The sequence below is a fragment of the Pseudonocardia spirodelae genome, from assembly GCF_037727765.1.
GTDB lineage: Bacteria > Actinomycetota > Actinomycetes > Mycobacteriales > Pseudonocardiaceae > Pseudonocardia > Pseudonocardia spirodelae.
This window is the reverse complement of record NZ_JBBJUP010000020.1, coordinates 1-57,074: the sequence shown is the minus strand read 5'-3', so window position 1 is coordinate 57,074 and position 57,074 is coordinate 1. Positions and strand designations below refer to the sequence as shown.

The following is a 57,074-nucleotide window of genomic DNA, read 5'->3' as shown; positions in this document are numbered from 1 at the left end:
TCATGGTGCTGATGCTCGGCCAGATCCGCGTCATCTTCGCGATGTCGCGCGACGGCCTGCTGCCCACCGCCCTGGCGCGCACCAACCGCTTCGGCACCCCGGGCCGCGCCACCTGGCTGATCGGCGTCGTGATCGCCCTGGTCGCGACGTTCTTCCCGGCCCAGGACCTCGAGCAGATGGTCAACATCGGCACGCTGTTCGCGTTCGTGCTGGTCTCGATCGGCGTGGTGATCCTGCGCCGGACCCGCCCGGACCTGCCGCGTGGCTTCCGCACCCCGCTGGTGCCGGTCGTGCCGATCCTGGCCGTGCTGGCGTGTGTGTGGCTGATGCTGAACCTGTCGGTCGAGACCTGGCTGCGGTTCGTCATCTGGATGGTGATCGGCGTGGTCGTGTACTTCACGTACTCGCGCAAGAACTCCGTGCTGGGGCGCCGCGAGCGCGGTGAGCTCCCCGCGCAGGCGACCTCCTCCTCCGACTGACCCCACCTCCGCACGCGCGACGGCGGCGACCCCGGCCCGGGGTCGCCGCCGTCGCGCGTGTGGGGCTCAGTCCGGCAGCGCGTAGCCGTCGAACCGCTCGCGCAGGGTCTTCTTGGAGAACTTCCCGACGCTGGTCTTCGGGACCTCGTCGATGAGCTCCAGCGCGTCGGGCAGCCACCACTTCGCCACCCGCGCCTCCAGGAACTCCCGTAGCTCGTCGAGGGTCAGCGTCTGTCCCTCCTCGACGACGACGCAGGCCAGCGGCCGCTCCACCCACTGCGGGTGCGCGACGCCGATCACCGCGGCCTCGGCGACCTTCGGGTGCGCCATGATCTCGTTCTCCAGCTCGACGGTGCCGATCCACTCCCCGCCGGACTTGATGAGGTCCTTCGTGCGGTCGACCAGCCGGAACGACCCGTACGGGTCGACGGTGGCGACGTCGCCGGTCTTGAGCCAGCCGTCGTCGGTGAACTGGGAGCCGCCGCCCTCCCCGCGGAAGTACTCCGAGGCGATCCACGGGCCGGCCGCCTGCACCTCGCCGGAGGCGTGGTCGTCCCACGGCATCTGCTCGCCGGTCTCGGGGTCGGCGATGCGCATCTCCACCAGCGGCATCGGGCGGCCCTGGCGGACGCGGGCGGCGGCCAGCTCCTCGTCGGAGGCGTCGTCGAGGTGCGAGCCGAGCACGCCCATCGTCCCGATCGGTGAGGTCTCGGTCATGCCCCAGATGTGCAGCAGCGGCACCCCGAGCCGGGTCCGGTACTCCTCGCACAGCGCCTTGGGGATCGCCGACCCGCCGCAGAAGATCGTGCGCAGCGACGACAGGTCGCGGGTGTCGATCAGCGGCAGGACGTTCATCCAGATCGTCGGCACCCCGCCGGTGATCGTCACCCGGTGCCGCTCGACGAGGTCGACCAGCGCGGCGGGGGACAGGTCCGGGCCCGGGAACACCAGGTCGGTGCCGGCGAGCAGGCAGCCGTAGGGCAGACCCCACGCGTTCGCGTGGAACATCGGCACGACGGGCATCACCACGTCGCGCTCGGACAGCGCGGGGCCGTCGGCGATCAGGGTGATCAGCGAGTGCAGCATCGTCGAGCGGTGGCTGTAGACCACGCCCTTCGGGTTGCCGGTCGTGCCGGAGGTGTAGCACATCGCGGCGGCGGAGTTCTCGTCCTCGACGACGAACCGGCCGGCGAACGGCTCGGCCGCGGCGAGCAGCTCCTCGTGGTCGCGGATCCGCGGGTCGTCCGGGATCTCGGTGTCCGAGCCGTCGTCGAGCACGACGACGTGGCGGACCCCGGGCAGCCGGTCCACGTGCGGCCAGAACAGCGACAGCAGCGACCGGTCGACGAACACGACCTCGTCGCCCGCGTGCTCGGCGACGTAGACCAGCTGGTCGGGGTGCAGCCGGATGTTGAGGGTGTGCAGCACCCGGCCGGTGCACGGCGCGGCGAGGTAGAGCTCCAGGTGCCGGGAGGTGTTCCAGCAGAACGTGCCGACCCGGCCGTCCGCGGAGACCCCGAGGGTGTCCAGGACGGTCGCGAGCCGGCGGACCCGCTCGGCCCACTGCGCCACCGTCACGACGTCCTCGCCGCCGTCCGGTCGCGCGGTCACCATCCGTTTGTGGCCGAACAGCTGCTCCGCACGGTGGAACACGTGGGGCAGGGACAGCGGGCGGTCCTGCATGAGTCCGAGCACGGCCCCACGCTAGCGCCCGGGGTGACGGCGATCACCCACCGCTCGGGCAGGGTCCGATCGGTTGCGGACACTGCCTGTGACCGCCCGGCCGCAGTACGCTCGCCGTCCATGACCGCACCGCCCCCGGCCGGGCCGGACGACCCGCGCGCCGCCGCGGTGTGCCTGGATGTCGGCTCCTGCTGGACCAAGGCCGTGCTGGTGCTGCCCGACGGCACCCCGGCCGGGTTCGCCGAGCACCCCACCACCCCCGACGTGCTGACCGGGGTCGACGCCGCCGTCGCGGCCGCCGCGGCCGCCGCCGGGCGCGGCAGCGGCGCCCCGCGGGTGCTGGCGTGCTCGTCGGCGGGCGGGCCGCTGCGGGTGGCCGTGGTGGGGGCGGAGACGCTGCTCGCGACCGAGGCGGGGCACCGCGTGTGCCGGTCGGCGGGGGCCCGGGTGGTCGGGGTGCACTCCGGGCCGCTGGAGACCGACGCGGTGCAGGAGCTGTCGCGCCGCCGGCCCGGCGCGGTGCTGCTGCTCGGTGGCGCCGACGGCGCCGACCCCGCCGTGCTGCTGCACAACGCGGGCCGGCTGGCCCGCACCCGCGGCCGGTGGCCGGTGCTGCTCGCCGTCGACGACGGCGCCCGCGCCGACGCGCTCGACCTGCTGCTGGCGGGCGGGCGGGCCGTCACGACCTGCCCCAACGTCACGCCCCGCCCGGGCGAGATCGTCGCCGGGCCGGTGCGCGACGCCGTCGCCGCGCTCTACGCCCGGCACGTCCTCGGGGCCGGGGCCGGCCGTTTCGGCGCGCTCGCCCGCACCGGGACGCACGCCGCCGTCGGCGACGCCGCCGGGGTGCTGGCCCGGGTGTCGGGGACCGGCGTGCTCGTCGTCGACGTCGGGTCGGCGACGACCGACGTGCACCGCGGGGTGCCCGGCCCCGGTCCGGTCACGGCCACCGTCGAGGGCGACCTCGGCGTCCGCGACGGCGCCGCCGGCGTACTGGTCGAGGCGCAGGCCGAGGGCATCGTCGACCCGGTGGAGGCCGACCTGCTCGGCCCGGCCGTCGCCGCGCTGGAGGACTCGCGCGCCACCGTCCCGGCCGACCGGGGCGCCGCCGCGGAGGACCGGCGGCTCGCCGCGATCGCCGCCGTCGTCGCGCTGCGCCGGCACCTGCGCCACACCGGGGTCCTGGACGAGCCGGGGTCCGGCGGGCCGGGCCGGGACGCGCCCGTCGCGGGTGAGATCGGTCTCGTCGTGCTGACCGGCGGGGTCTTCCGCCAGCGCGACGCGGCCGGGCTGGCGGCCGCCGCGCGGACCGTGCGCCACGACGGCGCGCTGTGCGCCGCGCTCGGCGGGGCCGAGGTCGTCGTGGACAGCGAGTCCGTGCTGGCCCCGGCGGGGCTGCTCGCCGCCCACGGCCGGGAGGCCGCGGCCCGCTCGCTGCTCGCGGAGCACCTGCCCGGCTGAGCCGGCACCGCCCACCCGGACGGGTGCCGGGTCGGTCACCGTCCGGTTGACACCTCCGCGGCGTCTCGGAACCATGGGGAACGCGAGATCGCCGGGCGCCGAGAGGCGCTGCAGCGGCCGCCCCGTCCGGGGCCGGCCGCCACGCTCGGGCCCGGCCGGCACGGACGAAGGAAAGGGCGCCTGTCTCCGACGAGGAGGGAGGCTTCCGTGACCCCCGTGTCCCGCGCCTCCTCCCCGCCGGGGCGAACCCGTCGTCCGGACCGTCCCGCGACGAGAGAAGCCTGAGGAGGCGCACCCACCCCATGACCGATCACCCGAAGCTGCAGCACGCCGGCGGCCTGGACTTCGCGATCGCCGACATCTCCGAGGCGGAGTACGGCCGCAAGGACATCCGGCTCGCCGAGAACGAGATGCCGGGCCTGATCGACCTGCGCCGCGAGTACGGGGAGTCCAAGCCGCTGACCGGCGCGCGGATCGCCGGCTCGCTGCACATGACCACCCAGACCGCCGTCCTGATCGAGACGCTGGTCGCGCTCGGCGCCGACGTGCGCTGGGTGTCCTGCAACATCTTCTCCACCCAGGACTACGCCGCCGCGGCGACCGTCGTCGGCCCGCACGGCACCCCCGAGGAGCCGAAGGGCGTGCCGGTCTTCGCCTGGAAGGGCGAGTCCCTGGAGGACTACTGGTGGTGCACCGAGCAGCTGTTCAAGTTCCGTGACGCCGACGGCAACATCGTCGGCCCGAACATGATCCTCGACGACGGCGGCGACGCCACCCTGCTCGTGCACAAGGGCGTCGAGTTCGAGAAGACCGGCGTCGTGCCGACCTTCGACGACGACGACCTCACCGTCTCCGACGAGGAGCGGGTCGTGTTCGACACCCTGCGCCGCAGCCTCGCCGAGGACCCGCAGCGCTGGACGACGATCAACTCCGACATCCGCGGCGTCACCGAGGAGACCACCACCGGCGTCAACCGCCTGTACCAGCTGGCCGAGCGCGGCGAGCTGCTGTTCCCGGCGATCAACGTCAACGACTCGGTCACCAAGTCGAAGTTCGACAACAAGTACGGCATCCGCCACTCGCTGGTGGACGGCCTGAACCGCGCCACCGACGTGCTGCTCGGCGGCAAGGTCGCGGTCGTCGCCGCCTACGGCGACACCGGCAAGGGCTCGGTCGAGGCGCTGGCCGGGCAGGGCGCGCGCGTCATCGTCGCCGAGGTCGACCCGATCTGCGCCCTGCAGGCGCTGCTCGAGGGCCACGAGGTCAACACCCTCGAGAACGTCATCGAGAAGGCCGACATCGTCGTGACCGCGACCGGCAACAAGGACATCGTCACGGTCGACCTGATGAAGCGCATGAAGAACCAGGCGATCGTCGCGAACGTCGGGCACTTCGACAACGAGATCGACATGGCCGGCCTCGGCCGCGTCGAGGGCATCCGCAAGATCAACATCAAGCCGCAGGTCGACGAGTGGGTGTTCCCGGACGGGCACTCGATCATCGTGCTGTCCGAGGGCCGGCTGATGAACCTGGGCAACGCGACCGGCCACCCGTCGTTCGTGATGTCCAACAGCTTCTCCAACCAGGTGATCGCGCAGATCGAGCTGTTCACCAAGCACGAGGAGTACAACAAGGACGTCTACCGGCTGCCGAAGCACCTGGACGAGAAGGTCGCGCGCATCCACGTGCAGGCCCTCGGTGGCGAGCTGACCAAGCTCTCCAAGGACCAGGCGGAGTACATCGGCGTCGACGTCGAGGGGCCCTACAAGCCCGAGCACTACCGGTACTGAGCACCACCACCCCCGACGGCGCGTCGGCCCCGCACGGGCCGGCGCGCCGTCGGCGTGTCCGGGGGTTACCGTCGAGGTGATGATCGAGGCGGGGTCCGGTGACGGGTGGGTGCGCTGCGACCGGGGCCACCGGCACTGGGGGCTGTTCGGTGCGGCCGGGCTGCTGGTGCGCCACCGCGACGCCACCGACCCGGCCGGGGTCGACCGCATCCTGCTGCAGCACCGGGCGTCCTGGAGCCACCACGGCGGGACCTGGGGCATCCCCGGCGGCGCCCGCGACCACGGCGAGGACGCCGCGGCCGCGGCGCTGCGCGAGGCCGTCGAGGAGAGCACCCTCGACACCACCGCGCTGGAGCCGGTGCAGGCGTTCGTCGACGACCACGGCGGCTGGAGCTACACCACCGTCGTCGTGCGGGCGGCCGCCGCGCCGCCGGTGCGGGTGCGCGGCGCGGAGAGCACCGAGCTGCGCTGGGTGCGCACCGACCGGCTCGGCGAGCTGGAGCTGCACCCCGGGTTCGCGACGAGCTGGCCCACCGTCTCGGCGATCGGTGCCTGACCTACCCTCGACCGCCGTGGGGAGACTGGTGATCGTCGAGGGGCTGGACGGCGCGGGCAAGCGCACGTTCACCACGCAGCTGGTCGCGGGGCTGCGCGGGCACGGCGCCGCGGTGACCACGCTCGCCTTCCCCCGCTACGACGACGACGTGCACGCCGAGCTGGCCCGCGACGCGCTCTACGGGCGGATGGGCGACCTCGCCTCCTCGGTGCACGCGATGGCGGTGCTGTTCGCCCTCGACCGCCGCGCCGCCGCGGACGGCCTGCGGTCCGCGCTGGAGCGCCACGACGTCGTGCTCGTCGACCGCTACGTCGCCTCCAACGCCGCCTACAGCGCCGCCCGCCTCGGGCAGGACGCCGCGGGCGAGGTCGTCGGCTGGGTCCGCGAGCTGGAGCTCGGCCGCTTCGGGATCCCGCGGCCCGACCACCAGCTGCTGCTCGCCCCGCCCCGCGAGGTCGCCGCCGAGCGCGCGCGGTCGCGGGAGGCCACCGAGCCCGGCCGCGCCCGCGACGCCTACGAGAGCGACGACGGTCTGCAGGCCCGCACCGACGCCGTCTACCGCGCCCTCGCGGCGGCCGGCTGGCTGAGCCCGTGGACGGTCCTCGACGGCCCGGCCGCCGCCCCGTCGGCGCTGCTGCCCGCCCTGCTGCACGGGTGCTGATCAGGGGGCTGGGATAGTGACGGACATGAAGTCGCGCGTACTGGTGGTCGACGACGACCCGGCCCTGGCCGAGATGCTCACCATCGTGCTGCGGGGCGAGGGGTTCGAGACCGCCGTCGTGTCCGACGGGACGCGGGCGCTGCCCGCCGTCCGCGACACCCAGCCGGACGTGGTGCTGCTGGACCTGATGCTGCCCGGCATGAACGGCATCGACGTCTGCCGCGCCATCCGCGCCGAGTCCGGCGTCCCGATCGTCATGCTGACGGCGAAGAGCGACACCGTGGACATCGTGCTCGGGCTCGAGTCCGGCGCCGACGACTACGTCGTGAAGCCGTTCAAGCCCAAGGAGCTCGTCGCGCGGATCCGGGCCCGGGTCCGGCGCAACGACGCCGAGCCCGCCGAGCAGCTGTCCATCGGCGAGATCGACATCGACGTCCCGGCGCACCAGGTCGCCCGCGAGGGGAAGCCGATCGCGCTGACCCCGCTGGAGTTCGATCTGCTGGTCGCGCTGGCCCGCAAGCCGCGCCAGGTGTTCACCCGCGAGGTCCTGCTGGAGCAGGTGTGGGGCTACCGGCACGCCGCGGACACCCGGCTGGTGAACGTGCACGTGCAGCGGCTCCGGTCCAAGGTCGAGCGGGACCCGGAGCGCCCCGAGGTGGTCCTGACCGTCCGCGGGGTGGGGTACAAGGCCGGTCCTCCGTGACCGGCCGCGTCCGGGCACGTCCGCCGTGGTGACGCGGCGACGCGGGCTGCGCACGTGGGTGGCCGACCGGCCCGGCGTGCGACGGCTCGCGCGTGCGCTGGCGCCGCTGCGGGCCCAGGCGCTCGAGCTCGGCGCGCTGATCGCCGCGTCCTGGCGGCGCTCGCTGCAGCTGCGGGTCGTCACCTCGACGCTCGCGCTGTCCTCCGCCGTCGTGCTGGTACTCGGCCTGGTGCTGCAGAGCGAGATCGCCGAGCGCCTGCTGCAGAGCAAACTGGACGCGGCCATCGCCCAGTCCGACGCGAACCGGCAGGCGCTGGAGGGCCAGCTCGCGACGGTCGACCCGGACCGCGAGGGCGCGCAGGACGTCCTCGACGACGCGCTCACCCGCATCACCGACACCACCGGGCCCGGCCGCTCGGACTCGGCCGGCGAGTTCAGCGTGGTGCTCACGACCGGCTCGGCCAACGGGCCGGAGGTGTCGGCCGGCGACGTCTCCCAGGTCACCGCCAGCCAGCAGGACACCACCGCGCGCGGCTCGGTGGACAGCCTGAACCGCCAGTACACGACCGTCGACGGCGTCCCGACCCTGGTCATCGGCCAGAAGATCGCCACCGCGGGCCGGGAGCTGCAGTTCTACCTGCTGTTCCCGCTCTCCGGCGAGGACCGCACGCTCGGGCTGGTGCAGAGCACGCTGATCGTCGGCGGGCTCGTGCTGCTGGTGCTGCTCGCCGCGATCGCCAGCCTGGTGACCCGCCAGGTCGTGCGGCCCATCCGGCAGGCGGCCGACGTCGCCGAGCGTTTCGCCGGCGGGCACCTCGACGAACGCATGGCCGTGCGCGGGGAGGACGAGGTCGCCCGGCTCGCCGAGTCCTACAACGAGATGGCCGGCAGCCTGGCCGCCCAGATCGCCCAGCTCGAGGAGTTCGGCGCGCTGCAGCGGCGCTTCACCTCCGACGTGAGCCACGAGCTGCGCACCCCGCTGACCACCGTCCGGATGGCCGCCGACGTGCTCTACGCCTCCCGCGACGAGCTGCTCCCGGCCCTGCGCCGCAGCTCGGAGCTGCTGGTCACCGAGCTGGACCGGTTCGAGGAGCTGCTCGCCGACCTGCTGGAGATCTCCCGGCTCGACGCCGGCGTGGCGGAGCTGGGCGCCGAGCGGGTGGACCTGTCCGCGGTGGTGCGCCGCGCGGTCGACGCCGTGCGCGGCATCGCCGCGGACGCCGGCACCGAGCTCGTCCTGGACCTGCCGTCCGTCGAGCAGGCCGAGGCCGACCCGCGCCGGGTCGAGCGGATCGTGCGCAACCTCGTCGCCAACGCCATCGACCACGGCGAGGGGCGCCCCGTCGAGGTGACGCTGGCCGGCGACGCGTCCGCGGTCGCCGTCGTCGTGCGCGACCACGGCGTCGGCCTGCGCCCGGGCGAGGCGGACCTCGTGTTCAACCGCTTCTGGCGGGCCGAGGAGTCCCGCGCGCGGCGCAGCGGCGGCACCGGGCTGGGGCTGTCGATCAGCATCGAGGACGCCCGGCTGCACGGCGGCTGGCTGCAGGCCTGGGGCGAGCCGGGCAACGGCTCGGCCTTCCGGCTCACCCTGCCCCGCGCCGTCGGCGGGCACATCTCGGCCTCGCCGCTGCCGCTCGGCCCGCCCGCCGCCGCACGGGAGGACGACCCCGGGCGCCGCCACGCCGGTTCGGTGCCCACGCCGCCGCGCGGCATCGGCCGGTCCGCGCCCGGCACCCAGGACGACCTGCCCGAGCCGCGCGAGGACGACCTCTGGCAGCTGCGCGGCGACGAGCACGCCCCGATGCAGCCCGCCGAGCGCGCCATCATGGACCCCGGGGGCGACCGGTGAGCGCCCGGCGGCTGGCGGGCGCGCTGCTGGTCCTGCTCTGCGCGGCGGTGCTCGCCGGCTGCGCGACGGTGCCCCAGCAGTCCGACGTGCAGGTCCTGCGCCAGGGCGAGCAGGAGGCCCGGGCCGGGCTGACCGGCCCGATCGAGGACGGCGACCCGCTCGGCCTGGTCCGCGGCTTCGTCTACCGCTCCGGGGCGCCCGACGACCGGCACGCGCAGGCCCGTCGCTACCTGACCGCCTCGGCGTCGGACTGGGACGACGGCGCCTCGCTCACCGTCCTGTCCGAGCGGTTCGACACGATCGTCTCGCCGGAGAACGCCACCGCGGGCCCCGGCCGGATGGTCGTGCGGGTGCGCGGCACCCGGCTCGGGACGGTGACGCCGGGCGGGGCGTTCGAGGCGTCGCCGCAGCGGGTCGAGATCGACGTCGGCGTCGTCCGGGAGGGCGAGCGCTGGCGGATCGACCGCCCGCCGCCCGGGGTGCTGGTGCGGCTGTCGGACTTCGTCGTGCACTACCGGCAGATGCAGGCCTGGTTCGTGGACCCGACCCGCGGCACGCTGCTGCCCGACACCCACTACGTCCGCAGCGGGCGGCCCGACGAGCTGGCGCTCGACGCGGTCGACGTGCTGCGGCGCGGGCCGTCCGCGGGGCTGGCCGGTGCCGCGCTGACGATGTTCCCGGCGACGGCGCGGATCCGCTCCACGACCACCGACCCGGCCGCGGGCACGGCGACGGTCGACCTCACCGGGGTGTCGGGGCTGTCGACCGCGGACCGGGACACGCTGGCCGCGCAGGTCGCCCAGACCCTGGGCGGGGTCGGGATCCCGCGGGTGGAGCTGCGCGCCGACGGCGAGGCGCTGCTGCCCGGGCGCCCGACCGTCGCCGCCGCCGACTACGACGCGCGTGTCGCCGGGACGGCCCGCCCGCCCGCCTTCCCCTACGTCGTCGACGGCGGCCGGGTCCGCCAGCTCACCGGGAACGGTGCGAGCGCGCCGGTGGCCGGGCAGGCCGGGAACGGCTCGTTCGACGTCACCGCGGCCGCCGCGTCGGCGGTCGGCAACCGGATCGCCGTCGTCTCGCGGGAGGCGACCGGGACCCAGCGGCTGCTCACCGGCCCGCTGGGCGGCGAGCTCACGGCGACCCCGGTCTCCGGCGCGGAGGTGACCGCGCTGAGCTGGAGCGGGGCCGGGGACGAGATCTGGGCGGTCGCCGACGGCCGGCTGCGCCGCGTGCTGGTCCCCGCGGACGCCCCGCCGGTCGAGGCGCCGCTCGACCTCGGCCCGCTCGCGCCGCTGGGCCGGGTCGGGGACCTCGCGCTGGCCCGGGAGGGCGGCCGGATCGCCGTCGTCGTGGACGGGGCCCTGCTCGTCGGGCCGATCGTGCCGGTCGAGGGCCGGGCCGGCGAGGTCGCGGTCGGTCCGCTGCGCCGGCTGCGGCCCGGCGAGCTGGACGACGTGGTGTCGGTCGACTGGCGGTCCGCGGACCGGCTCGCGGTCGCCTCGGACTCCGACCGCCCGATGGCCGACGTGGGCGTGGACGGGCTGCAGCTCGGCCAGCTGCCCTCGGCGAACCTCACCGCCCCGCTGCGCCAGGTCGCCGCGGCGCCCGGCCGGCCGCTGTACGTGACCGACCGGACCGGGCTGTGGAGCTACTCCGGCGGTGAGCTGGACGCCTGGCAGCAGGCCGGTGGCGGATCCACCGCGGCGTCCCCGTTCTACCCCGGCTGAGGCCGCCGCGACGGCTCCGTCCCCGGCCTGTGGACAACCTCCCGGCCTGTGGACGACTGCCGCCGGGCGGGGCCGGCACGCTCTCCGGTGTCGGCGCCGCGGGACAGGATCGGGCCGTGACCGGTACCCGTGCCCCCGCCCCGCTCGCCGCCCTGCTCGACCTCGTGCTGCCCCGGACCTGCGGCGGGTGCGGGGCGGGGCCGCCGGGGTCCGGGGGCTGGTGCCCGGCGTGCGCGCAGGACACGGCGGGGCCGCTGCCGGTCCGGGTGCCCGGAGCGGGCCGGGTGGCCGTGGCCGGGCGGTACGGCGGCCCGCTGCGCCGCGCGGTGCTCGCGTACAAGGAGCGCGGCCGCCGCGACCTCGCGCCGGACCTGGCCGGGCTGCTCGTCGAGCCGGTGGCCGCGGTGCTCGTGCCCCGTCCCGCGACGGCCGACCCCACCGCGGTGCGGCTGGTGCCGGCGCCGTCGCGGCCGTCGGCGGCGCGGGCCCGGGGCGGCGACCACGTGCTGCGCCTGTGCCGGGCGCTGGCGCCGCGGCTGACCGCGGCCGGGCTGCCCGCGCGTGCCGACCCGGTGCTCGCCCTGCACCGCCGGGCGCGCGACTCGGTCGGCCTCGACGCGGCCGGCCGCGCGGCGAACCTGGCGGACGCGCTGCGGGCGGTGGGCACCCCCGTCCCCGCGGCACCGGGGGAGGCGGTCCTCGTCGTCGACGACGTGGTGACCACCGGCGCGACGCTGCGGGCCTGCGCCGCGGTGCTGGCCGGGGCCGGTCTGCCCGCGGCCGGTGCGGTGCTGCTCGCGGACGCCTCGTCCGCCCGCCCGCACCGCATGTGACCGCTGTCACACCCGTTCGCCGGGCGACGGAGCGGGCCCGTGAACGTCCACAGTGGCGGCCGTCGCGGCGATCGGGAGGTGAGCACGGTGGTGCCCGCGCGCGCCGTCACCCGGGTGCCGGACGGTCGTCGCGGACCGCGTTCGTAAGCGACGGGGCGTCCCACGGTCGGGTCGACGAACGACCTGTCCCGGAGGGGGATTTCCCGATAACGTCCGCTGAACTCCGACCGCTACCACATCAGGAGGAACGACCGCGAGCCCACCCCCCGGGGCCGTCGTCGGGTCCCGGGTTCAGCACGACTGAAGCGAGGGATGTTCGAGTGGAGATCGTCGTCACCGGCCGGAACGTCGAGGTGCCGGAGCACTTCCGTGGCCTGGTCCAGGAGAAGCTCAGCCGCCTGGAACGCCACGACCACAAGATCGTCGGAATGGAGGTCGAGCTCTTCCACGAGCCGAACCGCCGCCAGCAGAAGTCCTGCCAGCGCGTCGAGATCACCGGCCGCGGCGGCTGCGGAGCCGTCGCCCGCGCCGAGGCGACCGCCGCCGACTTCTACGCCGCGCTCGACATGGCCGTCGGCAAGCTCGCCGAACGCCTGCGCCGCTCCCACGACCGCCGCAAGCCCAGCCGCCGCGACCGCGTGGCCGCCTCCCGTGCCGCCGCCGACGCCTCGGCCGTCGCGCTCATGGAGCAGGCGCCGCCGGTGGCCGACGTCATCCCCTCGCCCCGCGGCCACGACGAGTCCCTCTCCGACGGCGAGCTGCTCCGCCTGGAACAGCAGTGGGAGGCCGAGTACCGGCCCGGGCGCATCGTGCGGGAGAAGTCGCACCCGGCCGCGCCGATGACCGTCGACGAGGCGCTCTCGCGGATGGAGCTCGTCGGCCACGACTTCTACCTGTTCTCCTGCAGCGACACCGGCCGCGCCTCGGTGGTCTACCGCCGCCGCGGCTACGACTACGGCGTGATCCGGCTCGGCGGCTGAGTCCCGGCGACCGGCGGTGGCCGCGCTGCGGCGGGGAGCACCTCCCCGCCGCGGCGCGGACCGCTCCCGGGGTGCCCGTACCATGGACGGCGGGGCCGGGCCCGTCCGCCGCGTCCGTGCGTGTCGCGGAGCCGGGGCGGGGTGCAGGCCCCGTGTCCTGACCGCGACGTGAATGAGGTCGGCAGTGCCCTTCCTGAGTCGACTCCTCCGGGCCGGCGAGACCAAGCTGGTGAAGCGGCTCGCGAAGATCGCCGCGCACATCGACGGACTGGAGCCCGAGTTCGAGGGCCTCACCGACACGCAGCTGCGCGCCAAGACCGAGGAGTTCCGCCGCCGTCACGCCGACGGCGAGTCGCTCGACGAGCTGCTGCCCGAGGCCTTCGCCGCGGTCCGCGAGGCCGCGCAGCGCACGCTGGGCCAGCGGCCGTTCACGGTGCAGCTGATGGGTGCCGGCGCGCTGCACATGGGCAACGTCGCCGAGATGGGTACCGGTGAGGGCAAGACCCTGACCTCGACCCTGGCGGTCTACCTCAACGCCATCCCCGGCGACGGCGTGCACGTGGTCACCACGAACGACTACCTCGCCAAGCGCGACTCCGAGACCATGGGCCGCATCCACCGCTGGCTCGGCCTCACCGTCGGCGTGATCCTCTCGGAGATGACCCCCGCGCAGCGCCGCGAGCAGTACGCCTGCGACGTCACCTACGGCACGAACAACGAGTTCGGCTTCGACTACCTGCGCGACAACATGGCGTGGAACGCCGCCGACATGGTGCAGCGCGGGCACAACTTCGCGATCGTCGACGAGGCGGACTCGATCCTCATCGACGAGGCCCGCACTCCGCTGATCATCTCCGGGCCGGCCGAGCAGAGCGCCCGCTGGTACCAGGAGTTCGCCCGCCTGGCGCCGATGCTGTCCAAGGACATCCACTACGAGGTCGACGAGCGCAAGCGCACCGTCGGCATCACGGAGGAGGGTGTCGCGCTGATCGAGGACCAGCTCGGCATCGACAACCTCTACGAGTCCGCGAACACCCCCCTGGTCGGCTACCTGAACAACGCCGTCAAGGCCAAGGAGCTGTTCAAGAAGGACAAGGACTACATCGTCAACGACGGCGAGGTCCTGATCGTCGACGAGTTCACCGGCCGTGTGCTCGCCGGGCGTCGCTACAACGAGGGCATGCACCAGGCGATCGAGGCCAAGGAAGGCGTCGAGATCAAGCCGGAGAACCAGACCCTGGCGACGATCACGCTGCAGAACTTCTTCCGGCTCTACGACAAGCTCGCCGGCATGACCGGTACGGCCCAGACCGAGGCCGCCGAGCTCCACGAGATCTACAAGATGTCGGTCGTCTCGATCCCGCCGAACCGGCCGCGGGTGCGCGCCGACCAGGCCGACCTCATCTACAAGACCGAGCCCGCCAAGTTCGAGGCCGTCGCCGACGACATCGCCGAGAAGCACCAGCAGGGCCAGCCGGTCCTGATCGGCACCACGAGCGTCGAGAAGTCGGAGTACCTGGCGAAGCTGCTGCTGCGCCGCGGCGTGCCGCACGAGGTGCTCAACGCGAAGAACCACGCGCGCGAGGCGCAGATCATCGCCCAGGCCGGGCACGCGGGCGCCGTCACCGTCGCCACCAACATGGCGGGCCGCGGTACCGACATCATGCTCGGCGGCAACCCCGAGTTCCTCGCGGACCTGGAGCTGCGGAGCCAGGGCCTGGACCCGGTCGAGACCCGCGAGCAGTACGAGGCCGCGTGGGACGCCGTCCTCGACCGGATGCGCAAGCAGGTCAAGGCCGAGGCCGACGAGGTGCGCGCCGCGGGCGGGCTCTACGTGCTCGGCACCGAGCGCCACGAGTCCCGGCGCATCGACAACCAGCTCCGCGGCCGCTCCGGCCGCCAGGGCGACCCCGGCGAGTCGCGGTTCTACCTCTCGCTCGGTGACGAGCTGATGCGCCGCTTCAACGGCCACGTCGTCGAGTCGATCATGAACCGGTTCAACCTGCCGGACGACGTGCCGATCGAGGCCAAGATGGTCACGCGCGCCATCCGCAGCGCGCAGACCCAGGTCGAGCAGCAGAACTTCGAGATCCGCAAGAACGTCCTCAAGTACGACGAGGTCCTCAACCAGCAGCGCAAGGTCATCTACGACGAGCGCCGCCGGGTACTCGACGGCGAGGACGTCCAGCGCCAGACGCGCAACATGCTGGAGGACGTCGTCCACGGCTACGTCACCGGCGCCACCGCCGAGGGCTACTCCGAGGACTGGGACCTCGAGAAGCTCTGGACCGCCCTCAAGGGCCTGTACCCGGTGTCGCTGGACTGGCGCACCGTCGCCGAGGACGTCGACGACCTCTCCGCCGAGGAGCTGGAGAAGACGATCCTCGCCGACGCCGAGGCCGCCTACGCGCGCCGCGAGGCCGAGATCGACGCGCTCATCGGGCCGCAGGGCGGCATGCGCGAGCTCGAGCGGCAGGTCCTCATGCAGGTCATCGACCGCAAGTGGCGCGAGCACCTCTACGAGATGGACTACCTCAAGGAGGGCATCGGGCTGCGGGCCATGGCCCAGCGCGACCCGGTGATCGAGTACCAGCGCGAGGGGTTCGACATGTTCTCCGCGATGCTCGAGGGCATCAAGGAGGAGACGATCGGCCACCTGTTCAACGTGGTCGTGCAGGTCCAGCAGCCGGCTGCCCCCGTGCAGGAGGCGGAACCGGAGACGACCGAGATCCCCGTCGTGCGCCGCGTGCCCGCCGAGGACCCGGCCGAGTCGACGGTCGTGCTGCCGAACCTGTTCCGCACCAGCCCGCCGCAGAACCTGCAGTACAGCGGCCCGGGTGAGGACGGCGGCGTCGCCCGTCGCGGCGAGGGCGGCGCGCCCGCTCCCGGCACCGGCCGGACCGGTCGCTATGCGGCCCCGGCCCGCGGGAACTCCGGCGCCGTGGCGGCCAACGGCCACGACGGCGGCGCGGGGGTCAACCGGGCCGACCGCCGCCGGGCGGAGAAGGCGAACCGCCGCAGGCGCTGAGGTCGCCGGGGCCGCGGGCGGGTCTCACAGCAGCCGGACGGCGGTGGCGAGCCACCGGCCGTCCGGTGCGCGGTCCAGCCGCAGCGCCAGCGCCCGCAGCCGCCCGGCGACGGTGACGGTCGCGCACACCTCGGCCGCGTCCGGCGCGGGGTGGGCGACGTGCACCCGCGGTGGCCGTCGCGGGGTCGCGCAGCCCGGTGCGCGGGCCCGCCCGCCGGGGCCGGCCCGCCCGCGCGGTGGCCGGGCCGGGGGCACGGAGCGGGCGGCGGCGAGGTAGCGGCGTACCGGTGGGGCGGTCACGGCGGTCAGGGTCGCGGGCGGGCGGCGCCCGGCCAGCACCTCGGTGACCACCCGCACGAGCTCCACGGCCGCGGATCGGACCCGCGCGGCGTCCGGCGGCGCGCTCCCGGCTCCCGGCCCGGTCGGCCCGGTCGGCGCGGCCGGCGGTGTCGCTGCGGCGCGGACCGGCGGGGGCGCCGGCGCCGGCCCGCCGGACATGCGGAACCCTCCGGGCAGGACGACGACGAGCCACGGCGGGAGCACGTCGGGCCCGTCGCCGGGGCAGGTGGCGACGAGCACCGTGCCGCCCCGCGGGGCGACCCCGTCACCGGGGCCGCCGGGCGTGCCGATCCCGCTGCCGCACGGGACGGGTCCGGGGCCCGTGGCCGGGGGCGGCTGCGCGGGAGCGGCGCTCGGCGGGACGGCGGCCGTCCGGGGCGCGGTCGCCGGGGCCGGGGCGGCGGTGGTCGCCGCCGCGGTGGGTGTCGGAGCGCCGATCGTCGTGGTCACGTGCCGAGACTGCGGCCGGGTGGGGCCGGGCCACCGAGGCCCGTCCGGATCCGCCACCGGACCGTCCGGCCCCGGATCATCCGCCGGCGCACGGTCCGGTGCCGGTGCCGGTGCCGGTGCGGGCCGACCGCGCCGTTCGCGACCGCGACCGGTCCCGCCCACCGCGGCCCGGCCGCACACCGTGCGGCCTAGCCTGCCGCGATGCCCGCCCCGCAGCCCGCACCCGGCGCCGGCCGTGCCCGGCGCGGCCTCGACCTGAGCCCGCCCCGCCTCGTCGCGCCGCCGGGTCCGGGCGACGCGCCGCCGGAGTCGCTGGCCGACCTCGTCGTGCGGGCGGGCGCGGCGGTGCTGGCCGACCGCCGCCGTCGTACGGGGTCGCACGGCCTCGGCGTCACCGGGTTCGCGGTGCTCGACACCCTGGCCCGCACCGGCGGGCTGGCCCAGCGCGAGCTCGCTGCCCGGGTGCGCGTCGCGCCGACCAGCCTGACCCCCGTCGTCGACACGCTGGAGGGCGCGGGCCTGGTCGAGCGCCGCGCCGACCCCGTCGACCGGCGCGTCCGGCCCGTCGCGCTCACCGTCGCCGGGCGGGACCGCTGGCGGGCCGCGCGCGCCGACTCCCGCGGCCCCTGGCTGCGCGAGCCGCCGGACGGGCTGGACGAGGCCGTCCGCGGGTATCTGCTCGCGGTGATCGCCGACCTGGAGCAGGATCGCCACGGGTGACCGGTACGGGGGGTGCGATGGGACGGACGGCGGTCGAGGTGGTCGACCTCGTGAAGCGCTATCCGAAGGCACGCGCCAACGCGGTGGACGGACTGTCGTTCTCCGTCGCCGAGGGCGAGGTGTTCGGGCTGCTCGGACCGAACGGGGCGGGCAAGACGACCACCGTCGGCGTGCTCACGACCCGGGTCGTGCCGACGTCGGGCACGGCGCGCGTCGCCGGTCTCGACGTGCGCGCCGACGCCGTCGCCGTCTGCGCGAAGCTGGCCGTCGTCCCGCAGCGCCAGAACCTGGACCGCTCGCTCGGGGTCCGCGACAACCTCGTCTTCCACGCCGCCTACCACGGCGTCGGGCGGGCCGAGCGCAACCGCCGGGCCGACGAGCTGCTGGAGCGGATGGGCCTGACCGACAAGGCGCGGTCGGTCGCCGACGACCTGTCCGGCGGGCAGGCGCAGCGCGTCATGATCGCCCGCGGCCTGATGCACCGGCCCGAGGTGCTGTTCCTCGACGAGCCGTCCACCGGCCTGGACCCGCAGGCCCGGCTGTTCGTGCACGACCAGATCCGCGGCCTGCGCGACGAGGGCGTCACCGTCGTGCTGACCACGCACGACATGGACGAGGCGCACAAGCTCTCCGACCGGATCGGCATCGTCGACCACGGCCGCCTGCTGGCCCTCGACACCCCGGACGCGCTGGTCCGCGGGCTGCCGGGCAGCGCCACCGTCGAGGTCTCGGCCGACCCCGGCCCGGGCGGTGCCGAGCCGCTGCGCGCGGCGCTGGCGGAGCTCGACGGCGTCGCCCGCGCCGAGACGCCGGCGGGCCGCGGCCCCGGCGACGACACCGGGGCCACCGCGTTCCGGCTGTCGGTCGTCGGCGAGCCCGCCGGGCTCCTCGCGCCGGTCGTCGACCTGCTCGGCCGGCACGGGGCGGCCGTGCGCGACGTCAGCCTGGGGCAGGCGACGCTGGAGGACGTGTTCATCGACCTGACGGGACGGGACCTGCGATGACCGGGCGGGCGTTCCTCGCGGTGCTGCGCCGCGACGTGTTCGTGACGGCCAAGGAACTGCCGTCGTTCCTGGCCCAGACGCTGGTGCAGCCGTTCTTCTTCCTGCTGGTGTTCGTCGTCGTGCTGGGGCGCGGCGGGTTCGTCGCCGAGGGCTACGGCGAGATCATGCTGCCCGGCCTCATCGCGCTCAACGCGATGTTCGGCGCACTGCAGTCGGTGACGCTGCCGCTGGTGTTCGAGCTGTCCTGGACCCGCGAGATCGACGACCGGCTGCTCGCCCCGATGCCGGTCTGGGCGGTGGCGGTGGAGAAGGTCGTGTTCGCGGGGCTGCGGGGCCTGCTGGCGAGCCTGCTGATGGTGCCGATCGGCCTGCTGATGATCGACGTCCGGTGGCCGGCCGAGGGGCTGGCCCCGGCCCTGCTGATGATCGTCCTCGGCGCACTGCTCGGTGCGGCGATGGGACTGACGATCGGGACGGCCGTCCCGCCGCGGCGGATCAACATCCTCTTCGCGGTCATCTTCACCCCGCTGCTGTTCACCGGCTCGGTGCAGTACCCGTGGCTGACCCTGGCCGACCTGCGCTGGTTCCAGGTCCTCTCGGCGCTGAACCCGCTGACCTACGTCAGCGAGGGTCTGCGCGCCTCGCTCGTTCCACAGGTGCCCCACATCCCGCTGTGGGTGTGCGTGCTCGTCCCGGTCGTGGCGATCGTGGTGTTCAGCCTGCTGGGGATCCGGGGCTTCCTCAGACGGGCGCTGGACTGAGCCCGCCGGACGCGGCCAGCGCCAGCCGCAGGGCGGCCAGCGCCCGGTGCTGCGCGACGCGGACCGCGCCCGCCGTGGAGCCGAAGGAGCGGGCCACCTCCTCGGCCGACAGCCCGCCGACGATGCGCAGCACCAGGATCTCGGCCTGCCGCGGGTCGAGCGTCGCGAGCAGTCGGGTCACCGTGGCCGCGTCCTCCGCGGCCAGGGCCAGGTCCTCCGGCCGGGGCGCCTGGTCGACCGCGTCCGGCACCTCGGCGACGGCGTCGGTGCGGTTGCGGGCGGCCGCGCGGACGGCGTCGGCGATCTTGTGCCGGGCGATGCCGATGACCACGGCCCGCAGGGGCAGCGCGCCGTCGGCGTCGAACCCCCGCAGCGCCCGGACGGCGGCCAGGCAGATCTCCTGCGTCACGTCGTCGACGTCGGTCCGGCCGTCGTCGCGGCTGCCGAGCCGGGCCCGGGACAGGCGCCGTCCGAGGATCTGCACCTCGGCGAGCACCGCGCGGACGGCGTCCGGGTCACCGGCGACGGCGGCCCGCAGCACCCCGCGCTCGACGAGGTCGCCGGGATCGCGGATCCCGGCGGGAAGGACACGCGGCGCGGGTATGACGGAGTCGTCCGCGCGGGTCCGTTCCGCGCAGAGCTGGATACGGCTCTCGGTCCCCGCTCGCACGCGTTCGGTGTACCGCCTACCGCGTCGTAATGCTATCAGCGGAGCGAGAACATCCGGTTACTCGGCGGCACCTAATCGGAAAGTGCCAGGAAACGCGACGTCGACATGGCTGCGGGAGTCAGATTTTCGGACAGTGACATTGCCACCGGCCGCGTGAGCTGGATCGATATCATCCCTGTGGAGTGGTGGTGGATCGACCTCGTCATGGTGGACGTGCGCGCGGTGATCCGGAGTCGCGCGCCGGGGTGCGGCCGCGGGGTACCGTTCCCCGCATGTCCGGTGCACCGGCCCTGCGCGGCCTGATCGTCGACTACGGCGGCGTCCTGGACGTGCCCGGCGACGGCGAGCTCCTGCTCGGCTACGCCCGCCGGGCCGCGGCCGCGGGCGTGCGCACCGCGTTGTTCTCCGGGGCGCACGCCGTGCCCGACGACGTCGCCGCGGCGTTCGGCACCGTGCTGCTCGGCGCGGTCCGCGGTGCGCGCAAGCCGAGTCCCCACGCCTTCGCCGCCGCGGCGGCGGAGCTGGAGCTGGCCGCGGCCGACTGCGTCGTCGTCGACGACCTCGCGGCCTGCGTGCGCGGGGCCGCCGCGGCCGGCGCCGTCGGGGTCCGGCACACCGGCGCGGACAGCACCCTCGCCGAGCTCGAGGTGCTGCTCGGGGTACCCGCGCAGGGCTGAGCACCGGCCCGTGACGTGCGGAGGCGCCGCCCGCGTCGTGCGGACGGCGCCTCGTGGGGCGTCCCGGCGGTCGCCCGGGACGTCGTGGCGACTACTGCTGCGGGGGCGGCGGCGGGGCCTGGCCCGGCTGCTGGCCCGGCGCCGGGGGCGGCGGCGCCTGGCCGTCGGGGCCCGGCTGTCCGGGCTGCTGCGCCGTGGTGTCGCCGGCGCCGGTCCGCTCGCGCGCGAACTTCGTCGCGGTGTCGATGTGGCCGTCGTGACCGGCGTACTTCTTCTTCGCCGCGTCACCGACCTTGTTCAGGGCCTGGTCGACCTTGTCGTCGTGCTTGCCGAGCAGTTCCTTGGCCTTGTCCAGGAAACTCATGCCCACATCGTCGCGCCCTCAGCGGCCCGGCGCATGCCCGGCGCGTCCCCCGTTCGGGTGCGGGTCGGTCACCGTCGACGAACGGAGCCGTGCGTGCTCCGGGCGGAGGTCCTCGACCCGGGTCACGCCGAGCAGCTGCATCGTGCGCTCCACCTCGGCCCGCAGGATCTCCACCGCCCGCTCCACGCCGGCCTCGCCGCCGGCCATGAGCCCGTAGAGGTACGCGCGGCCGACCAGGGCGGCGCGCGCGCCGAGCGCGACGGCCGCGACGACGTCGCCGCCGTGGGTGATGCCGGTGTCGACCAGGACCTCGGCGTCGTCGCCCAGCTCCTGCACGACCGGCTCGATCAGCTCGGCCGGCACCGGGGCCCGGTCGAGCTGGCGCCCGCCGTGGTTGGACAGCAGCACGCCGTCGGCCCCCGCGTCGGCGACGCGGCGCGCGTCGGTGACCGACTGGACGCCCTTGACCACCAGCGTGCCGGGCCAGGTCTCGCGCAGCCAGGCGACGTCGTCCAGGGTCAGCGCCGGGTCGAAGACCCGGTTGATCACCTCGAACGGCGTGCCGCCGCCCGCGGCGAGCGACTCGAAGGTCAGCGGTTCGGTGGTGAGCAGGTCGAACCACCAGCGGGGGTGGCGGGCACCGTCGAGGAAGGTCCGCAGCGACAGCGCGGGCGGGATGGACAGGCCGTTGCGGGCGTCGCGGCGCCGGTTCCCGCCGACCGGGGTGTCCACGGTGAGCAGCAGCGTGTCGAACCCGGACGCCTGGGCGCGCGAGACCAGCTCGCGGGCGACCGAGCGGTCCCGCCAGAGGTAGAGCTGGAACCAGTGCCGCCCGCCGCGGCCGGCCTCGGCGACGCCCTCGATCGTCGTCGAGCCCATCGTCGACAGCGCGTAGGGGATCCCGGCCCGCGCGGCGACGGCGGCCACGGCGCGCTCGCCCTCGGTGTGCATCATCCGCGTGAACCCGGTCGGGGCCAGCGCGAACGGCAGCGCGGAGCGCACCCCGAGGATCTCGCGGCCGGTGTCGACCCGCGACACGTCGGTGAGCACGGTGGGGGAGAACTCCACCGACGCCCACACCTCGCGGGCCCGGCGCAGGCTCACCTCGTCCTCGGCGGCGCCGTCGGTGTAGTCGAACACCGCCCGCGGGGCCCGGCGGCGGGCCAGCTCGCGCAGGTCGCCGATGCTCGACGCGCGGGCGAGGCGGGCCGCCGTGCGGTCCAGGGTCGGCCTGGCCGGCCGCAGCAGCGGCGCCAGCTCGGACGGGCGGGGCATGCGTCGTCGCACCATCTGCCCGACACTAGGAGCATGCGCGCCGTTCTGCGTACCGCTGCGCACAGCCGGTTCCCGCCGGCGGCGGCGGGGGGTCCGGGTCAGCGCCGGCGCAGCAGCTCGTAGGCGGCGACGGCCCCGGCGGAGGCGACGTTCAGCGACTCCACCCCGCCGTACATCGGCAGCGAGAGGATCCCGTCGAGGCGCTCGCGCACCGGGTCGGTGAGACCGTCGGTCTCGTTGCCCAGCACCAGCGCGACCCGCGGCGGGAGCGTCGCGTCGAGCAGGGAGTCCCCGCCGGCGTCGAGGCCGAACACGCCGAACCCGGCCGCCCGCATGAGCTCGACCCCCTCGGCGGCGGTGCCGGAGCGCAGCACCGGCGCCGCGAACGCCACTCCGGCCGAGGCCTTGATGACCAGCGGGTCGATGGCGGGAACCCCGCGGCGGGGGAGCAGCACGCCGTCCAGGCCGGCGGCCGTCGCGCTGCGCAGGATCATCCCGACGTTCGACGGGTTGGTCACCGCGTCGAGCACCAGCACCGACGCGGGCCGCCGGGTGCCGAGGTCGGACAGGAAGTGCTCCAGCGGCGCCATCCGCGGCGCGACGACGTCGGCGAGCACCCCCTGGTCGTGCCGCCCGTTGCCGGCGAGCACCTTCACCCGCTGCGCGCTCGCGCGCTGCACGGGCACCCCGCGCCCGCGGGCCGCACCGGTGATCTCGCGCTCGGCGCCGCCCCGCACCGAGTCGGCGAGCACGATCTTGTCGACCTGCAGGCCGGGGTCCGCGAGTGCCTCGAGGACGGGCTTGCGGCCGTACACCGTGATGAAGCGGTCCTTGGGCGAGACGGCGGGGTCGGTCACGGCGGCCACGATCCCACGCGCACGTAGGATCGCGACCATGCCGTCCCGGCTCTCCCCCCTCGACGCGTCCTTCCTGTACCTGGAGGAGGCGACCACGCCGATGCACGTCGGCGGCGTCGCCGTGTTCGACCGCCCCGACGACGGCTTCGACCACGGCCGGCTCGTCGAGCTGATCGAGCAGCGGATCGCCCTCGTGCCGCGCTACCGCCAGAAGGTCCGTCACGTCCCGGGGAACCTGGCACGCCCGGTCTGGGTGGACGACCCCGAGTTCGACATCGCCTACCACGTGCGGCGCTCCGCGCTGCCCCGTCCGGGCAGCGAGGACCAGCTGACCGACCTGGTCGGACGTCTGATGTCGCGCCCGCTGGACCACACCCGTCCGCTGTGGGAGATGTACCTGATCGAGGGCCTGTCCGACCCGCAGGGCCACGGGCAGCGCGTCGCGATCCTGACCAAGACCCACCAGGCGATGGTCGACGGGATCTCCGCGATCGACATCGGCCAGGTGATCCTGGACGTCTCCGCCGAGCCGCGCGCCACACCCGACGAGCTGTGGATGCCGCGCCCGGAGCCGACCGACGGCCAGCTGGTGCTCGACGCGCTGTCCGAGGCGGTCACCCGCCCGACCGAGATCGTCGACAACGTCCGGGTCGCCGCGGGCGACGCGCTGGCCACCGTCGGCAAGCTCGCCGGGGCGGCGGGCAAGGTCCTGACGATGGCGCGCACCGCGGGCCGCCGCGCCCCCGGGCTCCCGCTCAACGCCGAGATCTCCACCCAGCGCCGCTTCGCGCTCGCCCGCACCGACCTGGAGGACTACCGCACGGTCCGCGCGGCCTACGGCTGTGACGTCAACGACGTCGTGCTCGCCGTCATCGCCGGGGCCCTGCGGACCTGGCTGATGTCGCGCGGCGAACCGGTGGGCGGGTCGTCGTCGGTGCGCGCGCTGGTGCCGCTGTCGGTGCGCGGCGAGGGCGACGTGCCCAGCTCGGCGACCGGCAGCTCACTCGGCAACCGCGTGGCGTCGTTCCTGGTCGACCTGCCGGTGGGCGAGCCCAGCCCGCTGGTGCGCCTGCACCAGGTCACCCACCAGATGCGCGAGCACACCGACACCGGCGACGCCGTCGGCGCGGACACGCTCGTCCGGATCGGCGGGTTCGCCCCGCCGACCCTGCACGCCGTCGGGGCGCGGGCCGCCAACGGCATGGCGCGGCACTTCTTCAACCTGGTCGTCACCAACGTGCCCGGCCCGCAGTTCCCGCTCTACGCGGCGGGCGCGCGGATGCTGGAGATGTTCCCGGTGGTCCCGCTGGCGAAGGGCCAGGCCGTGTCGATCGGCCTGACCAGCTACGACGGCGGTGTCTACTACGGCCTCAACGGGGACCGCGACGCCATGGGCGACCTGGACGTGCTCGCCGGGATGGTGAACGAGTCGCTCGAGGAGCTCCTCGAGACGTTGCGACAGACGGGATGACACGTGCGGATCTACCTCCCCGCCACCTGGCCGATGCTGGCCCGCACCGTGAAGACGGGACAGTTCGAGCCGCTGGGCGGCACCGCGTTCGCGCTGACGCCGAAGCTGCGCGAGTCCTACACCGCCGGTGACGACGAGGAGCTCGAGTACGCCGCGATGAGCGAGGCCGCGCGGGCGTCGCTGCGGCTGCTCTCGGTCGAGTTCGGGCTCGGCGAGGACGGCACGCCCGCGCGCCGGGTCGTCGTGTCCGCCGACACCGACGACGTGACCCTGCGCCCGGACCTCGACGACGGCGCCGTGCGCGTGACCGGTCCGGTCCCGCTGTCGAAGATCGCCGCCGTGCACGTGGACCTGCCGGAGGCGGAGCACGCGGTGCGGGAGGCGTCGGGCGCGGTGGACAAGGCGGACCTCGGCGACCTCGACGCGGAGTTCCTCGTCGGGGAGGCGGAGGATTTCGAGCTGGCCTGGTACGACGCGTCGGAGCTGCCGTTCCTGGTCGAGCTGGGCTGAACGGGCCTGCCGGGTGCCGGCGGGTCGTCAGCCCGGGCGTCGCTCGCGTGCTCGGCGTTCGGAGGGTCACGGTGGTGGTCGGTCGTCGTGGTGCGGTCGTGATGTGTCTGCTCGCGGTGCTGGTTCCGGCCGGGTGCGGGTCGGTGGGGGAGGTGCCGGCCGGTCCGGTGGGTCCCTTCCCGGTGCGTCCGGTGGCGTTGGATCTGTCGGGTGTGGATCTGTGTGCGACGTTGACGGCGGAGCAGAAGGCGGCGCGGAGCATCGACCGGGAGCGGGCCAAGGTGGCCCAGGTCGGTGGCAAGCCGTCACCGGGGTGCCTGTGGCGCAGTGAGAGCACCGGCATCAGCTGGACGGTCCAGATCGTCGAGGCCTCCGCGGTCACGGCCTGGGTCCCGGGGGAGTCGCGCTTGGTGATCGTCGACGGCTACGGCGCGGTCCGCGAACCGGACGCGGCCCACAACGCCGCAGGAACGGACCCGTTCTGCCAGCTGCCCGTCGACGTGAACGACACGCAGACGGTCCGCGTCCAGGTGGCCGGCAGCGGGGACCAGCGCGACGGCAGCGACCCGGCCGCTGTGGACAACGTCTGTGTACTGGCCTCGGACTTCGCGGGCGAGGTACTCGACAACCTTCGGCGTTGAGCTTCCCGATCGCGAACGACTGCGCCCGGAACTCGCCCGTGCGCCGTCGGAGATGCCTACCGTCGCGGCCGTGACGACCTCTGCGCACGAGCCGCGCCGCACCGCGTCGGACGGTCTGATGCTCCAGGTGAGCGCCGCGAACGTGCTGCAGCTGCATCGTCTCTACCTCGCTCAGTACACGGAGATGGCGGATGCGCTGGAGGAGTCCAGGCTGGCATTCACGCTCGGGCAGCCTGGCCACGACCCGATCTCGCATGACTACACCCCCGACTTCCAGACCCGGGTGAATGCGATCGTTGCGATGTACAAGACCGAGCGAGATGAGCTGCGGGAGGTGAGCGAGCGGCTCGCCGAGGCCGCGCGGGAGTACGGCCACGCCGAGGCCGAGATCGCGGACTCGTTCCGGCGGGCCTACCCGCACCTCGCCCCGCCGCCCGTGACGCGGTGACCCGGTGACCGGCGCCGTCCCGTTCCGGGAGTACAGGTTCGAGGCGTTCCCGATCCAGGAGAAGGCGGCCTGGCTCGCCGACGCGCCCGGTGCCGCCGTCGTCGATCCCACCGGCGACCTGCTGACGACCCTGGCCCACGTCTCGTCGTCCGCGTCGGACCGGACGCGGGAGGGCATCCGCAAGCTGGGCGTCGAGTGGAGCGGCCCCGCGTCGGACGCGGCTCGGCAGCGTTCGGACGCCACCGCGTCCGGGCTCTCGACGGCGTCGGCGTCCGCGACGGGCGGGGGCGACAGCCTGGCCGCGTACTCGCAGTCGTTCACCGAGATGCGGGGCCGGGTCGTGTACGACGACCCGGCGCGGGGCGGCTGGCTGGGATGGAGCAGGAACGACTGGTGGCAGGCCGCGTTCGGGGTGCTCGACAGCCGCCTGTCCTACTCCGAGGCCAACGCCGCGAACTCGGAGCGGGCCGACCATGCGCTGCGCGCGCACAACATCACGACCTGGCAGGCGGCGAACGCGTTCGTGGTGCCCACGCCGGGTGCCGCCGGGCCTGCGGACCCCGTCGGCGGGCACGGCGGTGGCGCGGGTCCGGGCGCACCCGGACCCGCGGGAGTCGGGGCGGCCCCCGGGGCCGGCGGTCGATACCCCGGATCGGGCGACGGCGCCGGTGGCGGAGCGACGGGCGGCGCGGGCCGGTCGGGGACGGACGACCCCCCGACGGACGACCGCACGACGACCGGCGGCACCACGGACGGCGGCGTCGGCGACGGCGTCGGGACCGCCCGGGGCCCGGGGATCGGTAGCTCCACCGGGGACGGCACAACCGACCCCCGGAACCGTCCGGATGTCACGACCCGGCCCGCCGACACCGGACCGGCGCCGGACGGCCGTCCGGCTCCCACGGTGCCCGACCGGACGACGGCCTTCGACGACTCCCTGGCCCGGAACCGGATCCCGCCGCCACCCGAGCCCGTCGCCGGCCCGGCCCCGTGGCCGCCGCCCGGTCAGGCCGCCGGCCCCGCGACCCCGCGGGGCACCGGCGCCCGGTCGGTCCCGTGGGGGACCGGCGGCGGGACGGTTCCGTGGGGGTCCGGCGGCGGGACGGTTCCGTGGGGGTCCGGCGGCACGCCCCCGCAGCCCGGCACCGGGAACGGGACCGCCGCCCCCGGCCGCGGGAGCGGGCACCCGGAGACCGCCGGACCGCGTTCCGCGGAACGCGGCACGGCCCTGCCGGGCCACGGACCCGTGGCGACCGGGGCGGGCGGTGGGGACCGGCCGGAGCACCGCAACCGCTACGTCGTCGCGTCGGACTCCCTGTTCGACGTGGGCGCGGCGGCCGTGGACGCGGTGCTGGCCCCCGAGGAGACGGAGCGCCGATGAGCGGGGTCCGGGAGCTGCGCGGCGCGACGGTGCTGAGCACCACCGAGTTCGACGTCGCCTGCGACCTGCTCGACCTGCCCCGGCCCGCGGTCCTGGAGCTGACCGGCCCCGGCCGGACCGAACGCGAGCGTGCGCAGGTCGTGCGCGACACCCTGGCCGTGCTCGTCGCCCGCGGCCTGGCCGGACCGGGCGGTGTCGACGCGGGGCTGGCGACCGACCTGGACACGGTCGCGCGCCCGGACCGGACCCGCGAGCTGCACGTGGCCGAGCCGTACCCGCTGCGCGCGGTGGTCGGGCTGCGGGGCCGTCGCGCCGTGCTGGCGGTCCGCAGCGACGACCACGTCGCCGTCGCGCCCGTCGCGGTGGACCGCGCCGCCGCGGTGCTGGTGGAGCTGCTCGGCCCGATCCGGTCCGGTCCCGGCCCGCAGGTCCGGTTGCCGATGCGGGCGCTGGTCGAGGTCGGGCGGGCCTGCGCGCAGGACCGGGACCGCCTGCGACCGGAGCTGCTGCGGCGCGGTGCCACCGCCGCGGAGGTGGCCCTGCTGGAGCGGATGGCGGAGGTCTACGCGCTGGCCGAGCTGGGCGCCGGCGGTGCTCCCGGTTCGCCGCGTCCCCGGGCGTTCCTGCTGGTACAGGCCACGCCGCACGGTCACTACCGCCAGATCCGGACGACGCCGGACCGCCTCGGCGGCGAGCCGTCGGCCGATGCGGTCGTGCGGGCGGGGCCCGCGGACGCGGCGGGTCTGGTCGCCGAGCTGGAGGGCCTCGCCGACGAGGTCGGTCGGGCCGTGGAGCTCCGGGCGCCCGGCGCCCGCTGACGCGGAGGGGCCGGCGCCGTCGACCCCTGTCCGCGGAACGCGATCGCGCACTCCGTGCCCGGAGGCCCGCGCCGTCGCTCAGGTGCCCGGTCCGGCGCGGGTGGACGCACGCACCACGAGCTCCGGGGAGAACACCACGCTGCGCTGCTCGCCGTCGAGCAGGAGCCTGGCCGCCTCGGTGCCGAGCCGCCGGGCGGGCTGGGCGACCGTCGTCAGGGCGACGCTCGCGGTCTCGGCGAAGGAGATGTCGTCGTAGCCGACGACGGACAGCTCGCCCGGCACGTCGACGCCGCGCCGCACGCAGGCGTTGAGCACACCGATCGCGAGCAGGTCGTTCGCGCAGAACACCGCGGTGGGCCGGGTCGTGGCGGGCAGGGCCGCCAGCTCGTCGAGCACGGTCGCACCGGCCCGGATGGTGAGCTCGTCGACGTCGACGACGTGCACCGGCTCCCGGCCGCGGAACCCCGAGCGCAGCCCGTGCAGCCGGTCGACGACCTGGCGCAGGCCGGTCGGCCCGCCGGCGAAGGCGACGCGCTCGTGCCCGGTGTCGCTGAGCAGCTCGCCGACCAGGCCACCGCCACGGACGTCGTCGACGGCGACGGAGGCGAAGCCGGGCCCGGCCGGCACCCGGTCGACGAACACCACCGGCGGACGGGACCGGCGCGACGCGAGCTGGGCCGCGCTCGCGACCTCGTGCACCGGGGAGAGCAGGATGCCCGCGACCTGCTGCTGCAGGAGCCGGTCGAGGTGGCGGGCCTCGCGCGCCGGGTCGCCTGCGCTGTTGCAGACCACGACCTGCGCGTCGTGCTCCTCGGCGACCTCCTCCGCGCCCTCGACGATCTGACCGAAGAACGGGTTGGTGACGTCGAGGACGACGACGGCGACGGTGCGGCTCATCCCGGCGCGCAGCTGGCGGGCGGGCTCGCTGCGGACGAAGCCCAGCTCCTCGATGGCCCGCTCGACCCGGGCGCGGCGCTCGGCGCCGACACGCTCGGGGCGGTTGAGGACGTTGCTGACGGTGCCGAGCGAGACACCGGCGAGCCGCGCGACGTCCTTGATGCTGGCCACGGACCGCCCTCCGGTCGAGCTGGGGTACCGGTCCACGGTAGCCGCCGCGCAGGACACCCCGCGCCCGTCGGGGCGGACACGTCAGCCGGCCGTCGACGCGCCCGGTGCGGGGGTGTGGGCGGCCCGCGGGGACACGACGCCGCCGTGGCGCTCGACCTCGATCTGCTCCAGGGTCTTGCCGCGGGTGTCCGGCGCGAAGACCGCGCCGACCACCAGCGCGACCACCAGGAAGGCGATCATCAGCAGGCCGACCGCGGCGACGCCCCGGCTGGCGAGCAGGGTCGGGAACCAGTAGCTCAGGACGCCGATGGCGGAGCGGACGGCGAAGAAGAGCACGCCCTGCGCGCTCGCCCGGTACCGCGTGGCGAACAGCTCGCTGGTCCACAGTGCGTAGAACGCCTGGGCGCCGATCCCGGCGGACACGCCCCAGCAGACCGCGAACAGCAGCAGCAGTGGCAGGTCCGCCTCCGCGAAGACCAGGACGACCCAGGCGAGGATGCCGAGCGCGGCACCGATCACGTAGAGCGCGCGGCGGCTCATCCGGTCGCCGTAGCGCATGAACCCGAAGTAGGTCGCGAGCACGGTGCAGGTCCACAGCAGCGCCTGCAGCAGGTTCTGCTCGACCTCGCTGGTGACGCCGGAGGTCGCGTAGACCCGCGGCATGAAGATGCCCATCTGTCCGGCGACGAGGTTCCAGAACCCGTAGATGCCGAACAGGACGAGCAGGGCGGTGACGTTGGCCCGCCCGCGGAACAGCGCCCGCAGCCCGGTACCGCCGCCGGCGGTACCGGAGCCCCGGTCCTCCTGCCACATCCGCGACTCCGAGAGCCCGCGACGGATCCACCACACGACGGCTGCGACGACGAACAGGTGGAGGAACACCAGCCGGGCCCCGAGCAGGCCGAGCGGCGCGGTGAGGACGACGGCCAACAGGAACCCGACCACCGGGCCCGCCGACCAGGCGAGCTGGGCGGCACCGACGTGGCGGGCCCGGTCGCGCGCCGGCGCCTGTTCGGCGATGTAGGTCCACGACGCGGGGACACCGGCGCCGACCGCGATCCCGGTGACGAGGAACGCGGCGAGCAGCATCGGGAAGCTGACCGCGAACGTCGCGACCAGCACGCCGACCATGAACACCACGAGGTCGTAGGTGTAGATGAACTTGCGGCCGTAGCGGTCGCAGAGCGGCCCGCCGATCGCGGCGCCGATCGCCGCGCCGAAGGCGTTGGCGCTGAACGCGGCGAGCAGACCGACGGCGAGGTCGTCGATGCCGAAGGCGTCCTGCCAGAGCGACAGGCTGGTGGCGATGGCGATGATCGCTCCGGCCTCGATGTAGTTGGACATGGCGACGGCGGCCGTCGCCTTCCAACCGGTGGTGTTCGTGCTTCCGATTCGCATCGTCGCAGCCCTCTCAGGGGTCGGAAGGTGGGTCGGCTCTCGGTCCGGGTGGACGTACTCGGTGAGACGGGCTTCGTCCCCGGCGGTGTTGGCGGAGAAATGAACCGTTTCACCAATGGCGCCGGCGGAGTGTGGCACGGCACATCGATCCGAGGCAAGGGAGCAAGTGTCGATGGCGGAGCTCGACGATCTTGGCGGCGTTGCGGGGGATTGACCGTCCGGCGGGCGTGACCGTACGGTCGGCGCGAGAAATTTGATTCGTTTCAATCGACTGCCCTGCGGTGGCGGTCGAGCCGAGAACACGGAGTGATCACCGATGACGCCGTCCGAGACGGTCCTGTCCGCGCTGGCCGCGCAGGCGATCGAGCTGCCGAGCTGGGCGTTCGGGAACTCCGGCACCCGGTTCAAGGTCTTCGGGCAGCCGGGTACCGCCCGCACGCCCTACGAGAAGGTGGCCGACGCCGCGACCGTGCACCGGTACACGGGCCTCGCGCCCCGCGTGTCGCTGCACGTCCCGTGGGACCGGGTCGACGACTACGCCGCGCTCTCCGCACACGCCGCCGACGAGGGGGTGGCGATCGGCGCGGTCAACTCGAACCTGTTCCAGGACGACGACTACCGCCTCGGCTCGCTCACCCACCCCGACCCGCTGGTGCGCAGGAAGGCGATCGCCCACCACGCGGAGTGCGTCGAGGTCATGCGGGCCACCGGCTCGACCGACCTCAAGCTCTGGCTGCCCGACGGCACCAACTACGCCGGGCAGGACGACATCCGGGCCCGCCAGGACCGCCTCGCCGAGTCGCTGTCCGAGATCTACGCGCTGCTCGACCCGCACATGCGGCTGCTGCTGGAGTACAAGTTCTTCGAGCCGTACTTCTACGCCACCGACGTCCCGGACTGGGGCACGTCGCTACTGCACTGCCTCGCGCTGGGCGACCGTGCCCACGTCGTGCTCGACACCGGCCACCACGCGCCGAACACCAACATCGAGTTCATCGTGGTGCAGCTGCTGCGCGCCGGGCGGCTGGGCGCCTTCGACTTCAACTCCCGCAACTACGCCGACGACGACCTGATCGTCGGCGCCGCCGACCCGTTCCAGCTGTTCCGGATCATGAACGAGATCGTCGGCAACGGCGCCCTCACCGGCGCCGGCGTGAACTTCATGCTCGACCAGTGCCACAACATCGAGCCGAAGATCCAGGGCCAGATCCGCTCGGTGCTCAACGTGCAGGAGGCCACCGCCAGGGCGCTGCTCGTCGATCGCGCCGCGCTGCGCCGGGCGCAGACCGCCGGGGACGTCCTCGGCGCGCACCAGGTGCTCGTCGACGCCTACGCCACCGACGTCCGTCCCCTGCTGGCCGAGTTCCGCGAGGCGCGGGGCCTGGCCGCCGACCCGTTCGCCGCCTACCGCGCGTCCGGCCACGACCAGCACCTCGCCGCGACGCGCGTCGGCGGCGAGCAGGCGTCCTGGGGCGCCTGACGGCCGGCGACGCCCCACCTCCGGACATCCGAGACCGACCGAGGAGACCATGAGCACCCACCCCGTCGTCGCCGACCTGATCGCCCGCTCGCGCCGCCTGGGCGCCGACCCGCGCACCACCAACTACGCCGGCGGCAACACCTCCGCCAAGGGCACCGCCACCGACCCGGTCACCGGCGGGGACGTCGAGCTGGTCTGGGTCAAGGGTTCCGGCGGTGATCTGGGCACGCTGACCGAGCAGGGCCTGGCCGCGCTGCGCCTGGACCGGCTCCGCTCGCTCGTCGAGGTCTACCCCGGCGTCGAGCGCGAGGACGAGATGGTCGCCGCGTTCGACTACTGCCTGCACGGCCGCGGCGGCGCGGCGCCGTCGATCGACACCGCGATGCACGGCCTCGTCGCCGCGCCGCACGTCGACCACCTGCACCCCGACGCCGGCATCGCGATCGCCTGCGCCGCCGACGGCGAGGCGCTCACCGAGGAGATCTTCGGCGACCGCGTGCTCTGGGTGCCGTGGCGCCGTCCCGGGTTCCAGCTCGGGCTCGACATCGCCGCCGTCGCCGAGGCGAACCCGCAGGCGATCGGCGTGGTCCTCGGCGGACACGGCATCACGGCCTGGGGCGCCGACGCCGAGACGTGCGAGGCGCACTCGCTGGAGATCATCCGCACCGCGCAGCGCTACCTGGACTCCCGGGGCGCGCCGGAGCCCTTCGGCCCGGTGCGTCCCGGGTACGAGCCGCTGCCCGAGGCGCAGCGCCGCGCGAAGGCCGCCGCGCTCGCCCCCGTCGTCCGCGGCCTGGCCTCCACCGACCGCCCGCAGGTCGGGCACCTCACCGACTCCGGCCCGGTGCTGGACTTCCTGTCCCGCGAGAAGCTCGCCCCGCTGGCCGAGCTGGGCACCTCGTGTCCGGACCACTTCCTGCGCACCAAGGTGAGGCCGCTGGTCGTGGACCTGCCGGCGACGGCGACCGTCGATCGGACCGTGGCCCGGCTGCGCGAGCTGCACGCGGCCTACCGCGAGGACTACCGCGCCTACTACGAGCGCCACGCCGAACCCGGCACGCCCGCGATGCGCGGCGCCGACCCCGCGATCGTGCTGGTCCCCGGCGTCGGGATGTTCTCCTTCGGCACGGACAAGCAGACCGCGCGCGTCGCCGGTGAGTTCTACGTCAACGCGATCAACGTGATGCGCGGCGCCGAGGCCGTCTCCACCTACGCCCCGATCGACGAGTCCGAGAAGTTCCGCATCGAGTACTGGGCGCTGGAGGAGGCCAAGCTGGCCCGGATGCCCGCGCCGAAGCCGCTCGCGTCCCGGGTCGCGCTGGTGACCGGCGCGGCCTCCGGGATCGGGAAGGCCGTCGCCGCGCGGCTGGCGGCCGAGGGCGCCTGCGTCGTCGTCGCCGACCTCGACCTGCCCAGGGCCACGGAGGCCGCGGCCGAGCTGGGTGGCACCGACGTCGCGGTCGGGGTGGCCGCCGACGTGTCGTCGGCCGACGGGGTCGCCGCCGCGTTCGCGCAGGCGGCGCTGGCCTTCGGCGGGGTCGACCTGGTCGTCAACAACGCCGGGCTGTCGATCTCCAAGCCGCTGCTGGAGACCACCGAGGCCGACTGGGACCTGCAGCACGACGTGATGGCCAAGGGGTCGTTCCTGGTCTCCCGGGAGGCCGCCCGCATCATGGTCGAGCAGGGGCTCGGCGGAGACATCGTGTACATCTCGTCCAAGAACTCCGTGTTCGCGGGCCCGAACAACGTGGCCTACGGCGCCACGAAGGCCGACCAGGCCCACCAGGTCCGGCTGCTGGCCGCCGAGCTCGGGGGCCACGGGATCCGGGTCAACGGCATCAACCCCGACGGCGTCGTGCGCGGCTCCGGGATCTTCGCCGGCGGCTGGGGCGCGCAGCGCGCCGCCGTCTACGGCGTCGAGGAGTCCGAGCTCGGCGAGTACTACGCGCAGCGCACCATCCTCAAGCGCGAGGTCCTGCCGTCGCACGTCGCGGACGCGGTGTTCGCGCTGACGGGCGGTGACCTGACCCGCACCACCGGGCTGCACGTGCCGGTCGACTCCGGCGTCGCCGCGGCCTTCCTGCGGTGAGCGTCCCGACCGGTACCGCGACCTTCGCCGCGGTCGACCTGGGCGCGTCCAGCGGTCGGGTCATGACCGCCCGCGTCGGGCCGGGGACGCTCGAGCTGACCGAGGCCCACCGGTTCGCCAACCGGCCGGTACGCGTGCGCGGCACCCTGCACTGGGACGTCCTCGACCTGTACCGGGGGGTCCTCGACGGGCTACGGGCGGCGGGCCGCACCGCCGGGCGGCTCGACGGCGTCGGCGTCGACGGCTGGGCGGTCGACGTCGGGCTGCTCGACCGCGACGGCGCGCTGCTCGGCAACCCGGTGCACTACCGCGACCCGTCGCACCGGGCCGGTGTCGACGCGGTGCACGCCGTCGTCGGGCCGGACGAGCTGTACGCGGTCAACGGTCTGCAGCACCTGCCGTTCACCACGGTGTTCCAGCTCGCCGCCCGGCGGGGGTCGGCCGCGCTGGACGCGGCGCACCGGGTGCTGCTGGTGCCCGACCTGGTCGCGCACTGGCTCACCGGCGCCGTCGGCGCCGAGATCACCAACGCCTCCACCACCGGCCTGCTCGACGTGCGGACGCGGCGGTGGGCGGGCGAGCTCGCCGGCCGGCTCGGGCTCGACCCGTCGCTGCTGCCGTCGCTGGTCGAGCCGGGCGACCGGATCGGGGAGCTGCTGCCCGAGGTGCTCCAGGCCACCGGCCTCGCCGGCCCGGTGCCGGTCGGCGCCGTCGGCTCGCACGACACCGCGTCGGCCGTGCTCGGCGTCCCCGCGGCCGGCGACGACTTCGCCTACGTCTCCTGCGGCACCTGGTCGCTGGTCGGGGTGGAGCTGGACGAGCCGGTGCTCACCGACGAGGCCCGTGCCGCCGGTTTCACCAACGAGCTGGGCGTGGACTCGACGGTGCGGTTCCTGCGCAACGTGATGGGTCTGTGGCTGCTGCAGGAGTCGCTGCGCACCTGGACCGAGGCCGACGGCGGCATCCCGCCCGATCTCGGGGCGCTGCTGGCCGCGGCGGCACGGCGGCCGGCGTTCGCCGCCGTCGTCGACGCGGGGGACCCGCGGTTCCTCGAGCCCGGCGACATGCCCGCCCGGATCGCCGCGGCCTGCCGCGAGCGCGGTGAGCCGGTCCCCGGGGACCGGGCCGCCGTCGTGCGGTGCGTGCTGGACAGCCTCGCGCTGGCCTACCGCTCGGCCGTCGACCGGGCCGCCGAGCTGTCCGGGCGCTCCGTGCCGGTCGTGCACCTGGTCGGCGGCGGCGCACGCAACACGCTGCTCTGCGACCTCGCCGCCGACGCCTGCGAACGCCCGGTCGTCGCCGGGCCGGTGGAGGCGGCCGCGCTCGGCAACGCGCTGGTGCAGGCCCGCGCGGCCGGGCTCACCGGCGCCGGCCCGGGCGCGCTGCGGGCCCTGGTCCGGGACACCCAGCCGGTGCGGACCCACCGACCCGATCCGGGCCGGGCCCGTGCGGCCGGCCGCGCACGGGAGCGGCTCGCCGCCCGCTGACCGCCACCGCGCGGCGCGGCGCGCGGCGGGCGGCGACCGCCTCGGCGGTGGCCCTCGGCCGTGGCGTGCGGTTCAGGACCGCCGACCGCGCCGACCCGGTCGTCGGGCCGGTGGACGACCGGGGCCTGCAGCAGGTCGGCGACGAGGTCGAGCCACTCGCCGTCGGGACCGCCGGGTGGTGCCATGACGACCTCCGGCGACCGAGGGTCCCCGGCCGGGGCGGCGGCGTCGTCGTCACGAGTGGGGCTCGCCGGCGGCGAACACCGGCGGACGGCCCTCGAGCCGCGCGGTCACGGCCTCGCGCTGGTTCGGGCTGCCGACGAGGGCGCCGATCTCGGCCTGTTCCGCGGCGAGCTGCTCGGCGGGCGGGCGGGTCGTGCCCAGCAGCCGCGTCGCCGCCCGGACGGCGTGCGGACTCAGACCGGCGATCTCCCTGGCCGTGGCGAGGGCCGCGGCGCGCGGGTCGTCGTCGACGCGCGTCGCCAGCCCGAGCGCGACCGCCTCGGTGCCCGACACCCGGCGCCCGGTGAAGGTGAGGTCCTTCGCCACGTCACGGCCCACCAGCTCCGGCAGCAGCACCGTGCCGCACATGTCCGGCACCAGCCCCCAGTGGACCTCCAGCACGGACAGGGTCGCGTCCGGGGCGACGATCCGCAGGTCCGCGCCCAGCGCGATCTGCAGCCCGCCCCCGAGCGCGTGCCCCTGCACCGCGGCGATCACCGGGACCGGCAGCTCCACCCAGCCGTACACCGCGCGCTGCCCGGTGGCCCGGGCCGGCGACCCGTCGGGCAGCGGCGGCAGGTCGGCGGTGGCGGAGAGCCGCTCGCCGGAGCGCATCGCGCGGAACATGTCCCGGTCCAGCCCGGCGCAGAAGTCCGGACCCTCGCCGGAGAGCACCACCGCGCGGACGTCGGCGCGGTCGCGCAGAGCGTGCGCGGCGTGCACGATCGCGGAGAACATGGCGACGTCGAGGGCGTTGCGCCTGTCCGGACGGGTCAGCCGCACCTCCGCGACGCCGTCGTCGACCGTGGTCCGCACCCGTGCCTCGTTCACGGGGGTGACCGTAACCCGGGGAGGGGGCCGTGACGGTGTTCGTCGCGCCGCAGCTGCACGAGGTGACCCGAGGGCTCGCGTTCCCGGAGGGCCCGGTGGCGCTGTCCGACGGGTCGGTGCTCGTCGTCGAGATCGCGGCCGGGCGCCTGACCCGGGTGCTGCCCGACGGGACGCACGTGCCCGTCGCGGAGACCGGCGGCGGTCCCAACGGCGCGGCGATCGGCCCGGACGGCGCCGTCTACGTCTGCGACAACGGCGGCTTCACCTGGCACACCCGGCCCGACGGCACCGTGTTCCCCGGCAACCAGCCGCCGGACTACCGCGGCGGGGCGATCCTGCGTGTCGACCCGGGCACCGGCGCGTCCCGCGTGCTGTACGACGGTCTGCGCGGTCCCAACGACATCGTCTTCGAGGCCGGCGGCGGCTTCTGGTTCACCGACCTCGGCAAGCGCCGCCCCCGCGAGCTCGACCTCGGTGGGCTGTACTTCGCCCGACCGGACGGCTCCGGGCTCACCGAGGTCGTGCACCCGCTGATCACCCCGAACGGGGTGGGGCTGTCCCCGGACGGCTCGCGCCTCTACGTCGCCGAGACCGCCACCGGCCGCGTCTGGTGCTGGGCGGTGACCGGGCCCGGCACGCTCGCCGCGCCGCCGGAGCTGCCCGGCCCGCCCGGCCCCGGCGACGCCCGGCTGCTGCACGGCTTCCCCGGCTACCGCAACCTCGACTCGCTCGCCGTCGACGGCGACGGCAACGTCTGCGTCGCGACCCTGGTCAGCGGCGAGGTCAGCGTGCTGTCCCCGGCGGGTGAGCTGCTCGGCACCGTCGCCCCGCCCGAGCACGACCCGCACGTCACCAACATCTGCTTCGCCGGTGCCGGCTCGCGCGACGCGTGGGTCACCTCGTCGGGGTGGGGGCGCCTCTACCGCTGCACCTGGCCCGTCGACGGCCTGGACCTCGCGTTCCGGCGGTGAGCGCCGCCGGTCAGCCGCGCACGGGCGGCTCGATGGTGACCGGGGCGCCCCAGCCGTCGTAGCGGACCAGCACGTCCAGCGCGCCGCCGTCGGGCAGCTGCTGGCGCACCCGGGTGCGCAGCGGGCGGCGCTCGGCGTCGAGCCAGATCTCCGAGCTCAGCCGGGTCGCCCCGGCCCGCTGCTGGGCGGCGAGCGCCGCGTGCCGCGCCGGGTCGGTCTCGCTCGCGACGGCCCGCACCAGGTCGACGACGAGGTGGTAGTGCACCGCGGGGACGCCGTCGACGGCGTCGTCGGCCGCGTCGGCGACCAGGACGGCGTCCGGGTAGCGGGCGAGGGCGCCGAGCGGGTCCAGGGCCGCGGCGACGTTCGCGGCGAGCGTCGCGTGCGTCATGTCGTCGGGGTCCAGCGGGACCCGGCCGGCCTCGGCCCAGCCGCCGTCGGACGGGCGCAGCCAGGTCCGCCCGCCGATCCGGATCACCTCGGTGCCGGCCGGGACGGTGCCCGGCGGGCCGGACCGCAGCAGCAGCCGGACGGCGGGGGCCTCCCCGTCCTCGTCGACGTGCAGCGCGCCGTCGCCGGTGACCGGCTCGGTGGTGCCGCCGCGGGTCAGGGTGCCGGCCACGGACAGGGTGGAGCCGCCGTCGAGCCGGGTGCGGGCCCGGACGTCGGTGATCAGCGGGGCGGGGTCGTAGTACTTCGGCAGGGCCGGCGCCGCGGCCGATGGCGGATCGGGGACCGAGCCGAACGAGCCGGGCCAAGCGCAGCCGGACAGGCCGGGGACCAGCACCACGCCGCACAACAGCGCCGCCGCCGCCCGCCGTACCGGCACCGCCGCCCCCACCCGTCAGAACCTGTCGCCCGCCAGCGCCACCAGGATGCGGCGCAGCGCCCCGAGTCTGCCTCCGGCGAGCGCGCCGGAGGCGACCAGGTCGTCCAATGCGCACTCCGGGTCGGCGGGCGGCCCGAGGTGCCCGCAGCCGCGCGGGCAGCCGTCGATCGCGTCGGCGAGGTCGCCGAACGCGGCGACGACGTCGTCCGCGCCCACGTGCGCCAGCCCGAACGAGCGCACCCCCGGGGTGTCGACGACCCAGCCGTCGGCGTGCGGGAACGCCAGCGCCGCGGTGGTGGTGTGCCGCCCCTTGCCGACGCCCGAGACCCGCCCGGTGGCCTGGTCGGCGTCCGGGACGATCGCGTTGACCAGGGTGGACTTGCCGACACCGGAGTGCCCGACGAGCGCGCACAGCCGTCCGGAGAGCTCCGCGCGCAGAGCCTCCAGGCCCGCCGGCGGACCGGAGTCCGACCGCCCGGTCACCAGCACCGGCACGCCGAGCTCGCGGTACTGCGCGGCGAACGGCTCGGGGTCGGCGAGGTCGGACTTGGTCAGGCACAGCACCGGCTGCAGCCCGCCGGCGAACGCGGCGACCAGGCAGCGGTCCACGAACCCGGTGCGCGGGACCGGGTCGGCGACCGCGGTGACGACGACGAGCCGCTCGGCGTTCGCGACGACGACCCGCTCGTAGGGGTCGGTGTCGTCGGCGGTGCGGCGCAGCACGGTGTCGCGCTCGGCGACCCGCACGATCCGGGCCAGGGTGTCCGGTTCCCCGGACAGGTCCCCGACCAGGTCGACCCGGTCCCCGACGACGACCGGGGTGCGCCCCAGCTCCCGGGCCCGCATCGCGACCACCTGCGGCCGGTCCGGGTCGGCGTCGACCGCGCAGGTCCAGCGGCCGCGGTCGACGGCGGTGACCATCGCCCGGGTCGCGTCGGCGTGCGCGGGCCGGCGCTTGCTGCGCGGACGGCTGCCGCGCCGCCCGGGGCGGACGCGGACGTCGGACTCGTCGAGCCTGCTCAGGTCGCGGGCCATGTCAGTTCCCGACCAGCGCCGCCCACCGGCCGGGGAAGTCGGGGATGGTCTTGTCGGTGCAGCCGACGTCGTCGATCTCGACCCCGGGCACGACGAGCCCGATGATCGCCCCGGCGGTCGCCATCCGGTGGTCGGCGTAGGCGCCCCACGGCCGGTCCGCACGCCCGGTGAGCGGCTTCGGCTCGATGACCAGCCCGTCGTCGGTCTCGGTGACGGCGCCGCCGAGCGCGGTGATCTCGGTGGCCAGCGCGGCGAGCCGGTCGGTCTCGTGCCCCCGCAGGTGCCCGATGCCGCGCAGCCGCGAGGTGCCCGACGCGAGCGCGGCGACCGCGGCGACGGTGGGGGCGAGCTCCCCGGCGTCGTGCAGGTCGACGTCGACGCCGCAGATCCGGTCCGGACCGGTCACGGTCAGGCCCCCGGCCCCGGTCTCCACCCGCGCGCCGAACGCCTCCAGCACCGGCAGCACGTCCACCCCGGGCTGGGTGGTCTCGGCCGGCCAGCCGCGCACGGTCACCCGCCCGCCGGTCACGACGGCCGCGGCGAGGAACACCGAGGCGTTGGACAGGTCCGGCTCGATCGCCCAGTCCCGCACCGCGACCGGGCCGGGCCCGACCCGCCAGGTGTTCGGCTCGGCGTCGTCGACCGCGACCCCGGCGGCGCGCAGCATCTCCACGGTCATGGCGATGTGCGGCAGCGACGGCAGCGGCTTCCCGTCGTGGTGGACGGTCACGCCGCGCTCGAACAGCGCCCCCGACAGCAGCAGCCCGGAGACGAACTGCGACGACGCCGACGCGTCGACGGTGACCGTGCCGCCCCGGACCGGGCCCCCGTCGAGGAGGAACGGCAGCGCGTCACCGGAGACCGTCGCGCCGAGGTCGCGCAGCGCGTCCAGCACGGTGCCCATCGGCCGCTCCCGGGCCCGCGGGTCGCCGTCGAAGCGGACCGCGCCCGACGCGGTGGCGGCGGCCGGCGGGACGAAGCGCATGACCGTGCCCGCCAGCCCGCAGTCGACCTGCGCCGGGTGCTCCGGGGTGCCGCCGCGCAGCCCGCCGTGCGCGCCGATCCGCACCGTGTCGCCCTCGGTCGCGACCGGGACGCCGAGCGCGGCGAGGGCGCCGGTCATCAGCGCCGTGTCACGGGTGGGCGGCGCGCCGTCGACGCGGACGTCGCCGCCGGACAGGCCGGCGAGCAGCAGGGCACGGTTGGTCACCGACTTCGACCCGGGCACCGAGACGGTGCCGGTCACCGGGGACCCGGGCGTGGGGGCGGTCCAGTTGCTCACCCCTCCATCCTTCCGCACGTGGAAGGATGGGACGCATGTGCGGCCGTTACGCCTCCACCAAGGCCCCCGCGGACCTGGCCGACGAGTTCCACGCCGTCGACGCGACCGAGGAGACCTCGCAGCGCGCGGACTACAACGTCGCGCCCACCAAGGACATCACCGTCGTCGTCGAGCGCCACCCGCGCGACGACGACGGCACCCCCGACCCGGACACCACCGAGCGCTCGCTGCGCACCGTCCGCTGGGGGCTCGTCCCGTTCTGGGCCAAGGACCCCTCGGCCGGCGCCCGGATGGTCAACGCCCGCTCGGAGACGATCACCGAGAAGCCCGCGTTCCGCCGCGCGGTCGCGTCGCGGCGCTGCCTGTTCCCGATGGACGGCTGGTACGAGTGGCAGCGCCACGACGCCGTCCCGGCGAGCCAGGGCGGCACCGGGAAGCCGACCAAGCAGCCGTACTTCACCCACTACGGCGACGGCGCCACCCTGGCCGTGGCGGGTATCTGGGAGTTCTGGCGCCCGAAGGACGGCGAGCTCGCCGCAAAGTACCCGGACGGCCTGGTCACCGCCTGCGTCCTGACGACGGGGGCGGTCGGCCCGCTGGCGCAGGTGCACGACCGGATGCCGCTGGTGCTGAGCCCCGGCGACTGGGCCGACTGGCTCGACCCGGACGCACGCCCCGACGAGGACCGGGTGTCCCGGCTGCTCGTCCCGCCGACCCCGGAGCTGGTGGCGACCCTGGAGATCCGGCCGGTGTCGCCGCAGGTCAACAACGTGCGCAACAACGGGCCCGAGCTGCTGGAGCGGATCCCGGACGACCAGGTGGTCGAGCCGATCCAGCTCGACCTGCTCTCGTGAGCACACCCTCGTGACCGAGCGGGACGAGGTCGACACCCCGCGCGGCCCGGCCCGGGTGACCCGCCGGCACGCGGCGGGCACCGCCCGCGGGCTGCTGCTGCTCGGGCACGGCGCGGGGGGCGGGGTCGACGCCCCCGACCTGCTCGCGGCGACCGCGGCGGCGACCGCCGCCGGGTTCGACGTCGGGCTGGTCGAGCAGCCCTACCGCGTCGCGGGGCGACGGGCCCCGGCCCCGGCCGGGCACCTCGACGAGGCGTGGACGGCCGTCTGCGCCGCGGTGGCGCCCGGGGCGGGGCCGCTGGTCACCGGCGGGCGCAGCTCGGGCGCCCGGGTCGCCTGCCGCACGGCGCGCGCGACCGGCGCCGCCGCCGTCGTGTGCCTGGCGTTCCCGCTGCACCCGCCGGGGAGGCCGGACCGCACCCGGCTGCCCGAGCTCGACGACGCCGGCGTCCCGGCGCTGGTCGTGCAGGGCCGCTCGGACCGCTTCGGCGTCCCGCCCGGCGGCCCGGACCGGCGCGTGGTCCTGCTCGACGGCGACCACGGCCTGAGGAAGCAGCACGACGAGCTGGGCGCGGCGGTCGCCGCGTGGCTCAGCGCCCTGCCCCGGGGGACCGCACCCGCGCGGTGAGCAGCGCGGTCACGCCGTCGGCGGGGGACGGGAAGCCCAGGTGCCAGCCCTGGCCGATGTCGCAGCCCAGGTCGTGCAGCCGGCGTGCCTGGCCCGCGGTCTCCACCGACTCGGCGACCACGGTGAGCCCCAGGGTGTGCGCCAGGTCGATCATCGCCTCGAGGATCACGGGGCTGTCCACGTCGTGCGCGTCCTCCGCACGCGGGCACGGCACGCCCCGCCCGGTCACGAACGACCCGGCCAGCTTCAGCACGTCCACCGGCAGCCGGTGCAGGTAGACCAGGTTCGAGTAGCCGGTCCCGAAGTCGTCGATGGCGATCCGCACCCCGAGCCGCGACAGCTCCTCCAGCGCCTCCACCGGCCGCCCCGCGGCGGACATGAGGTCGCTCTCGGTCAGCTCCAGCTGCAGTGACGACGCCGGCCACCCCGTCCGGGCCAGGACCTCGGTGATGCGGGCGACGGCGTCCTCGCGGCGCAGCTGGCGGCCCGCGACGTTCACGCTGAGCACCAGCGCCGGGTCCGCGCCCGCGGCGACCCAGCCGCACGCGTCGCGGCAGGCCTGCTCCAGCAGGTGCAGGCCCAGCGGGACGATCAGCCCGGTCTGCTCGGCCAGCGGGATGAACACGTCCGGGCCGAGCCGCTCGCCGTCGGCGGTGCGCCAGCGCGCCAGCGCCTCCACCCCGACGACCCTGCCGTCGCCCAGCGCGACCAGCGGCTGGTACTCCAGGTGGAACTCGCCGCCTTCCAGCGCCCCGGGCATCCGCCCGGCCAGCTCGAACAGGTGGACGTCGTTGCGGTGGCGCTCGGGGTCGAACACCGCGATGCGGTCGCGGCCGTCGCGCTTGGCCCAGTACATCGTGGTGTCGGCGGCCTGCATGAGCGCGGCGGCCGCGCCGCCGCCCTCGTCGGTGGGCACCGGGCGGGCGACGATGCCGATGCTCGCGGACACCACGACCTCGCGGCCGCGCAGCGACACCGGGCGGCGCACCACCTCCAGCGCCCGCTCGGCCACGGCGGTGAGCTGCTCGACGCCGGTGCAGCGCTCCACCAGCACCACGAACTCGTCGCCGCCCATCCGGGCGACGGTGTGCCCGGCGGGCCCGAGCGCGCCCTCGAGCCGGTGCGCGACGGTGCGCAGCAGCTGGTCGCCGGAGTCGTGGCCGAGGGTGTCGTTCACGGCCTTGAAGCCGTCGAGGTCGAGGTAGCAGACGCCGACGGGCGCCGGGGAGCCGTAGGGCCCGGCCAGCGCCGCCTCCAGCCGGCCGAAGAACAGGGTCCGGTTCGGCAGCCCGGTGAGCGGGTCGTGCTCGGCCTGGTGGCGCAGCCGCGACTGCAGCCGCCGCCGTTCGGTGACGTCGGAGACCATCGCGACGAGGTAGCGGGGCTGCCCGTCGGGGGAGCGGACCAGCGAGACCGTCAGCTCGGTCCAGATCTGGGTGCCGTCGGCGCGGAAGTAGGACTTCTCCATCCGCACGTGCCCGACCCGCCCGGCGAGCATGGCCTCGATCTGCGGCCACATCTCCGGGGTGTCCTCGGGGTGGATGAACTCGAACACCGACCGGCCCACGAGCTCGCCGGGGCGGTAGCCGAGCATCGCGGTCAGCGTCCGGTTCGCCTCCAGGATCCGCCCGTCGGTGTCGGCGACGCTGATGCCGAGCACCGAGCTCTCGAAGACGACCCCGTAGCGGGCCTCGGACCGCCACCGGGCGTCCTCGGCGGCGCTGCGCGCGGCGAACGCGGCGCCGCTGATGCGTTCCTGCTCGTTGCGGGTCCGTTCGCGCAGCGCGCGGGCGTAGCCGGCCGCGAGCGCGCCGGTGGCGGCGGTGAAGCGGCGCAGCCGGTCCGGGTCGCGCAGCCGGTCGGCGAAGTGCCCGGACAGCACGTCGACCGAGCAGCGCAGCGCGGCCGGGTCGGTGAGGTGCGCGGCGACCAGCTCGGCGCCGACCTCCTCGGCCATCGCGACCTCGGCCCGGCCGTCGACGACGGCGGCGAGCCACCACGCCGCCCCGGACAGCACCGCGTGCAGGTCGGCGCGGGCGGCGGAGACGAAGCCACGGGCCGCGATCGCGCTCACCCAGGCGTCGGTCAGCGCCGTGGCACCCGGGTCGTGCCCGCCCGGCAGGACGGGGACGGGGTCGGCCACGCCACACCTCCCTCCACGGTCAGGTCCCGGGCCGTTCGGCCGTGCGTGCGACGACGGCGAGCCCGGGGTAGCGCTGCGCGTCGGGCCCCACGGGGCACTCGGGACGCCACAGCGGGATCCGCACGACACCGGGATCCACCGGCTGCAGGTCACCGAGCAGCGCCGTGACCTCCTCGGTGTCGCGCATCCGCATCCGGTTCGGGGACCGGTCCCTGTTGTAGACGTTCTGCGCCCGGCTCGCAGCGGTGTGGCCGCCCTCGTCACTCGCGTGGCTGACGACGACGTGGCTGCCCGGCGCGGTGGCCCCGGCGTAGCCGCGCACGATCCCGGCCGGGTCGGCGGAGTCGGGGACGAAGTGCAGCACCGACACCAGCAGCACCGCGACCGGCTCGGAGAGGTCGAGGTGCGCGCGGGTCGCCGGGTCGGCCATGACCCGCTGCGGGTCGGTCAGGTCGGCGGCCAGCACGGCGGTGGCGTCGTCGCCGGCGAGCAGCGCCCGGCTGTGCGCGACGGCGATCGGGTCGTTGTCCACGTAGAGCACCCGCGGGTCGGCGCCGGCCGCCCGGGCGACCTCGTGCACGGTGCCCACGGTCGGGATGCCCGACCCCAGGTCGAGGAACTGCCGCACCCCCTGCGCGCACAGCATGTGCACCGCGCGGCGCAGGAAGGCCCGGTTCGCCTGCGCGATCGCCGCCATGTCCGGCAGCTCGGCCAGGACGCGGTCGGCGAACTCGCGGTCGGCCTCGAAGTTGTGCGAGCCGCCCAGGTAGTAGTCGTACACCCGGGCCACGCTCGGACTGGTCATGTCCACCTCGTCCGGTGCCCACGCCGGTCGGTCCACAGACGCCCCCTGGCCTCGTCGTCGTCATCGACCCTACTGCCCGCGACGCCCGTGACCGACCCGTGCGGCGCTCAGCCGGTCGCGATCGGCGCGACGACGGCGCCGGTCAGCGCGACGAGGTCGGCCGGGGCGAGCTCGATCTCCAGTCCGCGCCGGCCCCCGGAGCAGAACACGGTGGCGTGCGCGGCCGCCGACGCGTCGACGACGGCGGGCAGCCGCCTGCGCTGCCCGAGCGGGGAGATCCCGCCGGCGACGTAGCCGGTCGCGCGCTCGGCGTCGGCCACCTCGGCCATCACGGCCTTCTTGCCGCCCACCGCGGCGGCCAGCGCCTTGAGGTCGAGCTGCGCGGACACCGGCACGACGCCGACGGTCATCGCTCCGTCGACCAGGGCGACGAGCGTCTTGAACACCCGGCGCGGGTCCTGGCCCAGCACGGCCGCGGCCTCCTCGCCGTAGCCGGCGCCGTCGTGGTGGGTGTAGGTGTGCACCTCGTGCGCCACCCCGCGCTTCGCCAGCAGCGCGGTCGCCGGTGTGCCCCTGCCCGCCATGCCCGTCCTCCGGTCCCGTCCGTGCCCGGGGTGGTGCCCGGGTCGCGGGCAACCTACGGGAATGCCGCCGGGCGCCGCACCGTTGTTCCGGGCGTGACCACAGCAGTGATGGAGAGGCCCGCGGCCGGGTCGCCGTCCGGCCGTGACCCGCGTGGGCGCGTACCCTCCGACGGGTCCGCCGCACCGGTGACCCGCACCGGTGCGCGACTCGTGTCACTGGAGAGGGGACCCTTGTCAGCACAGCCGGATGAGCCGGACACGGCCGGGACCGACACCGGGACCGACGCCGTGGAGGACACCGCCGGCGAGCGGGCCGAGGTCGGCGCCGCCGACGCCGACGGCAACCGCGCGCCGGGGGACGAGAGCGTCGAGGACCGCACCGCCCGCTTCGAGCGGGACGCGATGCCGCTGCTCGACCAGCTCTACGGCGCCGCACTGCGCATGACCCGCAACCCCGCCGACGCCGAGGACCTGGTCCAGGAGACCTTCCTCAAGGCCTACTCGGCGTTCGGGTCGTTCCGCCGCGGCACCAACCTCAAGGCGTGGCTGTACCGGATCCTGACCAACACCTACATCAACGGGTACCGGAAGCGGCAGCGGCAGCCGGTCGCGTCGCCGACCGAGGAGATCACCGACTACCAGCTCGCGCAGGCCGGGGGGCACAGCTCCACCGGGCTGCGGTCCGCCGAGATGGAGGCCCTCGACGCGCTGCCCGACAGCGACGTCAAGGAGGCCCTGCAGGGCCTGCCCGAGGACTTCCGGATGGCGGTCTACCTGGCCGACGTCGAGGGGTTCGCCTACAAGGAGATCGCCGAGATCATGGGCACCCCGATCGGGACCGTGATGTCGCGCCTGCACCGTGGCCGCCGCCAGCTGCGCGACATGCTGACCGACGTCGCGCGTGACCGCGGATTCGTCCGCGACGGGAACCGGGAGGTGACGGCGTCGTGAGCGCGGGAGACCCCTCGGGCACGCAGCCCGAGCGCAACCCCATGATCCAGGACCCGCCGGCGGACACCGGCTGCACCGAGGTGCTGGCCGAGGTCTGGCTGTTCCTCGACCACGAGTGCGACCAGGAGCGACGGCGCCTGCTGCAGCAGCACCTCGACGAGTGCGCCCCGTGCCTGGCCGAGTACGGCATCGACGAGAAGCTCAAGGCGCTGCTCGCCCGCAAGTGCGGCGGCGAGGCCGCCCCGGCGGGCCTGAAGGACCGGCTGCGCTCCCAGATCCGCTCCGCGGTGCTGGAGCAGGCCCAGGTGCGGGTGGAACGCGGCCCGGAGGGCACGAGCGTGTCGGTGTCGCACCAGCGCACCGAGTACCGCTCCCGCTGACCCCGGGCACGACCGGAGGGCGGCACCCCGTGGGGTGACCGCCCTCCCGTCGTACGTGGTGCCGGCTCAGCAGTTCGGCTTCTTGCCGTGGTTGGCGCCCTTCTTGGCGCGGTCACGGCGCTTGCGTGCACGCTTGGACATGTCGACCCCCCTCTCCGTCCCGGGTCGCGGTTCCGCGGCGGTGCCGCGGGAGCGTCGTACGCGCGATTCTCGCATGTGGTGGGATGGGCGATCGTGACCACGCTGAGCGAGCTGCTCGCCGAGCACACGACGATGGACGGCGGGACCGTCGACCACCTCCAGCGCGTGGTCGGTGAATGGCAGTTGCTGGCCGACATGTCCTTCGCCGACTTCCTGCTGTGGGTGCCGCTCGACGACCTCCAGGCCGGCGGGGCGTCCCGGGCGGCGACCGCGCAGTTCCTGTGCGTCGCGCAGGCCCGGCCGACGACCGCGCCGACCGCGCACCCCGACGACGTCGTGGGCCGCCGGGCGGTGCCCGTCGAGGTCGGGCAGCTGCGCCGGGCCGTGCTCGAGGGCCGGATCTGCCGCGACGACGACCCGCGCTGGCACCTGGAGGTGCCCGTTCGCCGCGAGACCATCCCGGTCCGCTTCCGGGGCCGGACGGTGGCCGTGCTGTCGCGCGACACGAACCTGTCGACGCCCCGGGTGCCCTCGCCGCTGGAGATCGCCTACCTGGGCAGCGCGTCGGACCTGTGCCAGATGATCGTCGACGGGACGTTCCCGCCGCAGTCCGGGCCGCCCGGCTCGGCCGAGGGCAGCCCGCGCGCCGGGGACGGCCTGGTCCGGCTCGACGTGCACGGCAACGTCGCCTACGCCAGCCCGAACGCGCTGTCGGCCTACCACCGGATGGGCCACGCCAGCGACGTCGCCGGGGCCGACCTGGCGACCGTGACCAAGGCGCTCGTGCTGGACCCGTTCGACGCGAAGGACGTCGCCGGGCGGATCACCGAGGCCCTCGACGGGGCCCCGTCGACCCGCATGGAGGTCAAGGGGCGCCGCGCCACGATGCTCGTCCGCGCGCTGCCGCTGCGCCCGCGCGGCAACGCCGCGGGCGCCCTGGTGCTCGTGCGCGACGTGACCGACCTGCGGCGCCGGGACGCGGCGCTGATGAGCAAGGACGCCACCATCCGGGAGATCCACCACCGGGTGAAGAACAACCTGCAGACGGTCGCGGCGCTGCTGCGGATGCAGGCGCGGCGCAGCGAGAACCCGGAGGCGTCGCGCGCCCTGGAGGAGTCGGTCCGCCGGGTCACCTCCATCGCGCTGGTGCACGAGGCGCTGGCCTACTCCGTCGCCGAGGTCGTGGAGCTCGACGAGCTGCTGCCCAAGGTGCTGCCCGCGATCCGCGACGGCGCGACCACCGAGGCCCGCGCGCGGGTCCGCGTCGATCCCGGCTTCGGGGCGCTGCCGGCGGCGAAGGCGACCCCGCTGGTGCTGGTGCTCGCCGAGCTGACGCACAACGCCCTCGCGCACGCCTACGACCCCGGCACGGCCGGGGAGGTCGTCGTCAGCCCGGTCCGGAGCGCGAGCCGGCTCGAGGTGTCGGTGGCCGACGACGGCCACGGCATGCCCGCCGACTTCGACTTCGAGAAGTCCAAGGGCCTGGGGTTGCAGATCGTGCGGACGCTGCTGACCTCGGAGCTGGAGGCGACCATCACCGTCTCGCCGCGCGAGGGCGGCGGCACCGTCGCCGTCATCCGGGTGCCGCTGAGCGGGTCCTGAGGGCCGCGGGGGCGGGGACCGGGAGGTCCGGGGGCAACGGGCGCGACGCTCGTCGTCCCCGGGCGGTCGCTGCCGTGCGGCGGGTGACCGGTGGCGTCACTGCGGGTGACCCGGGGCGTGGGGGAGGGCCCGGAGGCGACCGGATACCCTCGTGACGTGACCGTCGATCCCGGTGCCGTGGTCGCGCCGGCACCGTGCTCGACAGTCACACCGGGGTGGCAGATCACCCCGAACGCACCTCGGGCCCGTGGCCGGTGGCGTCCGGCTACGGGCCCGAGGTCGGGGAGCTTCTACTTCTCAGCTGTGCGAGTGCCTAGGCGGTGCGGGCACGCGGACGGGTGCTGCGCCGCTTCAGGGCGCGCCGCTCGTCCTCGCTCATGCCGCCCCAGACACCCGCGTCCTGGCCGGACTCGAGGGCCCACTGCAGGCACGACTCGGTGACCGGGCAACGCCGGCACACGCTCTTCGCCTCCGCGATCTGCATCAGGGCGGGGCCGCTGGTGCCGACGGGGAAGAACAGCTCCGGGTCCTCGTCGCGGCAGATCGCGTCGTGACGCCAGTCCATGATCACTTTCTCCTCTGGTGCGCGATCGGGGTCGCGCCGATCGTCTGTGCGCTGGTGTTACGTGCATGTTTCGCAGCTTGTGAATACTTTCACGAGCTGCGGCGGTCCTCAATGGGAAACTGGTCGCAGGATGCGTGAGCGCCCTCATAGGAACGCGCGCACGGCAGACCTGTGCCCGGGACTTCGAGCCGCCCTGGGCCGGTTCCACGAACCAGTGTCCCCGTCCCCCACGGAATCGGCCACCCGTAAAGGGTGTCGACCCGGACACCCTGCAGGACAGGGGCCCGGCCCCGGTGGGACGGAACCTCCACGAGCCGCGTTGCTCGTGGTCTCGCTTGCGTAGGGACCACCTTGGATCACCGGTTTGGGCTGGTGTAAGCCCCAACGGGACCGACGGTCCGCTCACATCGGTGAATGGCGCGGTTGCTCACTCCGGCGTGTGAGAGCGCCCGCACGGGGCGCGACGAACCGCCCGTCTCACACGACGACGCGTAACGCCCCGGGCACGCTGAGGAATTCCACGTCGGTGCGCATTCCGAGGTGGTCGCCGTCGAGCTGCAGTGCGAGGGGCCGTTCGGAACGGATCCGGATACGCCCGACGGCGTCGTGGCGCACGATGTGCCGCCCGTGCGGGTCGCCGTCGGCGGAGAGGATCTGCCGCAGCGTCGACGCGATCGTGCCCGGCCCGAGCCCGGTGAGCGCGAACAGCCCCAGCCCGCCGCCGAACGACGAGCGCGGGTTCGTCCGGACCGCGCGCCCGGACAGGAACGTCCACGGGTCGGTGTTGGAGACGAACGCGAGCCGCACCCCGGGCAGCGGGGCCGCGCCGGGCAGCTCCACGGTCATCGACGGCGGCCGGCGCAGCTGCGCCAGGTACTGCCCGATCGCGGTCAGGGCGTAGCGGCCCGGGCTCGCCTCGTGCCCCTGGGCGCGGGCGCGCTCGACGGCGGCGACGACCTCGGCGTCCCAGCCCATGCCCGCGTTGAAGGTGAACCAGCGGTCGTCGGCCCAGCCCAGGCCGACCCGCCGCCGTCGCCGGTGCGCGAGCGCGTCGAGCACCTGCCCGGTCGCCTCCACCGGGTCGCGGGGCATGTCCAGGGCCCGGGCGAACACGTTCGCCGACCCGCCCGGGACCACGGCCAGCATCGCGGTGGCCTCGGGATCCGGGCGCGGCGCGCCGCTGCCGGACCCGGTCTGGGCGGCCAGCAGGCCGTTGACGACCTCGTTGACCGTGCCGTCCCCGCCGAGCGCGACGACGAGCTCGACGCCGTCCGCGACGGCCGCCGCCGTCGCCTCGGCGGCGTGGCCCCGGTAGCGGGTCTGCAGCACGTCGAGCTTCAGCTCGCTGGCCAGTGCCTTGGTCAGGACGTCCCGGCCCGCGGCGGTGGTGGACGTGGCCTGAGGGTTGACCACGAGCAGCGCGCGCACCCGCCGACTGTATCGACCGCGCCCCGTCCGATCGGGCGGGGCGCCTATCCTCGTCGCGTGGCCGGAGACCGGGAGGGGCGCAGCCCCGCACGCGAGCGGGCGCCGGAGAACGTCCGCGTCGCCGGCGCGCTGGTCGCGTTCCAGGGCGCCGTCGGGGTCGTCGTCGCGGTGGTGCTCGCGGTGCGGGCGTTCGACGCGGGCGGCGCCCGCCTCTACTACGGCCTCGCCGAGGCCGGCTTCTTCGGGCTGCTCGCGGCCGCCGTCGCGGCGATCGGCCTCGGCCTGGTCCGCGGCGTCCACGGCTGCCGCTCGCCCGCGATCGTCGTCCAGCTGCTGCTGTTCCCCGTCATCTACTACGTGCTGGGGCCCAGCCGGCAGCTGCTGTGGGGCATCGGCTGCGGGCTGTTCGTGCTGCTCACGTTCATGCTGCTGATCAGCGAGCAGTCCCGCCGCTGGTCGATGGGCGACGAGTACCCCGACGAGCGGCCCTAGCCCGCCCGCCGGGCCAGCGCGTCCAGCGGCCCGCCCGCGAGCCGGTAGGTCGTCCAGCCGTCGTTGGGCTCTGCGCCCACCGAGCGGTAGAAGCCGATCGCCGGGGTGTTCCAGTCCAGGACGTTCCACTCCAGGCGCTTCCACCCGCGCCGCACGACCTCCGCGGCCAGCGCGGACAGCAGCGCGGCGCCGTGCCCGCCGCCGCGGTGGGCGGGGGAGACGAACAGGTCCTCCAGGTGGATGCCCGCCTCGCCGGTCCAGGTGGAGAACGTGCGGAACCAGATGGCCAGCCCGACCACGCCCGCGTCGGCGTCGACGGCGACGAACGCGCCCGCGGACGGGTCGTCGCCGAACAGCGCCGCGTGCAGCTGCGGCCCGGTCAGGCCGCACTCCTCGGCGGCCTTCTCGTAGTCGGCCAGCTCGTGCACGAGGCGGACCAGCACCGCGACGTCGTCGGGGCGGGCGGGGCGGACGGTCACGGTGCCTCCGGGGTCGGGCGCTGGTTGACGTGGTCCAGGCGCGGGACCCCGCGCTCGAACCCCAGCACGCTCACCCCGGCCGGGTCCATGCGGAAGTGCACACCGCCACTCGCGGGCAACCCGATCCAGCGGGCGGTCAGCACCCGGGAGAAGTGGCCGTGCCCGACCAGGACGACGTCGCCGTCGCCGAGCAGGGCGCGGGCGTCGGCGAGCACGGCGTCGGCGCGGGCGGCCACGTCGCCGGGGGTCTCCCCGCCGGGCCACGGGCCGTCCCAGATCGTCCAGCCGGGCAGCGACTCGCGGATCTGCGGCGTGGTCAGGCCCTCCTGGTCGCCGTAGTCCCACTCGGCGAGCCGGTCGTCGACGGCGTCCACGGCCAGCCCGGCCAGCGCCGCGGTGTCCCGCGCGCGCGTGCGCGGGGAACAGAGGACCCGGGCGGGCGGGGCCTCGTGGCGGACCAGGGCGAGCGCGTCGCGCACCCGGCCGGCGGCGGCGCGCCCGTCGTCGGTCAGGCCGATGTCGGTCCGGCCGGTGTGCCTGCCGGTCCGCGACCACTCGGTCTCGCCGTGGCGCAGCAGCAGGATCCGGCCCTCCGGATCGGTGTCGGTGCTCACGGTCGGCGACGCTAGCGGGGCGGGCGCCGGGACGCCCGCGGTGATCACGTCGCCCGGTCGGGTCCGATCCGCACCCGTCCGGGGCGTCCGCGGCGCGCGCCGTACCCGGCGGTGCCCGCCGTCGGCTGAGATCCCTGCCGGACCACGAGCCGAGGAGCGTCATGTCGCAGTTCTCCCGCCGCCCCGCGCGGCGGCGCATCGCCGGGATCGCCGCCGCGGCGGGGATCGCGGTCACCGCCGCGCTCACCGCGCCGGCCGCCGCCGGGACGGCGGTCGCCGCACCGGTCGCCGCACCGGCCGGGGCGATCGGGCCGGGGGTGCAGATCGCGACCCCGGTGACCGGCGGCGCGGAGCTGTGCACCGCGAACTTCCTCTACACCCCGGCCGCCGGCCAGGACGGCCACGAGGACGGCCACGGCGCGGAGCACCAGAGCGCCCCGTCCGGGACGCTCTACCTGGGCGCGGCCGCGCACTGCATGGCCGGTGAGGACGCGATGTCGTCGGTGGACGGCTGCCGCGAGCCCGTCATGCCCGAGGGCATCGAGGTCGGCATCCGCGGCCGGGACGGGAGGAACTACACCGGCCGGGTGGCCTACAACTCCTGGGCGGTCATGCAGGACCGCGGCGAGCGCGACCCGCAGCTGTGCCTCTACAACGACCTGTCGCTGATCCGGCTCCCGCCCGAGGCCGCCGCCGTCGCCGACCCGACGGTGCCCGGTTTCGGCGGGCCGACCGGCCTCGACACCGACGGCACCACCGAGGGGGAGAAGGTCTACAGCTTCCAGCCCAACCAGCTCGTGGCCACGCCGTACAAGCAGGGGCTGAGCCTCGGGCAGCCGGAGGGGCCGCGCACCCACGTGGTCGCGACCACCCCGCCCGGCGTGCCCGGCGACTCCGGGTCGGGCTACCTCGACGCCCGCGGGCGCGCGTTCGGCCTGCTGTCGAGCCTGATGCTGCCGACCAACACCAACGGGGTCACCGACGTCGCCCGTGCGCTGGCCTACGCGGCCGAGCACGGCGAGGTCGGGCGGCTCGACGTCGTCCCGGGCCGGGTGCCGTTCTCGCCGGGCGTGCTGCCGCTGACCGAGCTGCCCGGCGGCCCGTCGCTGCCGGAGCTGCCGCTGCCCGACCTGACGCCCGCGCCGCTGCGCTGAGCACCGCAGGGCTCGCCGGTGCCCCGGGCACCGGCGAGCCGTACGTGCGTCCTGTGCGGGTGGCCACTCCGGACGCGCCGGATGATCGGATCCGGCCGGGCGCACGGCTACACTCCGGTCCGTACCCGACAGCTCGTCCCGTCCCGGCGCCGCCATCCCGGAGCCGCACGCGGGATGGCCGTCCGGCACCGCGAGCAGGTCGACGTCAATCCGCGACGCCCGGTGCAACGGCAGGCGCACCCGCGCGCCGCTCACGTACCGCTCTCCGTGGAGTCACCGATGACGCTCGCCCAGGACCCGACGACCCGTTCCGAGACCCGCACCGCGCCCGACCGGCACGAGGTGTTCGGCGCGCACGAGGGCGGCAAGCTCGCGACGGGCCTGACCGCCCCGCTGGCCGACGAGCGGGACCTGTCGATCGCCTACACCCCCGGCGTCGCCGACGTCTGCCGCGCCATCGCCGACGACGCCTCGCTCGCCGCCCGCTACACCTGGGCGCACCGGCTGGTCGCGGTGGTCAGCGACGGGACCGCGGTGCTCGGGCTCGGCGACATCGGCCCGCGCGCCTCGCTGCCGGTGATGGAGGGCAAGTCCGCGCTGTTCAAGTCCTTCGCCGGGCTCGACTCGATCCCGCTGGTGCTCGACACCACCGACGTCGACGAGATCGTCGAGACCCTGGTGCGGCTGCGCCCGACCTTCGGGGCGGTCAACCTGGAGGACGTCGCCGCGCCGCGCTGCTTCGAGCTGGAGCGGCGCCTGGTCGAGGCCCTGGACTGCCCGGTCATGCACGACGACCAGCACGGCACCGCCGTCGTGCTGCTCGCCGCACTCGACGGCGCCTGCCGCGTGCAGGACCGTTCGCTGTCGGACCTGCGCATCGTCATCTCCGGCGCCGGGGCGGCCGGGATCGCCTGCGCGCGGATCCTGCTCGCCGCGGGCGCGTCGGACGTCGTGCTGCTCGACTCGCGCGGTGTCGTCGACGCCGGCCGGGGCGGGGAGAAGGCCGCGCTGGCCGCGATCACCAACCCGCGCGGGGTGACCGGCGGGATCGCCGAGGCCCTCGACGGCGCGGACGTCTTCGTCGGCCTGTCCAGCGCCACGCTGCCCGAGCACCTGCTGGCCACGATGGCCCCCGAGTGCATGGTGTTCGCGCTGTCCAACCCCGACCCCGAGGTGCACCCGGACGTGGCCGCCCGCTACGCCGCGATCGTCGCGACCGGGCGCAGCGACTTCCCGAATCAGATCAACAACGTGCTGGCCTTCCCGGGGATCTTCCGCGGGGCGCTGGACGCCCACGCCCGCCGGATCACCGACGACATGAAGGTGGCCGCCGCCCGCGCCATCGCCGACGTGGTGGCCGACGAGCTGTCCCCGCAGCGGATCGTGCCGGGGCCGTTCGACCCGCGCGTCGCGCCCGCGGTGGCCGCCGCCGTCGCCCGCGCCGCGGGTGACGCCGGGGTGTCGCGGGGCTGACCGGGTCCCGTAATCCCGGTTACGAAACGTGCCCGTCGCGGGCGTGCGCCGAACGGTGCGGCTCGCTGTGAACGGTCGATCGCACAAGGTCCACTCCGGAGGCGCCGCTCACCGAACGCGTCACACCCTTCACCCTGTGATCGTGCGCGGTCACGAACCGTGAGTGACGATCGGCCCAGGCGAGTTGCGCCGAACGGACGCATTACGCTCGGTACAGGGTGGCTCGATCGGTCTACCCGCCCGGATCGCCCGGCCCGGTGGCTCGTTGTCCTGGACGGAGCTGCCGAGGGAACGGAGGCGGGTGTGACCGAGCAGGAACCGCGGACGGGACACCGTCCGGGTGGGCCGGACGGCGAATCGTCCGGCGGGCGTGCCGAGCGCGCCCCGGGTGTGCGGCGTGACCGGGACGGAGCCACCGGGCTGGCGGGTGACCTGGCCCGGGCCTTCGCCGGTCCCGGCGGGACCCCGGCCGGGCGTCCCCGCCCCGACGCCGCCGACGAGACGGCCCTGGCCCCCGCCGAGGCGCTCGGCGTGGCCGCGGGCCCGGAGGCCGGCGTCACCGGTGCGGGCTTCGGCGAGCCGCCCTTCGGCCGCCCGCGCCGCACGGCCCCCGCACCGGCACCGCAGCAGTCCGCGCCGGAGCCGCCCGCCGCGGCGCCGGGGGACGTGCCGCCGCCGTCGGACACCGCCGACCACTCCGCGGTGCAGCTCCCGCCCTCGCCCGCCCTGGTCTGCGACGCCGCGGGCGTCGTCGTGCACACCAACGCCGCGCTCCGCCGGCTGGCCGGGTCCGCCGACCCGACCGGCATGAAGCTCCCGCAGCTGCTCGTCGGCCCCGACTCCGACGCCCGCCTGGTCCGCGCCGACCGCCGGCTCGCCCGGGTGAAGGTCGTCCGCTGGACCCGGCCCGGCGACCGCACCGTCGTGCTGCTCACCCCGTTCCCCGACGCCGCGCCCGCGCCGTCGGACGAGGCCCCCGCGCTCGACCTCGAGCGCGCCACCCGTTCCGGCACCTGGACCTTCGACCTGCAGGCCGGGACGCTCACCCGCAGCGAGGGCCTCGTCGAGCTCTACCGCGCGCTCGGCGTGCGTCCCGACGGCCCGGACGGCCCGATCGAGGGCGAGCAGGTCGAGCGCGTCTGCCGGATGCTGCGCCGCGGCCCGGACGCCCCGCCCGAGCCCGCCTCGGCACACAGCTCCGAGATCCGCCCCGAGGGCGGCGCGGTGCTGTCCTGCCGCACCCGGATCGACCGCACCCCCGGCGGCGCGCCGCTGCGCCTGATCGGGACCGTGCAGGACGTCACCGACCGCCGGCGTGCGGAGTCGCGGGCCCAGCGGTCCGGGCAGCGCTTCGCCGACCTCGTCGCGACCATCACCACCGGCGTCGCGATGCTCGACGGCCGCGGGCGCGTCGTCGACGCCAACCCGGCGCTGTGCCGGCTGCTCGACGCCGACCTGGAGACCCTGCGCGGCGTCCCGGCGCGGAGCCTGTCCGCGGAGCCGCAGAGCGGCGCGCGCGGCGGGCTGCCGGACTGGCTGCGCGACCCGGCGCACCCGGAGCCGACCTACCGCATCGAGTCGCTGCCGCTGCTGCGCGCCGACGGCACCCGGGTCGACTGCGAGGTCGTCGTCAACGCCGCCCCGTCCGACGACGGCCGCCCGTTCTGGCTGCTGGTCGTCACCGACGTGGGCGAGCGCCGCCGGGCCGCCGACGTGCTGCGCGAGGCGAACACCGTCGACCCGCTGACCCGGCTGCCCAACCGTGCCGGGCTGCTGGAGCTGGCCGACCGGCTGCTGGTCGGGCCGGACGCGGGCCGGGTGGCCGTGGTGTGCGGCGACGTCGACGACTTCGCCCGCGTCAACACCGGCCTCGGCCACGACGCCGGTGACACCCTGCTCGTCGAGCTCGCCGGCCGGCTGCAGCGCGAGCTGCCGCACGGCTGCACCGCCGGG

54 protein-coding genes (1 of these 54 running past the window's edge) are annotated in these 57,074 nt (G+C 75.4%); 34 read left to right on the top strand and 20 right to left on the bottom strand.

The window, feature by feature from the left end; genetic code table 11:
• Positions 1-479, top strand: the 3' end of a protein-coding gene (locus WJX68_RS21325) for an amino acid permease (RefSeq protein ID WP_340293883.1). It extends 1,060 nt beyond the left edge of the window; the window shows 479 of its 1,539 coding nt (coding positions 1,061-1,539); the start codon falls outside the window, past its left edge; the stop codon is at positions 477-479.
• A 66-nt stretch (positions 480-545) separates the two neighbouring features.
• Here WJX68_RS21325 and WJX68_RS21320 read toward each other — a convergent pair whose 3' ends face one another.
• On the bottom strand, positions 546-2,174 hold the full coding sequence (locus WJX68_RS21320; protein WP_340293880.1) for a long-chain fatty acid--CoA ligase: 1,629 nt from the start codon (positions 2,172-2,174) through the stop codon (positions 546-548).
• A gap of 108 nt (positions 2,175-2,282) precedes the next feature.
• On the opposite strand from WJX68_RS21320, the gene WJX68_RS21315 reads away from it, so the two are divergent.
• The 10 genes from WJX68_RS21315 to secA all read left to right on the top strand — a co-directional run bounded on the left by WJX68_RS21315 (position 2,283) and on the right by secA (position 15,750).
• Positions 2,283-3,623 carry a glutamate mutase L gene (locus tag WJX68_RS21315; RefSeq protein WP_340293878.1) on the top strand — a complete coding sequence of 447 codons (1,341 nt, stop codon included), beginning with the start codon at positions 2,283-2,285 and terminating at the stop codon, positions 3,621-3,623.
• Between the two features lie 302 nt (positions 3,624-3,925).
• The gene (gene ahcY / locus WJX68_RS21310) at positions 3,926-5,413 is read left to right on the top strand and encodes an adenosylhomocysteinase (protein ID WP_340293875.1); all 1,488 of its coding nucleotides are present in this window, start codon (positions 3,926-3,928) and stop codon (positions 5,411-5,413) included.
• Positions 5,414-5,492: 79 nt separating this feature from the next.
• Positions 5,493-5,969, top strand: coding sequence for an NUDIX domain-containing protein (locus WJX68_RS21305; RefSeq protein ID WP_340293873.1), 477 nt, complete (start codon positions 5,493-5,495; stop codon positions 5,967-5,969).
• A gap of 16 nt (positions 5,970-5,985) precedes the next feature.
• On the top strand, positions 5,986-6,630 hold the full coding sequence (locus WJX68_RS21300) for a dTMP kinase (RefSeq protein WP_340293871.1): 645 nt from the start codon (positions 5,986-5,988) through the stop codon (positions 6,628-6,630).
• Between the two features lie 25 nt (positions 6,631-6,655).
• On the top strand, positions 6,656-7,333 hold the full coding sequence (mtrA, locus tag WJX68_RS21295; protein WP_340293868.1) for an MtrAB system response regulator MtrA: 678 nt from the start codon (positions 6,656-6,658) through the stop codon (positions 7,331-7,333).
• 28 nt (positions 7,334-7,361) lie between these two features.
• Positions 7,362-9,182, top strand: a complete 1,821-nt coding sequence (gene mtrB / locus WJX68_RS21290; protein WP_422785753.1) for an MtrAB system histidine kinase MtrB — start codon at positions 7,362-7,364, stop codon at positions 9,180-9,182.
• Complete coding sequence (locus tag WJX68_RS21285) at positions 9,179-10,909, top strand: LpqB family beta-propeller domain-containing protein (protein ID WP_340293866.1); 1,731 nt, start codon at positions 9,179-9,181, stop codon at positions 10,907-10,909. Before mtrB ends, WJX68_RS21285 begins: the two co-directional genes overlap by 4 nt.
• A 116-nt stretch (positions 10,910-11,025) precedes the next feature.
• Positions 11,026-11,742, top strand: coding sequence for a ComF family protein (locus WJX68_RS21280; RefSeq protein ID WP_340293864.1), 717 nt, complete (start codon positions 11,026-11,028; stop codon positions 11,740-11,742).
• 320 nt (positions 11,743-12,062) lie between these two features.
• Complete coding sequence (gene hpf, locus WJX68_RS21275) at positions 12,063-12,722, top strand: ribosome hibernation-promoting factor, HPF/YfiA family (protein ID WP_340293862.1); 660 nt, start codon at positions 12,063-12,065, stop codon at positions 12,720-12,722.
• A 184-nt stretch (positions 12,723-12,906) separates the two neighbouring features.
• Positions 12,907-15,750 carry a preprotein translocase subunit SecA gene (gene secA / locus WJX68_RS21270; RefSeq protein WP_340293859.1) on the top strand — a complete coding sequence of 948 codons (2,844 nt, stop codon included), beginning with the start codon at positions 12,907-12,909 and terminating at the stop codon, positions 15,748-15,750.
• A gap of 24 nt (positions 15,751-15,774) precedes the next feature.
• Here secA and WJX68_RS21265 read toward each other — a convergent pair whose 3' ends face one another.
• Positions 15,775-16,539 (bottom strand): Rv3235 family protein, encoded by a 765-nt coding sequence (locus WJX68_RS21265; protein ID WP_340293857.1) that lies wholly within the window; start codon positions 16,537-16,539, stop codon positions 15,775-15,777.
• A 201-nt stretch (positions 16,540-16,740) separates the two neighbouring features.
• Between WJX68_RS21265 and WJX68_RS21260 the strand changes: the two genes are divergently transcribed.
• Genes WJX68_RS21260 through WJX68_RS21250 form a run of 3 tightly spaced genes read left to right on the top strand, consistent with a single transcriptional unit; the run spans position 16,741 to position 19,024 of the window.
• Positions 16,741-17,259: a MarR family winged helix-turn-helix transcriptional regulator gene (locus WJX68_RS21260; protein ID WP_340293855.1), complete on the top strand. Its 519-nt coding sequence runs from the start codon at positions 16,741-16,743 to the stop codon at positions 17,257-17,259.
• A 17-nt stretch (positions 17,260-17,276) separates the two neighbouring features.
• On the top strand, positions 17,277-18,263 hold the full coding sequence (locus WJX68_RS21255; RefSeq protein WP_340293853.1) for an ABC transporter ATP-binding protein: 987 nt from the start codon (positions 17,277-17,279) through the stop codon (positions 18,261-18,263).
• A complete protein-coding gene (locus WJX68_RS21250; RefSeq protein ID WP_340293850.1) occupies positions 18,260-19,024 on the top strand; it encodes an ABC transporter permease in 765 nt (254 codons plus the stop codon). Before WJX68_RS21255 ends, WJX68_RS21250 begins: the two co-directional genes overlap by 4 nt.
• On the opposite strand, the gene WJX68_RS21245 is transcribed toward WJX68_RS21250, so the two are convergent.
• Positions 19,005-19,694: a sigma-70 family RNA polymerase sigma factor gene (locus WJX68_RS21245; RefSeq protein ID WP_340293848.1), complete on the bottom strand. Its 690-nt coding sequence runs from the start codon at positions 19,692-19,694 to the stop codon at positions 19,005-19,007. The genes WJX68_RS21250 and WJX68_RS21245 overlap by 20 nt on opposite strands.
• Before the next feature lie 272 nt (positions 19,695-19,966).
• Between WJX68_RS21245 and WJX68_RS21240 the strand changes: the two genes are divergently transcribed.
• Entirely contained in the window at positions 19,967-20,371 is a 405-nt protein-coding gene (locus tag WJX68_RS21240; RefSeq protein ID WP_340293845.1) for an HAD-IA family hydrolase, read from the top strand.
• Positions 20,372-20,462: 91 nt separating this feature from the next.
• On the opposite strand, the gene WJX68_RS21235 is transcribed toward WJX68_RS21240, so the two are convergent.
• The 3 genes from WJX68_RS21235 to WJX68_RS21225 all read right to left on the bottom strand — a co-directional run bounded on the left by WJX68_RS21235 (position 20,463) and on the right by WJX68_RS21225 (position 22,906).
• Entirely contained in the window at positions 20,463-20,735 is a 273-nt protein-coding gene (locus tag WJX68_RS21235; protein WP_340293842.1) for an antitoxin, read from the bottom strand.
• An 18-nt stretch (positions 20,736-20,753) separates the two neighbouring features.
• A complete protein-coding gene (locus WJX68_RS21230) occupies positions 20,754-22,025 on the bottom strand; it encodes an alpha-hydroxy acid oxidase (protein WP_340293839.1) in 1,272 nt (423 codons plus the stop codon).
• Positions 22,026-22,108: 83 nt separating this feature from the next.
• Positions 22,109-22,906, bottom strand: coding sequence for a TrmH family RNA methyltransferase (locus tag WJX68_RS21225; RefSeq protein WP_340293837.1), 798 nt, complete (start codon positions 22,904-22,906; stop codon positions 22,109-22,111).
• On the opposite strand from WJX68_RS21225, the gene WJX68_RS21220 reads away from it, so the two are divergent.
• The 6 genes from WJX68_RS21220 to WJX68_RS21195 all read left to right on the top strand — a co-directional run bounded on the left by WJX68_RS21220 (position 22,905) and on the right by WJX68_RS21195 (position 28,136).
• Positions 22,905-24,338, top strand: a complete 1,434-nt coding sequence (locus WJX68_RS21220; RefSeq protein WP_340293834.1) for a WS/DGAT/MGAT family O-acyltransferase — start codon at positions 22,905-22,907, stop codon at positions 24,336-24,338. The genes WJX68_RS21225 and WJX68_RS21220 overlap by 2 nt on opposite strands.
• Positions 24,339-24,341: 3 nt before the next feature.
• Positions 24,342-24,848 (top strand): DUF6912 family protein, encoded by a 507-nt coding sequence (locus tag WJX68_RS21215; RefSeq protein ID WP_340293832.1) that lies wholly within the window; start codon positions 24,342-24,344, stop codon positions 24,846-24,848.
• 47 nt (positions 24,849-24,895) lie between these two features.
• Positions 24,896-25,489 (top strand): DUF3558 family protein, encoded by a 594-nt coding sequence (locus tag WJX68_RS21210; RefSeq protein ID WP_340293830.1) that lies wholly within the window; start codon positions 24,896-24,898, stop codon positions 25,487-25,489.
• A gap of 70 nt (positions 25,490-25,559) precedes the next feature.
• On the top strand, positions 25,560-25,937 hold the full coding sequence (locus WJX68_RS21205; RefSeq protein ID WP_340293827.1) for a hypothetical protein: 378 nt from the start codon (positions 25,560-25,562) through the stop codon (positions 25,935-25,937).
• A gap of 4 nt (positions 25,938-25,941) precedes the next feature.
• Positions 25,942-27,318, top strand: a complete 1,377-nt coding sequence (locus WJX68_RS21200) for a hypothetical protein (RefSeq protein ID WP_340293824.1) — start codon at positions 25,942-25,944, stop codon at positions 27,316-27,318.
• Positions 27,315-28,136 (top strand): ESX secretion-associated protein EspG, encoded by an 822-nt coding sequence (locus WJX68_RS21195; protein ID WP_340293821.1) that lies wholly within the window; start codon positions 27,315-27,317, stop codon positions 28,134-28,136. Before WJX68_RS21200 ends, WJX68_RS21195 begins: the two co-directional genes overlap by 4 nt.
• 78 nt (positions 28,137-28,214) lie before the next feature.
• On the opposite strand, the gene WJX68_RS21190 is transcribed toward WJX68_RS21195, so the two are convergent.
• The gene (locus tag WJX68_RS21190) at positions 28,215-29,204 is read right to left on the bottom strand and encodes a LacI family DNA-binding transcriptional regulator (RefSeq protein WP_340293818.1); all 990 of its coding nucleotides are present in this window, start codon (positions 29,202-29,204) and stop codon (positions 28,215-28,217) included.
• An 81-nt stretch (positions 29,205-29,285) separates the two neighbouring features.
• Positions 29,286-30,602, bottom strand: coding sequence for an MFS transporter (locus WJX68_RS21185; RefSeq protein ID WP_340293816.1), 1,317 nt, complete (start codon positions 30,600-30,602; stop codon positions 29,286-29,288).
• Between the two features lie 316 nt (positions 30,603-30,918).
• On the opposite strand from WJX68_RS21185, the gene rhaI reads away from it, so the two are divergent.
• From rhaI to WJX68_RS21170, 3 genes are read left to right on the top strand one after another with little or no spacing between them, the layout of a single operon-like run.
• Positions 30,919-32,082, top strand: coding sequence for an L-rhamnose isomerase (rhaI, locus tag WJX68_RS21180; RefSeq protein ID WP_340293814.1), 1,164 nt, complete (start codon positions 30,919-30,921; stop codon positions 32,080-32,082).
• A 49-nt stretch (positions 32,083-32,131) separates the two neighbouring features.
• On the top strand, positions 32,132-34,171 hold the full coding sequence (locus WJX68_RS21175; RefSeq protein ID WP_340293811.1) for a bifunctional aldolase/short-chain dehydrogenase: 2,040 nt from the start codon (positions 32,132-32,134) through the stop codon (positions 34,169-34,171).
• On the top strand, positions 34,168-35,658 hold the full coding sequence (locus WJX68_RS21170) for a rhamnulokinase (RefSeq protein WP_340293808.1): 1,491 nt from the start codon (positions 34,168-34,170) through the stop codon (positions 35,656-35,658). The genes WJX68_RS21175 and WJX68_RS21170 overlap by 4 nt, the downstream gene beginning before the upstream one ends.
• Before the next feature lie 234 nt (positions 35,659-35,892).
• Here WJX68_RS21170 and WJX68_RS21165 read toward each other — a convergent pair whose 3' ends face one another.
• Positions 35,893-36,711, bottom strand: coding sequence for a crotonase/enoyl-CoA hydratase family protein (locus WJX68_RS21165; protein WP_340293805.1), 819 nt, complete (start codon positions 36,709-36,711; stop codon positions 35,893-35,895).
• A gap of 29 nt (positions 36,712-36,740) precedes the next feature.
• Here WJX68_RS21165 and WJX68_RS21160 point away from each other — a divergent pair, with 29 nt between their 5' ends.
• Entirely contained in the window at positions 36,741-37,682 is a 942-nt protein-coding gene (locus tag WJX68_RS21160) for an SMP-30/gluconolactonase/LRE family protein (RefSeq protein ID WP_340293802.1), read from the top strand.
• 10 nt (positions 37,683-37,692) lie between these two features.
• Here the strand turns inward: WJX68_RS21160 and WJX68_RS21155 are convergent, their stop codons facing one another.
• Genes WJX68_RS21155 through aroA form a run of 3 tightly spaced genes read right to left on the bottom strand, consistent with a single transcriptional unit; the run spans position 37,693 to position 40,828 of the window.
• A complete protein-coding gene (locus WJX68_RS21155; RefSeq protein ID WP_340293799.1) occupies positions 37,693-38,523 on the bottom strand; it encodes a hypothetical protein in 831 nt (276 codons plus the stop codon).
• Between the two features lie 3 nt (positions 38,524-38,526).
• Complete coding sequence (rsgA, locus tag WJX68_RS21150) at positions 38,527-39,546, bottom strand: ribosome small subunit-dependent GTPase A (protein ID WP_340293796.1); 1,020 nt, start codon at positions 39,544-39,546, stop codon at positions 38,527-38,529.
• Between the two features lies 1 nt (position 39,547).
• Positions 39,548-40,828: a 3-phosphoshikimate 1-carboxyvinyltransferase gene (gene aroA, locus WJX68_RS21145; RefSeq protein ID WP_340293793.1), complete on the bottom strand. Its 1,281-nt coding sequence runs from the start codon at positions 40,826-40,828 to the stop codon at positions 39,548-39,550.
• Between the two features lie 35 nt (positions 40,829-40,863).
• On the opposite strand from aroA, the gene WJX68_RS21140 reads away from it, so the two are divergent.
• A complete protein-coding gene (locus tag WJX68_RS21140; protein WP_340293790.1) occupies positions 40,864-41,682 on the top strand; it encodes an SOS response-associated peptidase in 819 nt (272 codons plus the stop codon).
• Between the two features lie 10 nt (positions 41,683-41,692).
• Positions 41,693-42,310 (top strand): alpha/beta hydrolase family protein, encoded by a 618-nt coding sequence (locus WJX68_RS21135; RefSeq protein WP_340293787.1) that lies wholly within the window; start codon positions 41,693-41,695, stop codon positions 42,308-42,310.
• On the opposite strand, the gene WJX68_RS21130 is transcribed toward WJX68_RS21135, so the two are convergent.
• The 3 genes from WJX68_RS21130 to ybaK all read right to left on the bottom strand — a co-directional run bounded on the left by WJX68_RS21130 (position 42,273) and on the right by ybaK (position 45,842).
• Positions 42,273-44,453: a putative bifunctional diguanylate cyclase/phosphodiesterase gene (locus WJX68_RS21130; RefSeq protein ID WP_340293784.1), complete on the bottom strand. Its 2,181-nt coding sequence runs from the start codon at positions 44,451-44,453 to the stop codon at positions 42,273-42,275. The genes WJX68_RS21135 and WJX68_RS21130 overlap by 38 nt on opposite strands.
• Before the next feature lie 19 nt (positions 44,454-44,472).
• Complete coding sequence (locus tag WJX68_RS21125) at positions 44,473-45,294, bottom strand: SAM-dependent methyltransferase (RefSeq protein ID WP_340293782.1); 822 nt, start codon at positions 45,292-45,294, stop codon at positions 44,473-44,475.
• Between the two features lie 71 nt (positions 45,295-45,365).
• Positions 45,366-45,842, bottom strand: a complete 477-nt coding sequence (ybaK, locus tag WJX68_RS21120; protein WP_340293780.1) for a Cys-tRNA(Pro) deacylase — start codon at positions 45,840-45,842, stop codon at positions 45,366-45,368.
• A 288-nt stretch (positions 45,843-46,130) separates the two neighbouring features.
• On the opposite strand from ybaK, the gene WJX68_RS21115 reads away from it, so the two are divergent.
• Positions 46,131-46,793, top strand: a complete 663-nt coding sequence (locus WJX68_RS21115) for a sigma-70 family RNA polymerase sigma factor (protein WP_422785752.1) — start codon at positions 46,131-46,133, stop codon at positions 46,791-46,793.
• Positions 46,794-46,834: 41 nt separating this feature from the next.
• Positions 46,835-47,173, top strand: a complete 339-nt coding sequence (gene rsrA / locus WJX68_RS21110) for a mycothiol system anti-sigma-R factor (protein ID WP_340293992.1) — start codon at positions 46,835-46,837, stop codon at positions 47,171-47,173.
• A 66-nt stretch (positions 47,174-47,239) separates the two neighbouring features.
• Here the strand turns inward: rsrA and WJX68_RS25270 are convergent, their stop codons facing one another.
• Complete coding sequence (locus tag WJX68_RS25270) at positions 47,240-47,314, bottom strand: 50S ribosomal protein bL37 (protein ID WP_369804880.1); 75 nt, start codon at positions 47,312-47,314, stop codon at positions 47,240-47,242.
• Positions 47,315-47,407: 93 nt separating this feature from the next.
• Between WJX68_RS25270 and WJX68_RS21105 the strand changes: the two genes are divergently transcribed.
• Positions 47,408-48,916 carry a sensor histidine kinase gene (locus tag WJX68_RS21105; RefSeq protein WP_340293778.1) on the top strand — a complete coding sequence of 503 codons (1,509 nt, stop codon included), beginning with the start codon at positions 47,408-47,410 and terminating at the stop codon, positions 48,914-48,916.
• Between the two features lie 313 nt (positions 48,917-49,229).
• On the opposite strand, the gene WJX68_RS21100 is transcribed toward WJX68_RS21105, so the two are convergent.
• Both WJX68_RS21100 and WJX68_RS21095 read right to left on the bottom strand, forming a co-directional pair.
• Positions 49,230-49,481: a WhiB family transcriptional regulator gene (locus tag WJX68_RS21100; RefSeq protein ID WP_043277332.1), complete on the bottom strand. Its 252-nt coding sequence runs from the start codon at positions 49,479-49,481 to the stop codon at positions 49,230-49,232.
• 477 nt (positions 49,482-49,958) lie between these two features.
• On the bottom strand, positions 49,959-50,909 hold the full coding sequence (locus WJX68_RS21095; RefSeq protein ID WP_340293764.1) for a diacylglycerol/lipid kinase family protein: 951 nt from the start codon (positions 50,907-50,909) through the stop codon (positions 49,959-49,961).
• A 57-nt stretch (positions 50,910-50,966) separates the two neighbouring features.
• Here WJX68_RS21095 and WJX68_RS21090 point away from each other — a divergent pair, with 57 nt between their 5' ends.
• Positions 50,967-51,401: a hypothetical protein gene (locus WJX68_RS21090; RefSeq protein ID WP_340293761.1), complete on the top strand. Its 435-nt coding sequence runs from the start codon at positions 50,967-50,969 to the stop codon at positions 51,399-51,401.
• Here the strand turns inward: WJX68_RS21090 and WJX68_RS21085 are convergent.
• Both WJX68_RS21085 and WJX68_RS21080 read right to left on the bottom strand, forming a co-directional pair.
• On the bottom strand, positions 51,398-51,880 hold the full coding sequence (locus tag WJX68_RS21085) for a GNAT family N-acetyltransferase (protein WP_340293758.1): 483 nt from the start codon (positions 51,878-51,880) through the stop codon (positions 51,398-51,400). The two genes, WJX68_RS21090 and WJX68_RS21085, sit on opposite strands and share 4 nt — an antisense overlap.
• The gene (locus WJX68_RS21080; RefSeq protein WP_340293756.1) at positions 51,877-52,494 is read right to left on the bottom strand and encodes a histidine phosphatase family protein; all 618 of its coding nucleotides are present in this window, start codon (positions 52,492-52,494) and stop codon (positions 51,877-51,879) included. The genes WJX68_RS21085 and WJX68_RS21080 overlap by 4 nt, the downstream gene beginning before the upstream one ends.
• 161 nt (positions 52,495-52,655) lie before the next feature.
• Here WJX68_RS21080 and WJX68_RS21075 point away from each other — a divergent pair, with 161 nt between their 5' ends.
• The 3 genes from WJX68_RS21075 to WJX68_RS21065 all read left to right on the top strand — a co-directional run.
• Entirely contained in the window at positions 52,656-53,648 is a 993-nt protein-coding gene (locus WJX68_RS21075; protein ID WP_340293754.1) for a serine protease, read from the top strand.
• 279 nt (positions 53,649-53,927) lie between these two features.
• Positions 53,928-55,121 carry an NAD(P)-dependent malic enzyme gene (locus WJX68_RS21070; RefSeq protein WP_340293752.1) on the top strand — a complete coding sequence of 398 codons (1,194 nt, stop codon included), beginning with the start codon at positions 53,928-53,930 and terminating at the stop codon, positions 55,119-55,121.
• A 303-nt stretch (positions 55,122-55,424) separates the two neighbouring features.
• Positions 55,425-57,074: PAS domain S-box protein (locus tag WJX68_RS21065; RefSeq protein ID WP_340293750.1), on the top strand; the 1,650-nt coding region annotated here is incomplete at its 3' end.

Coding starts and splice junctions, on each gene's coding strand:
- WJX68_RS21315 (WP_340293878.1), top strand. CDS start 2,283: ATGACCGCACCGCCCCCGGCCGGGCCGGACGACCCGCGCGCCGCCGCG.
- ahcY (WP_340293875.1), top strand. CDS start 3,926: ATGACCGATCACCCGAAGCTGCAGCACGCCGGCGGCCTGGACTTCGCG.
- WJX68_RS21305 (WP_340293873.1), top strand. CDS start 5,493: ATGATCGAGGCGGGGTCCGGTGACGGGTGGGTGCGCTGCGACCGGGGC.
- mtrA (WP_340293868.1), top strand. CDS start 6,656: ATGAAGTCGCGCGTACTGGTGGTCGACGACGACCCGGCCCTGGCCGAG.
- WJX68_RS21260 (WP_340293855.1), top strand. CDS start 16,741: ATGCCCGCCCCGCAGCCCGCACCCGGCGCCGGCCGTGCCCGGCGCGGC.
- WJX68_RS21255 (WP_340293853.1), top strand. CDS start 17,277: ATGGGACGGACGGCGGTCGAGGTGGTCGACCTCGTGAAGCGCTATCCG.
- WJX68_RS21250 (WP_340293850.1), top strand. CDS start 18,260: ATGACCGGGCGGGCGTTCCTCGCGGTGCTGCGCCGCGACGTGTTCGTG.
- WJX68_RS21240 (WP_340293845.1), top strand. CDS start 19,967: ATGTCCGGTGCACCGGCCCTGCGCGGCCTGATCGTCGACTACGGCGGC.
- WJX68_RS21235 (WP_340293842.1), bottom strand. CDS start 20,735: ATGAGTTTCCTGGACAAGGCCAAGGAACTGCTCGGCAAGCACGACGAC.
- WJX68_RS21230 (WP_340293839.1), bottom strand. CDS start 22,025: ATGGTGCGACGACGCATGCCCCGCCCGTCCGAGCTGGCGCCGCTGCTG.
- WJX68_RS21220 (WP_340293834.1), top strand. CDS start 22,905: ATGCCGTCCCGGCTCTCCCCCCTCGACGCGTCCTTCCTGTACCTGGAG.
- WJX68_RS21225 (WP_340293837.1), bottom strand. CDS start 22,906: ATGGTCGCGATCCTACGTGCGCGTGGGATCGTGGCCGCCGTGACCGAC.
- WJX68_RS21195 (WP_340293821.1), top strand. CDS start 27,315: ATGAGCGGGGTCCGGGAGCTGCGCGGCGCGACGGTGCTGAGCACCACC.
- WJX68_RS21185 (WP_340293816.1), bottom strand. CDS start 30,602: ATGCGAATCGGAAGCACGAACACCACCGGTTGGAAGGCGACGGCCGCC.
- rhaI (WP_340293814.1), top strand. CDS start 30,919: ATGACGCCGTCCGAGACGGTCCTGTCCGCGCTGGCCGCGCAGGCGATC.
- WJX68_RS21175 (WP_340293811.1), top strand. CDS start 32,132: ATGAGCACCCACCCCGTCGTCGCCGACCTGATCGCCCGCTCGCGCCGC.
- rsgA (WP_340293796.1), bottom strand. CDS start 39,546: ATGGCCCGCGACCTGAGCAGGCTCGACGAGTCCGACGTCCGCGTCCGC.
- WJX68_RS21140 (WP_340293790.1), top strand. CDS start 40,864: ATGTGCGGCCGTTACGCCTCCACCAAGGCCCCCGCGGACCTGGCCGAC.
- ybaK (WP_340293780.1), bottom strand. CDS start 45,842: ATGGCGGGCAGGGGCACACCGGCGACCGCGCTGCTGGCGAAGCGCGGG.
- rsrA (WP_340293992.1), top strand. CDS start 46,835: ATGATCCAGGACCCGCCGGCGGACACCGGCTGCACCGAGGTGCTGGCC.
- WJX68_RS21100 (WP_043277332.1), bottom strand. CDS start 49,481: ATGGACTGGCGTCACGACGCGATCTGCCGCGACGAGGACCCGGAGCTG.
- WJX68_RS21075 (WP_340293754.1), top strand. CDS start 52,656: ATGTCGCAGTTCTCCCGCCGCCCCGCGCGGCGGCGCATCGCCGGGATC.
- WJX68_RS21070 (WP_340293752.1), top strand. CDS start 53,928: ATGACGCTCGCCCAGGACCCGACGACCCGTTCCGAGACCCGCACCGCG.